The 54,268-nt window shown below is 56.9% G+C and carries 47 protein-coding genes; 23 read left to right on the top strand and 24 right to left on the bottom strand.

Features of this window, described 5'->3' with window-relative positions; translation table 11 throughout:
- The 5 genes from GBC55_RS21925 to GBC55_RS21905 all read left to right on the top strand — a co-directional run.
- A partial coding sequence (locus GBC55_RS21925) for a DUF2138 domain-containing protein (RefSeq protein ID WP_247266968.1) occupies positions 1 to 1,619 on the top strand: 1,619 nt, incomplete at its 5' end.
- 32 nt (positions 1,620 to 1,651) lie between these two features.
- Complete coding sequence (locus GBC55_RS21920) at positions 1,652 to 2,254, top strand: DUF1175 family protein (protein ID WP_235992923.1); 603 nt, start codon at positions 1,652 to 1,654, stop codon at positions 2,252 to 2,254.
- On the top strand, positions 2,251 to 6,816 hold the full coding sequence (locus tag GBC55_RS21915) for an alpha-2-macroglobulin (RefSeq protein WP_162439626.1): 4,566 nt from the start codon (positions 2,251 to 2,253) through the stop codon (positions 6,814 to 6,816). Before GBC55_RS21920 ends, GBC55_RS21915 begins: the two co-directional genes overlap by 4 nt.
- Position 6,817: 1 nt before the next feature.
- On the top strand, positions 6,818 to 8,437 hold the full coding sequence (locus tag GBC55_RS21910) for a DUF2300 domain-containing protein (protein WP_162439620.1): 1,620 nt from the start codon (positions 6,818 to 6,820) through the stop codon (positions 8,435 to 8,437).
- A gap of 3 nt (positions 8,438 to 8,440) precedes the next feature.
- Complete coding sequence (locus GBC55_RS21905; protein WP_162439619.1) at positions 8,441 to 9,256, top strand: DUF2135 domain-containing protein; 816 nt, start codon at positions 8,441 to 8,443, stop codon at positions 9,254 to 9,256.
- Between the two features lie 496 nt (positions 9,257 to 9,752).
- Here GBC55_RS21905 and GBC55_RS21900 read toward each other — a convergent pair whose 3' ends face one another.
- Entirely contained in the window at positions 9,753 to 10,001 is a 249-nt protein-coding gene (locus GBC55_RS21900) for a hypothetical protein (protein WP_162439618.1), read from the bottom strand.
- Between the two features lie 231 nt (positions 10,002 to 10,232).
- Positions 10,233 to 11,033 carry a hypothetical protein gene (locus GBC55_RS21895; protein ID WP_162439617.1) on the bottom strand — a complete coding sequence of 267 codons (801 nt, stop codon included), beginning with the start codon at positions 11,031 to 11,033 and terminating at the stop codon, positions 10,233 to 10,235.
- 382 nt (positions 11,034 to 11,415) lie between these two features.
- On the opposite strand from GBC55_RS21895, the gene GBC55_RS21890 reads away from it, so the two are divergent.
- Positions 11,416 to 12,408: a hypothetical protein gene (locus GBC55_RS21890; protein WP_162439616.1), complete on the top strand. Its 993-nt coding sequence runs from the start codon at positions 11,416 to 11,418 to the stop codon at positions 12,406 to 12,408.
- A 31-nt stretch (positions 12,409 to 12,439) separates the two neighbouring features.
- On the opposite strand, the gene GBC55_RS21885 is transcribed toward GBC55_RS21890, so the two are convergent.
- On the bottom strand, positions 12,440 to 12,853 hold the full coding sequence (locus GBC55_RS21885) for a very short patch repair endonuclease (RefSeq protein ID WP_162439615.1): 414 nt from the start codon (positions 12,851 to 12,853) through the stop codon (positions 12,440 to 12,442).
- A gap of 29 nt (positions 12,854 to 12,882) precedes the next feature.
- On the opposite strand from GBC55_RS21885, the gene GBC55_RS21880 reads away from it, so the two are divergent.
- The 6 genes from GBC55_RS21880 to GBC55_RS21855 all read left to right on the top strand — a co-directional run bounded on the left by GBC55_RS21880 (position 12,883) and on the right by GBC55_RS21855 (position 22,761).
- Positions 12,883 to 14,490, top strand: coding sequence for a DNA cytosine methyltransferase (locus tag GBC55_RS21880; protein ID WP_162439614.1), 1,608 nt, complete (start codon positions 12,883 to 12,885; stop codon positions 14,488 to 14,490).
- A gap of 81 nt (positions 14,491 to 14,571) precedes the next feature.
- On the top strand, positions 14,572 to 16,017 hold the full coding sequence (locus GBC55_RS21875; RefSeq protein ID WP_162439625.1) for an ATP-binding protein: 1,446 nt from the start codon (positions 14,572 to 14,574) through the stop codon (positions 16,015 to 16,017).
- A 13-nt stretch (positions 16,018 to 16,030) separates the two neighbouring features.
- Positions 16,031 to 18,850: a Z1 domain-containing protein gene (locus tag GBC55_RS21870; RefSeq protein ID WP_162439613.1), complete on the top strand. Its 2,820-nt coding sequence runs from the start codon at positions 16,031 to 16,033 to the stop codon at positions 18,848 to 18,850.
- Entirely contained in the window at positions 18,850 to 19,863 is a 1,014-nt protein-coding gene (locus GBC55_RS21865; RefSeq protein WP_162439612.1) for a PD-(D/E)XK motif protein, read from the top strand. Before GBC55_RS21870 ends, GBC55_RS21865 begins: the two co-directional genes overlap by 1 nt.
- A complete protein-coding gene (locus GBC55_RS21860; protein ID WP_162439611.1) occupies positions 19,863 to 21,671 on the top strand; it encodes an AIPR family protein in 1,809 nt (602 codons plus the stop codon). The genes GBC55_RS21865 and GBC55_RS21860 overlap by 1 nt, the downstream gene beginning before the upstream one ends.
- A 412-nt stretch (positions 21,672 to 22,083) precedes the next feature.
- Complete coding sequence (locus GBC55_RS21855; protein WP_162439610.1) at positions 22,084 to 22,761, top strand: inovirus-type Gp2 protein; 678 nt, start codon at positions 22,084 to 22,086, stop codon at positions 22,759 to 22,761.
- A gap of 161 nt (positions 22,762 to 22,922) precedes the next feature.
- Here GBC55_RS21855 and GBC55_RS21850 read toward each other — a convergent pair whose 3' ends face one another.
- A complete protein-coding gene (locus tag GBC55_RS21850) occupies positions 22,923 to 23,711 on the bottom strand; it encodes a hypothetical protein (protein ID WP_162439609.1) in 789 nt (262 codons plus the stop codon).
- 132 nt (positions 23,712 to 23,843) lie between these two features.
- A complete protein-coding gene (locus tag GBC55_RS21845; protein WP_162439608.1) occupies positions 23,844 to 24,197 on the bottom strand; it encodes a hypothetical protein in 354 nt (117 codons plus the stop codon).
- A gap of 137 nt (positions 24,198 to 24,334) precedes the next feature.
- Here GBC55_RS21845 and GBC55_RS21840 point away from each other — a divergent pair, with 137 nt between their 5' ends.
- Positions 24,335 to 24,682, top strand: a complete 348-nt coding sequence (locus GBC55_RS21840) for a helix-turn-helix transcriptional regulator (RefSeq protein ID WP_162439607.1) — start codon at positions 24,335 to 24,337, stop codon at positions 24,680 to 24,682.
- A 373-nt stretch (positions 24,683 to 25,055) separates the two neighbouring features.
- On the opposite strand, the gene GBC55_RS21835 is transcribed toward GBC55_RS21840, so the two are convergent.
- The 5 genes from GBC55_RS21835 to GBC55_RS21815 form a co-directional block, all read right to left on the bottom strand.
- Positions 25,056 to 25,262 carry a hypothetical protein gene (locus GBC55_RS21835; protein ID WP_162439606.1) on the bottom strand — a complete coding sequence of 69 codons (207 nt, stop codon included), beginning with the start codon at positions 25,260 to 25,262 and terminating at the stop codon, positions 25,056 to 25,058.
- A gap of 42 nt (positions 25,263 to 25,304) precedes the next feature.
- On the bottom strand, positions 25,305 to 26,201 hold the full coding sequence (locus tag GBC55_RS21830; protein WP_162439624.1) for a hydrolase or metal-binding protein: 897 nt from the start codon (positions 26,199 to 26,201) through the stop codon (positions 25,305 to 25,307).
- Between the two features lie 87 nt (positions 26,202 to 26,288).
- Positions 26,289 to 27,293, bottom strand: coding sequence for a lambda-exonuclease family protein (locus tag GBC55_RS21825; RefSeq protein WP_162439623.1), 1,005 nt, complete (start codon positions 27,291 to 27,293; stop codon positions 26,289 to 26,291).
- A 73-nt stretch (positions 27,294 to 27,366) separates the two neighbouring features.
- Entirely contained in the window at positions 27,367 to 28,335 is a 969-nt protein-coding gene (locus tag GBC55_RS21820; RefSeq protein WP_162439605.1) for a DUF932 domain-containing protein, read from the bottom strand.
- 91 nt (positions 28,336 to 28,426) lie between these two features.
- A complete protein-coding gene (locus GBC55_RS21815) occupies positions 28,427 to 28,756 on the bottom strand; it encodes a hypothetical protein (RefSeq protein ID WP_162439604.1) in 330 nt (109 codons plus the stop codon).
- A gap of 284 nt (positions 28,757 to 29,040) precedes the next feature.
- Between GBC55_RS21815 and GBC55_RS21810 the strand changes: the two genes are divergently transcribed.
- The 3 genes from GBC55_RS21810 to GBC55_RS21800 are packed head-to-tail and all read left to right on the top strand — an operon-like array spanning position 29,041 to position 31,466.
- The gene (locus GBC55_RS21810) at positions 29,041 to 29,265 is read left to right on the top strand and encodes an AlpA family phage regulatory protein (RefSeq protein ID WP_162439603.1); all 225 of its coding nucleotides are present in this window, start codon (positions 29,041 to 29,043) and stop codon (positions 29,263 to 29,265) included.
- Positions 29,265 to 30,731 (top strand): YfjI family protein, encoded by a 1,467-nt coding sequence (locus GBC55_RS21805; protein WP_162439602.1) that lies wholly within the window; start codon positions 29,265 to 29,267, stop codon positions 30,729 to 30,731. Before GBC55_RS21810 ends, GBC55_RS21805 begins: the two co-directional genes overlap by 1 nt.
- Before the next feature lie 15 nt (positions 30,732 to 30,746).
- Positions 30,747 to 31,466, top strand: coding sequence for a hypothetical protein (locus GBC55_RS21800; protein ID WP_162439601.1), 720 nt, complete (start codon positions 30,747 to 30,749; stop codon positions 31,464 to 31,466).
- Between the two features lie 192 nt (positions 31,467 to 31,658).
- On the opposite strand, the gene GBC55_RS21795 is transcribed toward GBC55_RS21800, so the two are convergent.
- The 10 genes from GBC55_RS21795 to GBC55_RS21750 all read right to left on the bottom strand — a co-directional run bounded on the left by GBC55_RS21795 (position 31,659) and on the right by GBC55_RS21750 (position 42,797).
- Entirely contained in the window at positions 31,659 to 32,909 is a 1,251-nt protein-coding gene (locus tag GBC55_RS21795; protein ID WP_162439600.1) for an integrase arm-type DNA-binding domain-containing protein, read from the bottom strand.
- Between the two features lie 481 nt (positions 32,910 to 33,390).
- Entirely contained in the window at positions 33,391 to 34,143 is a 753-nt protein-coding gene (locus GBC55_RS21790) for a helix-turn-helix transcriptional regulator (RefSeq protein WP_162439599.1), read from the bottom strand.
- 227 nt (positions 34,144 to 34,370) lie between these two features.
- The gene (gene ppa, locus GBC55_RS21785) at positions 34,371 to 34,898 is read right to left on the bottom strand and encodes an inorganic diphosphatase (RefSeq protein ID WP_162439598.1); all 528 of its coding nucleotides are present in this window, start codon (positions 34,896 to 34,898) and stop codon (positions 34,371 to 34,373) included.
- Between the two features lie 114 nt (positions 34,899 to 35,012).
- Positions 35,013 to 35,825: a zinc-dependent peptidase gene (locus tag GBC55_RS21780; RefSeq protein WP_162439597.1), complete on the bottom strand. Its 813-nt coding sequence runs from the start codon at positions 35,823 to 35,825 to the stop codon at positions 35,013 to 35,015.
- Positions 35,826 to 35,831: 6 nt separating this feature from the next.
- On the bottom strand, positions 35,832 to 36,488 hold the full coding sequence (locus GBC55_RS21775; RefSeq protein ID WP_162439596.1) for a DedA family protein: 657 nt from the start codon (positions 36,486 to 36,488) through the stop codon (positions 35,832 to 35,834).
- Positions 36,489 to 36,771: 283 nt separating this feature from the next.
- Complete coding sequence (locus GBC55_RS21770) at positions 36,772 to 37,233, bottom strand: GNAT family N-acetyltransferase (protein WP_162439595.1); 462 nt, start codon at positions 37,231 to 37,233, stop codon at positions 36,772 to 36,774.
- A 119-nt stretch (positions 37,234 to 37,352) separates the two neighbouring features.
- Entirely contained in the window at positions 37,353 to 38,177 is an 825-nt protein-coding gene (gene eutC / locus GBC55_RS21765; protein WP_162439594.1) for an ethanolamine ammonia-lyase subunit EutC, read from the bottom strand.
- A gap of 8 nt (positions 38,178 to 38,185) precedes the next feature.
- Positions 38,186 to 39,580 (bottom strand): ethanolamine ammonia-lyase subunit EutB, encoded by a 1,395-nt coding sequence (locus GBC55_RS21760; protein ID WP_162439593.1) that lies wholly within the window; start codon positions 39,578 to 39,580, stop codon positions 38,186 to 38,188.
- A 51-nt stretch (positions 39,581 to 39,631) separates the two neighbouring features.
- Positions 39,632 to 41,080, bottom strand: a complete 1,449-nt coding sequence (eat, locus tag GBC55_RS21755; RefSeq protein ID WP_162439592.1) for an ethanolamine permease — start codon at positions 41,078 to 41,080, stop codon at positions 39,632 to 39,634.
- Positions 41,081 to 41,276: 196 nt separating this feature from the next.
- Positions 41,277 to 42,797 (bottom strand): aldehyde dehydrogenase family protein, encoded by a 1,521-nt coding sequence (locus GBC55_RS21750; protein ID WP_162439591.1) that lies wholly within the window; start codon positions 42,795 to 42,797, stop codon positions 41,277 to 41,279.
- A gap of 422 nt (positions 42,798 to 43,219) precedes the next feature.
- Here GBC55_RS21750 and GBC55_RS21745 point away from each other — a divergent pair, with 422 nt between their 5' ends.
- The 4 genes from GBC55_RS21745 to GBC55_RS21730 all read left to right on the top strand — a co-directional run bounded on the left by GBC55_RS21745 (position 43,220) and on the right by GBC55_RS21730 (position 47,574).
- Positions 43,220 to 45,133 (top strand): sigma-54-dependent Fis family transcriptional regulator, encoded by a 1,914-nt coding sequence (locus tag GBC55_RS21745; protein WP_162439590.1) that lies wholly within the window; start codon positions 43,220 to 43,222, stop codon positions 45,131 to 45,133.
- A 185-nt stretch (positions 45,134 to 45,318) separates the two neighbouring features.
- Positions 45,319 to 46,668, top strand: coding sequence for a UDP-N-acetylmuramate:L-alanyl-gamma-D-glutamyl-meso-diaminopimelate ligase (mpl, locus tag GBC55_RS21740; protein ID WP_162439589.1), 1,350 nt, complete (start codon positions 45,319 to 45,321; stop codon positions 46,666 to 46,668).
- On the top strand, positions 46,665 to 47,297 hold the full coding sequence (ubiX, locus tag GBC55_RS21735; RefSeq protein WP_045061515.1) for a flavin prenyltransferase UbiX: 633 nt from the start codon (positions 46,665 to 46,667) through the stop codon (positions 47,295 to 47,297). Before mpl ends, ubiX begins: the two co-directional genes overlap by 4 nt.
- On the top strand, positions 47,290 to 47,574 hold the full coding sequence (locus GBC55_RS21730; RefSeq protein ID WP_162439588.1) for a YceK/YidQ family lipoprotein: 285 nt from the start codon (positions 47,290 to 47,292) through the stop codon (positions 47,572 to 47,574). The genes ubiX and GBC55_RS21730 overlap by 8 nt, the downstream gene beginning before the upstream one ends.
- 135 nt (positions 47,575 to 47,709) lie before the next feature.
- Here GBC55_RS21730 and GBC55_RS21725 read toward each other — a convergent pair whose 3' ends face one another.
- From GBC55_RS21725 to GBC55_RS21715, 3 genes are all read right to left on the bottom strand, one after another.
- Positions 47,710 to 48,351, bottom strand: a complete 642-nt coding sequence (locus GBC55_RS21725; protein WP_162439587.1) for an oxidoreductase — start codon at positions 48,349 to 48,351, stop codon at positions 47,710 to 47,712.
- 27 nt (positions 48,352 to 48,378) lie between these two features.
- Entirely contained in the window at positions 48,379 to 50,097 is a 1,719-nt protein-coding gene (locus GBC55_RS21720) for a C13 family peptidase (RefSeq protein WP_162439586.1), read from the bottom strand.
- Positions 50,098 to 50,200: 103 nt separating this feature from the next.
- The gene (locus tag GBC55_RS21715) at positions 50,201 to 50,656 is read right to left on the bottom strand and encodes a MaoC family dehydratase (RefSeq protein WP_162439585.1); all 456 of its coding nucleotides are present in this window, start codon (positions 50,654 to 50,656) and stop codon (positions 50,201 to 50,203) included.
- A gap of 197 nt (positions 50,657 to 50,853) precedes the next feature.
- Between GBC55_RS21715 and GBC55_RS21710 the strand changes: the two genes are divergently transcribed.
- From GBC55_RS21710 to GBC55_RS21700, 3 genes are read left to right on the top strand one after another with little or no spacing between them, the layout of a single operon-like run.
- Positions 50,854 to 51,216: a CidA/LrgA family protein gene (locus tag GBC55_RS21710; RefSeq protein ID WP_162439584.1), complete on the top strand. Its 363-nt coding sequence runs from the start codon at positions 50,854 to 50,856 to the stop codon at positions 51,214 to 51,216.
- Positions 51,213 to 51,929, top strand: coding sequence for an LrgB family protein (locus tag GBC55_RS21705; protein WP_247266967.1), 717 nt, complete (start codon positions 51,213 to 51,215; stop codon positions 51,927 to 51,929). Before GBC55_RS21710 ends, GBC55_RS21705 begins: the two co-directional genes overlap by 4 nt.
- Positions 51,930 to 51,939: 10 nt before the next feature.
- Positions 51,940 to 52,530 (top strand): LON peptidase substrate-binding domain-containing protein, encoded by a 591-nt coding sequence (locus tag GBC55_RS21700; protein ID WP_162441208.1) that lies wholly within the window; start codon positions 51,940 to 51,942, stop codon positions 52,528 to 52,530.
- A 191-nt stretch (positions 52,531 to 52,721) separates the two neighbouring features.
- Here the strand turns inward: GBC55_RS21700 and GBC55_RS21695 are convergent, their stop codons facing one another.
- Entirely contained in the window at positions 52,722 to 54,038 is a 1,317-nt protein-coding gene (locus GBC55_RS21695; protein ID WP_162441209.1) for a bifunctional DedA family/phosphatase PAP2 family protein, read from the bottom strand.
- Positions 54,039 to 54,268 lie beyond the last annotated feature (230 nt).

Raw genomic sequence — 54,268 nt, 5'->3', positions numbered from 1 at the left:
CGGGTGTGGCGGCCGGGCTCGGCTGGTTCATGCACAAACCCAAGGCGCCGGTGGCGCAGTTGGCCAGTGACAAGCTGGGCATGAGCCGGCCGGACGGGCTGCTGGAAACCCATTCCCTGAGCCAATTGCCCAAAGACCTGCTGGCGGTGCCTTTCCTCAAGGAAACCCTGACCGAAGATTTCGTCTTCTATTACGAGACCCATGCCGATCGGCTCGGTTTGATCGGCAGTCTGCGGCGGATCATTTACGAGCACGACCTGAAGTTGCAGGACAGCCTGATCGAACAGCTTTTCGATCAGCCGGCAGACGTAGCGCTGTGGCGCGGGGCGGACGGTCGCCTGAAAGACTTCCTGCTGGTGATGGATCGCGGTGGCCTGGCCAAGGTGCTGGAGCCGTTGGCCAAAGTGGCGCTGGATGACTCACAGTTGACCAGGCTCAGCGACGTGAAAGTCGGTGCTGACGACGTGCCGCTCTATCAACTCACCTACAACGCCGGCAAGGCCCTGTTGTTTGCCTCCCATGGCGACAAACTGGTGGTGCTGTCCAATCCGGCCAAACTGTATGACCCTGAAAACGGCGCGACGGAAGAACCCGGCAGCGTTTCAATCAAGGCCATCGCCGCATTGCTCAATGGCGAAAAACTGTTCCCGGAAGCCTTTGGCCTGCAACCCCGCGCGCCGGAGGTGAAACAGCGTCTGTCGGTCAATTCCAGTGTATTGGCCATGGGGTATCAACGCTTCATCCCGAACTTCGCCGGCCTGCGTTTCGACATGGACGACAAGGGATGGCACAGCTTCCTGGCAATGGACGAACTGGACAACCAGCCGGACTTCGATTTCAAACCGATCTGGCAAGCCATGCCCATGGGCGCGAGTGCTTGCGTGACGTTGCCGCTCGCAGCCGAGCAGCAGAAACCGTTATTGGTGAAGCTGGGCGCCGACGATAAAGTGGCCCAGGCGCTGACCGAACACATGGCGGGCGCTGCCGGCCTTTGCTGGTACGCCGATTCGCGGTTGTACACGCCGCTGCTGGTCGCCAGCCTCGACGACGATGACAGCGCCAAGCTCGACGGCGACCTCGGTAACCTGTTCGGATCGATGGTCGGTGCCTATGAGCCCAATGTCGAAGAACACGCGTTCCCGGTGATCGAGACACAGAACGGCCCAGTTCATCAGTGGCAGCGCCAGGTCAGCTCCAACTTCGGTCCCTACAAAGCCAAGGAGGCTGAGAATCCGGAGGCGATTTCCGGCAAGGCCTTCATGAAAGTCAGCCTGGCCCGTCACGGTTCGACCCTGCTGTTTTCCCTCGACGACAAGCTCGTGGACAAAGCCCTTGGCACCCTCGACAAGCGCTTCCCGCCGATGGCCGATGTGGTGCCGAAAGACCTGCTGATGCCGGTCTACTTCGGTCCGGATTCCATGGCGCAGTTGATGCAACAGGAAACCCTCGACAGCCTGCCGCAGGACATGGAGCCGGTGTTCTACAACGCCGCGCAAACCTACCTGATTCCGAAACTGCGCACGCTCGGCGGGTACGGCAAATATGCCCTGACCTTGCCCGAGGGCAGCGAACCCGATGGCCTCTGGCAATGGCTGCCGCTTGAATGGAAAGCCCTGTGACCGCACTTATCCGAGGCCTTGGCCTGCTGGCGATGTTGCTGGGCAGTCGGGTATTCGCCCTTGAGGCGCCGCCGCTCGATGTGCAGCAATCCCAGGTATTTCGCGCCTGGTTCGTACGCATCGCTCAAGAGCAACTGACCCAGGGCCCGAGCCCGCGCTGGTATCAGCAGGACTGCGCCGGACTCGTGCGCTTTGCCGCCAATGAAGCGCTGAAAGTCCATGACGACAAATGGCTGCGCAGCAACGGCTTGTCCAATCGCTACCTGCCGCCCGAACTGCAATTGAGCGAGGCGCAACGCAGTCTGGCCCAGCAATGGCAGCAAGGCGGCGGCAAGACCGGGCCGTACGTCAATGCGATCAAGCTGATCCAGTTCAACAGCCACCTGGTCGGTCGCGACGTTGCCCAGGCAAGGCCTGGCGACCTGATGTTTTTTGACCAGGGTGACGACCAGCATTTGATGATCTGGATGGGCCGCAACATTGCCTATCACACCGGCACCACCACCCCGACTGACAACGGCATGCGCTCCGCGAGCCTGCAGCAACTCATGACATGGAAGGACACCCGATGGATACCCGACGCAGCCAACCCCAACTTCATCGGCGTCTATCGACTGAATTTTCTCTCCCAATGATCGGTGCCCGCATGCTGCGTTTTCTGCCTTTGCTGTTGGTTCTGGTACTGCCTTTTGCGGCGGTTCACGCCGAAGACACCGTCGAGCCAAGTGGCTACACGCCGGTGGCCGGTGAAAGTTTTTTCCTGCTGGCCGACAGCAGTTTCGCCAGCGATGAGCAGGCCATGGTGCGCCTCGAAGCGCCGGGTCGAGACTATCGACGCTTCCGCATGGAGCCCTACGGTGGGGCGGATATCCGGGTGTATCGGATTGATAAGCCGCTGGATTTCCTCAAACGCCAGAAGAACCTGCACCGCGTGGTCAGCGATGGCCAGTTCAAGGGCGAAGGCCTGTCGAACACCCTCGCGTACCTGTGGGACAACTGGTACCGCAAATCCCGGCGCGTGATGCAGCGAGCGTTTTCCTACGAGTCGCGCCAACACGTCACCGAGGAAGTGCCGGAACTGAAGATGGGCACCGCCATCGCCGCGCCGACCCCCTACGATGCTCAGCCGCAATTCGCGTTGATCCCGGGCCTGCCGGTCGTCAGTCAATTCCGCTATCCATTGTGGGAAGCCAAACCTATCCAGCCGCCGGCCGGTGTGAACCTGGCCGGTTCTTCCAGCGAGTTCGTCAGCGTTGCGCCGGGTAACGTCTACATCCCGTTGGGCAACCTGAAACCGGGCCTGTACCTGGTAGAAGCGCTGATCGGCAAATACCGTGCGACCACCATGGTGTTCGTCTCCAACACCGTGGCCGTGAGCAAAATTGCCGGTGATGAGTTAGTGGTGTGGGCTGCACGCAAACACGAAGGCAGCTCGGTGCCCAAGGTCAATGTGCTGTGGACTGATGGCTTGGGCGTCATGAGCAGCGGCGCTACCGATACTGATGGTTTGCTCCGTCTCAAACACGTCAGCCCCGAGCGCTCATTTGTCATTGGCGAAGACGAAGAGGGCGGGGTGTTCGTCTCCGAGAACTTCTATTACGACAGCGAAATCTACGACACCAAGCTCTACGCGTTTACCGACCGACCGTTGTATCGACCGGGAGATTGGGTGTCGCTGAAAATCGTCGGGCGCGAGTTCAAGAATGCCCGGGATTCGGTGCTGCCGACCGCCGCCGACGTCAACGTGACCGTGCTCGATGCCACCGGCACCGCCTTGCAATCACTGGCCTTGAAGCTTGATTCCAAGGCTGGAACCCAAGGGCGTTTCCAGTTACCGGACAACGCAGTGGCCGGCGGTTATGAACTGCGTTTCAGCTACAAGGATCAGGCATACAGCAGCGCCTTCCGCGTCGCTGAGTACATCAAGCCGCACTTCGAAATCTCGCTGAACCTGGCCAAACAGGATTACCGCACGGGCGAGCCGGTGAAAGGCAGCCTGGTGCTGCTGTACCCGGACGGCAAACCTGTGGCGAATGCCAGGTTGAACCTGAGCCTGCGCGCCCAGCAACTGTCGATGGTCGACAACGAACTGCAATACCTCGGACAGTTTCCGGTAGAGCTGACCAGCACCGAATTGACCACCGACGCCAAGGGCAACGCGACCCTCGACCTGCCCGCTGCCGAGAAACCCAGCCGCTACATGCTCACCGTGTTCGCCAGTGATGGCGCGGCGTATCGGGTCAAGACCACCAAGGAAATCCTCATCGACCGTGGCGCCGCGAGTTTCCGCTTGAGCGCGCCGCAACGCTTCAGTGCGGTGGGCGACAAGGTGGCTTTCAGCTACATCAACGAAGGCGGCAGCGAGTCAGGCAAAGCCGTTACGCCGGGCAGCTACGGCTGGGTGCGACTGGAGGATCAGTCTACGGGTGAAGGCAAACTCGCCACGACGGACAAAGGCCTCACATTGGCCTTCGATCGTCCGGGCACTTACAACCTCACGTTGAAAGATGATCACGGCCGCGTCGTCGGCGCCACCGGGCATTCGGTCACCGGCGAGGGCGTGAAAGCCGTGCCCGGCACCGTGGAAATCGTTCTCGATAAACCCGAGTACAAGGCCGGCGATGAAGCTTTGGCACTGATCACGTTCCCTGAGCCGGTCAGCGATGCGCTGCTGTCGCTGGAGCGCGACAAGGTCGAGGCCACGGCGCTGCTGTCCAAGGGCGGCGACTGGCTGAAGATGGAAAAACTCAGCGAGACCCAATACCGAGCGCGCATCCCGGTGAAAGATAACTTCGCCCCCAACCTGACCTTCTCGGTGCTGTACACCAAGGGTGGTCAGTACAGCTTCCAGAACGCGGGCATCAAGGTGGTTGCGCCACAAATCGATGTTGCCATCGCCACGGATAAAGATGCGTATCAGCCGGGCGACACCGTGACCGTGGACCTGACCACGCAGTTCGCCGGCAAAGCGGTTCCAGCTCACCTGACAGTGAGCGTGGTCGACGAAATGGTCTACGCGCTGCAACCGGAAGTCGCGCCAACCATCGACCAGTTCTTCTATCACCCGCGCAGAAATAACGTGCGCACCAGCGCCAGCCTGTCCTTCATCAGCTATGACGTGGCGTTGCCGGGCAGCCCAGGTGCACCGGGCAAAGCCAATCGCAGCGAGCGTGGCGTAAAAGTGCTTGAGCGGCCGCGTCGCGAAGATGTCGACACCGCGGCGTGGCAGCCGGAACTGGTGACCGATGCCAACGGCAAAACCCGCTTTACGTTCGTGATGCCTGACTCGCTGACCCGCTGGCGCATCACCGCGCGGGCGATTGCCGATGACGGCCAGGTCGGCCAGAAGAAACAGTTTGTGCGCTCGGAAAAACCGCTGTACCTGAAGTGGAGCGGCCCGACGAATTTCCGCAACGGCGACAAGCCGGATCTCGGTGTATTCGCCTTCAGCCAGGCTGAGAAACCGGTCAAGGCTGAGCTGGTGATTCATTACGGCGGCACTGATCAACGTGTCCCCGTGACGCTGAACAACGGCATCAACTACATCGCGCTGCCGGCATTCGCGCTGACCCGTGGCGAGTGGACCGCCGAGCTGGTGCAGGACGGTAAAATCGCCGACGCCCTGACCGTGCACCTGAGCGCGACCGGTGATGGCTGGCAGGTGACACAGAGCCAAAGTCTGGAAGTGGCCAGCGGTGATACGCCCCTGACGTTGCCGGCAGACGCCAGTGATATTCGCCTGCGTCTGGATGACAGTCCGCAAGCGCTGTTCCGCGCGGCCCTCGATGATCTGTTGAGCTATCCGTACGGTGGCGTCGAGCAGACAGCCAGTCGTTTGTTGCCGCTGAGCATCGCCTATCCGACCTTGGCATCGAACCCGCAGATCCGTGATCGCTTGCGTCTGATCATGCAAAACAGCCGTCTGCGCCTTGTGCAAATGGCCGGGCCTTCCGCGAGCTTCACCTGGTGGGGCATGGACGGCGAACCGGATGCCTTCCTGACCGCCTACGCCTATTACGCCGACTGGCACGCCAGCCAAGTGCTGGAGCTCAGTCTGCCACCGGAGCATTGGCAGCGCGTGCTGGAGGTGTATGCGAAGCAGGCGAAAAACACGCCGCTGTTGCAACGGGCGCTGATTCTGTCCTTCGCCAAACAGATGCAATTGCCGGTCAACACGTTGCTCAGTGGCCTGATGGATGACCTGGCGAAAGCGGGCGAGGGCAACGCCGCCAATCTGATGGAGGACGGTGACGACAGCCTCGTCATGAGCGATCCGGATTCGGCGCTCGGCCTGGCGGCGGCGCGTGCATTGACGGCCTCGTTGGCCAGGCAGTCGAAGGTTGCTTTGCCGGACGCCTTCAGTCGACAACTGCCGGATGCACAACAGCGCCTGGCGGTCAGTTCACAGCCGTTCGCCGAAGCCTTGAACCTGTCGCTGCAACCCTTCGATCAGGCACACGCTCAAGCGTTGTTGCAACGCTTGCTGCCACAGCAATCGACGCTGGAACGTGCCCTGGCGCTGATCTGGTTGCAGCGCAGCATCGAGCAGGCATCGCCCACGATTGCACTGGCACCGGGTGAAGGCTGGAAGAAGGAACACGGCGCTACCGGTGAGCTGTACTGGACGTGGCAGGGCGCCACTTCAGTGCCTGCGGTGCTGACGTTGTCCGGGACGCAAGAGCGTCCATTGCGGGCGGCCTTGAGCTACCGGACCCAACAACCGCCAGTCGATCCGATGGCCGTGACCATCACCCGTCGCCTGTCCCGACTGGTGCCTGGAGATGAGGCCTTCAACTTCAAGCTGGAAGCCGTCGGTAACCAACCGTTGTCCAGCGACAGCCTGTATCTGGACGAAGTCATCCTCACCAGCAAAGCCGGGAAGCCGCTGCGTTACGGCATGCTCGAAGTGCCCCTGCCGCCGGGCGCCGATGTTGAGCGCACCACGTGGGGCATCAAGCTCATGGGCAAGGCGGGTACCGAGCCCTCCGCGCTGGAGAGGGCGCGCTTCGAGCCGGGGCAAATGGCCTACGCGATTCCGATTGATGCATTGAGCGGTGAACTGCGCCTGCGGCATCTGGTGCGCTTCTCGCAAAAAGGCCAATTCAACCTGCCGCCCGTGCGTTTCACCCAGGTCTACGCGCCACAGCATCAGGCTCAGGAACAGAAACCGGCGCTCGGCCAGGTCACGGTCCACTGACATGCCCCGGGTTCTGGTCGGGTGGCTGATGTGCTTGATCTCTGCGCTGGCAACGGCGCAGGACGAGCCACTGCGCCTGGCCTTCAACGGGGAATTGCTGTCCTTGAACCCGACTCGGGTGATCGCCCGCGAGCCGTTGCCTGCTGATCTGCAAGCGCCGTTGGGCAGTGTGTGGAAGCTGTTTGTCTATGCCTGGCTGGTGGACACCGGCGCGCGGGAATCTGCGTACGAGTGCCGCGGGCAGTCGAAGGAAGAAGTTTACTGCTGCACTGCCGGTGGAAAGATCGGCCGCGATCAAGCGCTGGTGAAGTCGTGCGGCTTGTATTTTGAGCCGACGCGGTTGGGCATCGTCGGCGCGCAGTGGCGCACGTATTGGCAAGCGCGACAGGCGCCGGAATGGTTGCTGAACTTGCCGTCGTTGCAACCTGCCACGCGAGTATCCGTGACTGAATTGCTGAAAGTACTGGCGGTGATGCCGGCGCAGGATCAAGCGCGGCGGGTGCTGCTGGACGTGGTGTTGAACGCCGCTGACGGTCGTGTCGTCGGTGAGCTCGGCGGCCGGTTGCGGGTGAAAACCTGGAGCTGGTTGGGGGATCAGGACCCTGCGTCGCGTCAGGGCGGGTTTGCCGGTTGGACGGCGGATGGCACGCCGATCTGGGCCGGTGGTCGTGGCACCAGCCAGATGGTGCTTCGTCATTACGGTGCGGCGTTGGCGTCGGTGTTGCCAATGGGTTGGCCAGCCGAGGCGGGACGATGCGTCGAGGTCGGGCTGTTTTCACGCTATCCGATCAAGCGTGTGCTGGTGGGGGATCGGGAGGTTTCTTCCGGGGCGCTGCAGGGTGATTATCGCGTCGAATTCAGCAACGGCAATCAGCTTGATATCCACAGCGATGGCGAACTGTTTTTGCTGAACAAACAATTAGTCGCCCGTGTGGACCGCGAAGAATACGTCGCCCGCGTGCTCCAGCGAGAAGCCAGACCCGAGCCCGCTGAAGCCGCCAAGGCACTCGCCGTCGCGATCCGCACGTATCTGCTGCAAAACGCTACGCGCAACGGCGAGTGCCTGAGCATCGACGACAGCAGCAGTCGCCAACGCGTCGCCCCACGCCCGGCCACCCTTGAATCCCGCGCCATCGCGGCATGGACCAGTGACCTGGTGCTCGCGGGCAGCACCGTCACCTACCATTCCGACGCACCTGGCCCCGACAAACTCTCCTGGCAGCAAGCCGTCGAACAAGCCAATGCCGGGCAACGCTACGACGCCATCCTGCTGCACGCTTACCCGCGTGCGAGCCTGAGCCGCTGGGACAATCCCGTCGCCTCCTGCGAAGCGTTGCCCGCCGCCCAGGACTGGCTGCAAAACCAGCGCCGCGGCTGGCGCCCACGTCTTGAAGGCGAAATCGGCTACAACGAAGTCAGCACGTTCGCCGTGTGCCGCCTCGCATTTGGCCGACCCTACGTCGACCGCGAACGCCAGCGCATCTACGTGCGTGGCGTGCTGTCGCTGCAGGATCGACTCGACCTGACCCACGAATACTTGCACCTGGCCTTCGAAGCGCATCCCAACGGCCAGGATGAAACCTACATCGAAGGGCTTGCCCGCCACCTCTTGCTGGAATAGGCCATGAAACTCCGTTATCCACAGGTCTTCCTGTTCCTCTGCTCCTTCTGCGTGGGCACCACAGCCTACGCCGCCGACAACGCCGTCAAACTCGACACCCCCGTCGGTGGATGGCGCACCGGCGCCGTCGAGGGGGAAGGTGAAAGCTTCCGCCAGACCGTCAACTACCCTGCATCATCGGTCAACACCCCGGCAGGCCAGGCCAACACGGCACGCATCACCGGCCAGATCAACACCACGCCCAAGTCCACTGAGCCGGGACGGCTGATCGTCAACGGCGTCAGCATGCCTCTGAAAATCGATGACGCCGGCCGCTTTGATCGGCCGTTCTCATTCCCCAACGGCAGCAACAGCGTTGAGGTCCGCAGTCCGGACGGCCAGCAACGGCGTCGCACGCAATTCCTCAATAGCAGCGGCGGCGCCACCCCGGCCAAATTACGGGTACTGCTGGCGTGGGACAGCGACAACACCGACCTGGATCTGCACCTGATCACCCCCGACGGCGCACACATCTGGTACGGCGACCGCGTCGCCCCCAACGGCGCCGCACTCGATGTCGACGTCACGACCGGCTACGGCCCGGAAATCTTCGCCATGCCTGCACCGATCAAGGGGCAGTACCTGGTGTATGTGAACTACTTCGGGGGCGGTTATCGCAGTGATGAAGACGGGCAGGAAGACGCGGTTCAGCCGCTGACGACGGCGCAGGTGACGGTGATAACGGAAGAGGGGACGCCGAACGAAAAGATGGAGACGTTTCTGGTGCCGATGCGGGCGGTGGGGGAGCTGACGTTGGTGAAAGGGTTTAGTTATCCGTGATCAGAACTTATTCCAGAGTTCACTCTGATGGAGTCTTGGGATTGATCTCCAGCGTTTTAGCCTCAAGAAGCTGCCTGAGTTCATCATTTGATACATGGCATTTGGGGAAGTTGTCGGGAGGTACCTCGTGAGGAGGCAGCCATCTAGAAGCCATGGAGGGGGAACCTGTAGTGACATTTTTCGTTAAGTTAGTAATCGCTTTGTTGTTTCACAACCACTTGTTCAGAGTTTTAGACAAGGGGGTTATTTTCTTTCAGGCATTAAAAAGCCGGCTTGTGGGCGGCGTTGTTTATCGATTTTTGCCTTGTTTTATTGGTTTTCTTCGTTGTATTTTGCTTTGTCCCCCCATTTGTCCCCCCATGTAGGTTCTGCGTTACCAAATTATAGGGTTAACCTCGGCTGGGGGTGGAAGGGTGAACGGGTTAGCCGTCTCTTATGATGCTACCTGCCTTTGGCTACCACTCGAGTAATGCGGAAGTTGGCGACCCTCCCAAGTTCAAGCGCGTTTAACGCTTCGCTTCTTCGCAGCGTACGCAGCCAGTTGCTCAAGTGCGTACTGGATTGCATAGGGCGCTGGTCGGTAGGTGGCCGACTCTTGGCTGCTCAAGTAGTAGCGCATAACCCGGTCCGTGATGCCGAGTGCAGTTGCTGCTGCTTCTTGGGTGATGCCTGCGGTCTCCAGAAGGCCACGCAGGTAAGCCGGGGACGGGTCGTGCAGTGAGGCGTCTGGCTTTCGAGGGTACATGTCGTTAGTCCCGTATCCCGTATACCCGGGTGAGTGGTATTTACCGGAACCCCCCGATGAGGGGAAGTTTGTGCCGCTGGCTGTTATGCGCCGGGGATTCATACGCAACAGCTGTGCGATGCTCTAGCGCTAGGCCCCCGGCTCTTAGGCGCTTCTTGACGAGCTCCCTTATGCAATACACACCAAAGCTCGTCATCAGTTCTTCCTCTCTACGAGCACGTCAACGTGTGCTTATTCCTCAGCTTCCGTGTTGGCAGGGTTAGAGGGGGTGACTGCAAAGTAATACTCGTCGTTGGCATACGGATCGAACTTAGGGCGAGCGATGCGACCTTGATCCATGGCGTATTGAAGCACGTCGCGTACTTCCAACCAGCCGTCTGGCTTGATTACGTTCAGCGCTTCAATGGCTTTGATAATTTCTCGCCAGCCAGTTTTTTCTGGCTTGATGGTGTCTAGCAACGTGTTAAGGATCAGCTGCTGGCGCTCGGTTTGATTCATTTTGGTCACTGGCCTCATTTCGTCTTCGGTTGGTGTCACTACCGTTGTAACGACATCGGTGCCGTAGTGGCGAATGAATTCGTAAGCTTCTTCGCGGCTCAGGTCGCCCTTGATGATCTCAACGCGGTCACGCATTGGCTTGTCAAAGTGAACGATGGTGACGTCGTATTTACCGCCGCCAACTTGGACAGAAAGCGGTACCCCTGTGCGCTCGCGGGTTTCCCGCACAATGCGAGTCTCTGCAAGCTGTTGCAGTTCTGCCTCGGTCACGACGTCCCACTCAGGGCGCTCAAATAGATCTGGGTACACGCGGTGTTTGGTTAAGAAGTAGCGCTTGGAAAGCTCAATGCAGCTCTCACGGTTACAGTCAGGCGTTTTGATCACATAAAGGAACGGTGTCTCTAGGTTCTTTTCACGCCAGTTGTTGCACTTGCGGAGGCTGGAAAACTCGACGGTTTGAAACAGCTCGCCGTTATAAAAAACCTCGAAGGTCAGAAGTGCTTCAGTAGGCTTGGCTTGTTTTTTGAGTGTCATGTCATCCTGCTCCGTCACTTTAGGGTGCTGCGTTGCCGTGAGTAATATTGGGAACATTGTTCCTGTGTGGCAAGGGTTTTTTACGCAGTAATTCTACTTGATGAAGCGCTTTTAGTACGAGACGAAAGCCGATCTCATCGTGGCGAGGCAATCTCCCATACCTGCCGAATGGAGATGCCAGGTGGGCATACAACGCCGTATCGTTTTCGCTGAACTCTCCCACGCGCGCTTGCAGATCTCATGTTCGAGCCCGTGAGGGCTTTTTTCAGCCCCGGCCGGAATCAACTCTTCTTGGAAATAGCATTCTTTCTAGGCATGATGCGGCATGCGGCCAGCATTCGGATGCCGGGCGTTGCTAACTTATCGATTAGGCGATAGGGATATGGAAGTGACGGTAAGGGTGATGTCTAGCGGGCAGGAAGTTGACCGCATTACAGGCCCTCTTCAGATCGATGGGCGGCAGCTTGCCGTTATCTACAGAGAGCGGCTGTGGCCAGTAGAGGACGGTTGCATTCACGTCGAAAACGAGATTGACATCTCAGGTCACGATCAGCGCCTCGATAGGGCTGAGTGGGGATTGCTTGTCGCACATCTGGTGCCAAAGTCCCTTCCAGCGCGAAGAGAGGAGTGCTCTGAGCTTCTTCGCGCGCTTTTCAAAGATAACCTGCCTGATGGGGTTGTGCGCGCAGTTTCTTCCCTTGCGTTCGTGGGGCTAGAGCAGGACGCACGTGAGCTGCTAGTGGATTTCCTGTGCGAGAAATACGACTCCATAAGTTTAAGCAGGCAGCTGCAGACCCAATTACTTTGCAGCGAAATATCAAGCGCTGTTGCATGTTCAGTGAATTCAGACCATGCGTCTGGTACCTCTGAGCCAGATATAGAAGTTGATTCAATTGCCGAAGATGAAAGTCTGCAGGATTGGGACTGGACGGCAACAGATGAGATACAGATTCCGGAAATAGACGATATGGACCTGAGGGCCGTTGCGGGCCAAATTCAGGGAGCTATCGGCACCTACCGCTCTCTGGAAAAAGGCACAGTTATTCCAAGTTTAGTTGGGCCTTTTGACAGCACTCTTTGGAATGAAGAGTCCATCCTTCCTCCGCCTGCAAGTACAAGATCGCCTGAAGAGAGGGTGCTTGTAGAGCGCACCGCCAAGCTCGGCACGGTAGCCCTAGGTCTCCTGCGATACTTTGCAGACAATCCGGGAGATCGAGCTGCTCACGCGGAACTCGTGTTGGGGTATCACGTGACGGATATCAATAAAATTCTATCGGGATCTCTGAACCACTATCTGAAAAAAAACCAATCAGGTGGCTGGGTGTGCCATCCGTGGGTTGCAGGCGTATTGCTCGTTTTGGATGAGGCCTTGTGAGGGCGTTAATCTCCGTTGCCCTCGAGTGCGGCTACTCCAGAGTCTTCAGGCGTTCGAGCAGTGCGCGCAATGCCTCTTCGGGATTTTTGAGCTCACATTCCCATACTGTAAAAACGCACCATCCGTTGCTGCGCAGCTCATGCATCACCTTGCGATCTCTATCCACATTAGATTCTAGTTTTTCTGTCCAGAAATCGACGCGTGTTTTGGGCAAAACTGCGTACTTGCAGCCGGTATGGCGATGCCAAAAACACCCGTGCACAAAAATGCAGACTTTCAGTCGAGGCAGTACAATGTCCGGTTTTCCTGGCAGGTCCCTGCGATGAAGTCGGAAGCGGTAACCATGTGCATGCAGAAATCGCCTGACAGCCAGTTCCGGTTTGGTGTCCTTTCCCCTGATTCCGGACATCATTCGGGATCTCGTGACGCGGTCAACTACATCCATTTCGTACTTTCTCAAAATAGCGTGGTTTCATGAGTCGTACCTATCCCATTCAGGTTGTAGATCTCTTTGCTGGCCCCGGAGGTCTAGGGGAGGGCTTTTCCTCTCATTCGGACATTAACGGTGACACCTTCGAGATCAAGGTATCGGCCGAAATGGAGGTTTCCGCGCGTTCCACTCTCCGGCTCAGGGCCTTCTATCGTCTGCTGAAGAGTGAACAACCCGAAGCCCTCGAGGATTACTATAACTTTTGTGAAACGGCAGATGTTCCTGAGCCCTATACGGCCAAGAGTCTTGAGGCTTGGAGACATGCCGACAACGAAGCACAGTTGCTGGAGCTGGGTACCGAAGCGGGCAACACCGGACTCGACAAAATGCTGGCAAGCCGTCTCGATGAAACTAGGCCATGGGTTCTCATTGGGGGACCTCCATGCCAAGCCTATTCAATAGTAGGTCGAGCCAGAAATCGTGGGAAGGTGGATTATCGTGCAGAAAATGATCACAGACATTTCCTCTATCGCGAGTACCTGAGAATCATTCAGAAAAAGAGGCCTGCAGTTTTCGTGATGGAAAACGTGAAAGGCATTCTTTCATCACAGGTCGCTGGCGAGCCGATGTTCCCTCAGATTTTGCGAGACCTTGCAGACCCGGATGCGGCGTTTGGAGAAAGCGATAATGGTCCTAAGTACAGAATCTGTTCTCTCGTCGCCGATGACGTCTACGAAAGTGGAGCAGATCCGGACAGCATCGAACCAAGCAACTACATCATTCGGGCCGAGGAGTACGGCGTTCCCCAGGCCAGGCATCGAGTGATACTTCTCGGGGTTTCGGAAGAGTACCTAGATGCACTTGGCGATCACAAGCTGTCCCCTGTTTCGGGGCCAACAATAGATCAGATAATTGGTTGTCTGCCGCCGTTGCGCAGCACCCTTACCAAGCTGAAAGACTCTCCCGATGCGTGGGCGGACATAGTGCGCCAGCATTTGAAGGAACTGAATCATGAGTGCCTTCAGCTAGTGAGTGAGACACCTGAAAGACTTGCGCTGGCAACCAGGCTTGGCATTCTTGCCAGCAGTTATGACGGTCGCGACTTGAACGCTGGCGGGCTGCGGGTACTGAAAAAAAACGCCCGTAATGGAGTGACGGGAACCCTTCTCGATAGCTGGCTGCATGACCCGAGACTGAAGTACTGGCTTAATCACGAGGCTAGGGGGCACATGAGCTCCGATCTGCGCAGGTATGTTTACGCTGCCGCTTTTGCCGAGACGTACAGGAACTCGCCCAAGGGGCACCAGAACTTCAACCTTCCCGGGCTGGCGCCGGATCACAAGAACTGGACAAGCGGAAAGTTTAGTGACCGTTTTCGTGTCCAGAGAGCAGGTATTCCTTCCACGACAATAACTAGCCACATTGCTAAGGATGGTCACTATTTTATTCATTACGACCCTAGGCAGTGCCGAAGTCTGACTGTTCGCGAGGCTGCAAGACTGCAGACTTTCCCCGACAACTACTTTTTCTTGGGCAATAGAACACAACAGTTCCATCAAGTGGGTAATGCGGTTCCGCCGCTTTTGGCTCGGCAGATTGCAGATGTTGTTGCCCGGATCGTTCGAAGCGGAAAAACGCGAAGTAGATTTTAACCCACCACCGCAGGCACGACAGGGAGCGTTATTTTGTCACAAACATTCAAGAGCCGAAATGCTCCGCCCAAGGCCAGTGCAATGGTCGAGGCTTTGCGGGGGCTGGGTTACAACACGCAGACAGCACTGTCTGACATCATTGACAACAGCGTTGCAGCGGGCGCCTCGGAAGTCAGAGTCGAGTTCGTCTGGGCTCAGACAGAGAGTCGAATTACCTGCTTGGACAACGGCGCCGGAATGTCGGCTGCCGGACTTGATCTGGCAATGAGGCTTGGTGAGCGCAACCCTCTTGAAGAGAGAGCAGCGTCCGATCTTGGTCGCTTTGGGCTGGGCCTCAAGACGGCGTCTTTTTCACAGTGCCGCAGACTAACCGTGGCGACTATTGGCGCGGATGGCATGCAAGCTCTGCGCTGGGACCTTGACTATCTTGCAAACAGCTCCGATGGCGGCTGGCATCTGCTGGAGGGGCCCCATCCCGGCTCCGAAGGGTATGTAGAGCCGCTTTCTGAAGCCGGTCGCGGGACTCTGGTCCTGTGGGAGGAGCTGGATCGGATCGTTACTCCGGGAAGTACTGTTCAGGACTTTTTGAACTTGGCCGACAAGGTCGAGCAGCATCTTGGAATGGTGTTCCACAGGTATCTAGAAGGAACCCGACCACGTCTCAGAATTCTGCTCAACGGACAGCCGGTAAAACCCTGGGATCCCTTCATGACGGACCATCCGGGAAAACCCTACAACCCTCCCGTATTCAAGCACCCGACACTCAAGGGGATTGAAGCCGAATGCCATGTTTTGCCGCACAAGGACATGCTCTCTGGCGAGGATTTTGAAGTGCTGGGTGGCCCTGAAGGCTGGACGGCCCAGCAGGGATTTTATGTTTACCGCAACGAGCGCCTTCTCGTTGCAGGCAGTTGGCTGGGTCTGGGGACCGGTAGGTCTTGGACAAAGGACGAAGCTCACCGGTTGGCAAGAATTCGTCTGGATATACCCAACTCTGCAGACGCCGATTGGAAGATCGACATCCGCAAGTCCACAGCTAGACCCCCTGTCTATCTTCGAGACTGGCTGACGCGTCTTGCCGAAGCTACGCGTGGACGTGCGCGCCGAGCCTTCGCCCACAGAGGCCGGCCCACTTTGCTTGGAAATAAACAGGTTGCCGAAGCCTGGAAGGTCGAGCGCCTCACCAGTGGAATACGATACCGGATAGACAGTGACCACCCCGCGATACGAGACGTACTAGATGATGCGGGAGGGCTGCTTCCGCAGATCAGAGCGATGTTGCGGGTCATAGAGGAAACGGTCCCTGTTCAGAGGATATGGATCGATACGGCGGAAAACAGGGATACGCCCTGCACAGGCTTTGAGAAGACCCCGTCGAGTGAGGTCAATGAGGTCTTGATGGTCATGTACCGCAGTATGATCGAGAAGAAAGGATATTCCGCTTCTTCTGCCAGGGAGCAGCTTCGGACAACGGAGCCTTTCCATGCTTTTCCTTCATTGGTGGATGCCCTGCCCGACAATTTTTAAGGAGCTGCGACGAATGTCCGAAGACAACAAATGGAGTGTGGTTAAGTTTGTCCAAGAGATGATTGTGGACGAGCAGGGCAAGTTGGCGATTACCCCTGCACTCATTTCGCAAAAAATCGACATGGTGCTTAAGATCATGCCGAACAAGGCCGAGGGGTTGGATCGCGAGGCCGTCACTGATGAGCTCATAAGAAGGTTCAGTATCTGGGTTGGCAAGGACTCCTCTCTTGTCGACATGGCCGGGCATGTCCCCTGGCTGACCAGCGAGGTCAAGAAGGAGTGGCGTTACTGGCGCCGGTACAGAGAGTGGCAGGAAAAGAAGCTGCCATGGAGTGCTGTGGAAGCACTCGATGAAACCACCGACAATGTTCTTTCTATGCTGGAGGATCCTGGGCGTGAAGGCCCCTGGGATCGTCGAGGCATGGTTGTCGGCCACGTGCAGTCCGGCAAGACCGGGAACTATACGGGGCTTATCTGCAAGGCGGCGGATGCTGGATACAAAATCATAATCGTGCTGGCAGGGCTTCACAACAACCTGCGCTCCCAGACTCAGATGCGACTGGATGAGGGGTTTCTTGGCTATGAAACCAGCCCCATAGAGGGAGAGGGAAACGTAGCCATCGGAGTTGGAAAAATCGACCCCTCTCCTGCGTTGCGTCCCCAGTACGTTACCAACAGGACCGAGACTGGGGACTTCAACACCAAGTTTGTGAGAAATCTTGGTGTCTCGCCGGAACAGAAACCGTGGCTGTTCGTCGTCAAGAAGAACAAGACGGTTCTGCAGCGTCTGCTGAAATGGATTCACAAGCATGTTGCAGAAACGACGGATCCGGAAACCGGTCGCCCACTGGTAACCCATCTCCCTCTGCTGATCGTTGATGACGAAGCGGATCATGCATCGGTGGATACCGGTGAGAAGGTTGTAGACGAAAACGGACAGCCTGATCTCGAACATGAACCCACGGCTATTAACAGCCTGATTCGCCAGATACTGCACTCCTTCTCGAGAAAGGCCTATATCGGTTATACGGCCACTCCGTTTGCAAACATCTATATCCACGAGCAGGGAGAGACGGTAAAGGAAGGGCCCGATCTGTTCCCGGCAGCATTCATCACCAATCTGTCCGCGCCATCCAGCTATATCGGCCCGTCAAGGGTGTTCGGACTGGCGGGGGAGAATGGACGCATCGGCACTCTCGATCTGGTTCGTCCAGTCACGGATCACTGCTCCACTGACGGAAAGGGCGGCTGGATGCCTGTCGGCCACAAAAGCAGTTATGTGCCTTCCGACGTCATGCCTCCTTCGCTGGTCGAGGCAATACAGGCATTCGTACTGGCATGCACCATTCGTCAACTGCGGGGGCAGGGGGGCGAACACAGCTCGATGCTAGTACACGTCACGCGATTCAACCTGGTTCAGCAGCATGTACACGGGCAAGTTCGCAGTTACATCATGCAGTTGAAGCAGCGGCTCAGGAGGCGCATCGACCATGAAGGCGTTCTGGCTGAACTCTGCAGTCTGTGGGACAGAGACATCCGGACGACAAGCCACGAAATTGAAAAGCAGGAGGGAGAGGGCTCTCGGTGCAAAGCTGACGATTGGCTCGAGATAGAGCGAGCGTTACCTGATCTGCTTGAGCAGATCGATGTGCGCATGATCAATGGTACTGCAAAGGATGCGCTGGACTATGTAGACAGCGCCACTGGGCTGAAGGTCATTGCAATTGGAGGAGACAAGCTGGCCCGAGGACTTACGCTTGAAGGCCTGTGTGTTAGCTATTTTCTTCGGGCTTCCAAAATGTACGACACGTTGATGCAGATGGGACGGTGGTTCGGCTATCGGCCAGGTTACTTGGACTTATGTCGCCTCTACACCACGCCGGATCTGGTTGAATGGTTCGAGCACATTGCCGACGCAGCGGAAGAGTTGAGAGCCGAATTCGACTTCATGAGAGATAGCGGGCTGACACCACGTCAGTATGGCCTCAAGGTCGTCTCTCACCCGGTGTTGATGGTGACCTCACCCCTGAAAATGAGGACCGCCAAAACACTGTATCTGTCTTTCAGTGGGGACATTGTCGAGACGGTCAGCTTCTTCAAGGACGCCACCCAGCTCGAACAGAATATCGCGGCTTTCAACTCTCTTGTAAGTACCATGGGCAAGGGATCATCGATCTCTCCGCAGAGCCGAAACGGTCGGAGCGATAGTTGGAGCGGGGTTAGCTGGAATGGTATTCCGGCACAGCCCGTCGTCGACTTTCTGAGGGCGTATCAGACGCACCCGGACTCCCGAAAAGTGAGAAGTGACCTGCTTGCGAACTTCATTGAGGAGATGAGCCGGTCGGGAGAGCTTACCTCTTGGACAGTTGCCGTTATCGGGGGGGGGGTTGCCGGCACCGAGGATGTTGCAGGCTTTGCGGTAAAGCGAATGCAGCGAATAAACAGGTCTCAGGAGGCTGACCACAAGTACTCGATCGGTCGTCTGCTTTCTCCTAAGGATGAAGCCCTGGACCTTGATGAGTCGTCGTGGAATGCCGCTCTTGAGTGGACTCGGACGGACTGGAAGCCCGACCCCGGCCGTTCCAGAGGCAAGGAGTTGCCCGAGATGCCAAGCGGACCTTATATCAGACGTGTTCGTGGTCAGGGACGTGGTCAAGTAGCACCGCATCCCGAAAGAGGGCTTTTGCTTATGTACCTTCTTGACCCAGAGGACTCTAAAGTCTCGGGAGTTGATCTGCCTGTCGTCGCATTTGCAATCAGCTTTCCATCCAGCAATGCGGGTAAATCTGTGCCCTATGTCGTCACTAACCTCATGTGGGAGCAGCAACAGTAATGGCGGCAGTGAGTAGTTCCGAGTTGCTTGGTATCTGGCGGGCCCTCCCCGGCAACGCGTCGGCTCCGGGATGGCGGTCGATTGATCTGTTTCAGAGAGCAACAATCAGGATCAAGGCAGCTAGGCATGCGCCGGGCAATGAGGAGGCTGTTCTGGTCGGTTTTGCGAACTGCAGGATGGCGCCGACCTCACAGTTGCCTCAGGGGCAGGGATTTCGCATTGAAAGGGTCGGGCTGGGGGAGGCCGCAGGTGATTACCATTGGCTTGCAATCGTCCGTCAACCTGAAGGTAGCCTGGAGCTGTTTGCAGCTGTTGTCTCTGATGTATGCGGACTACTGGAGTCCGCCAATGGCTGTACCGAAGAACTTGTGTATCAGCGACTGCTTGGAAGAGTGCGCGGGTGGCAGGAATTTATGCGAAAAGGACGGGAAGGGCTGGGGCCCGAAGCCGAATTGGGGCTTGTGGGTGAGCTCTGTCTGCTGCGTAAACTGCTTGATGAAGGCGTGCTGCTTTTCTCGGCTGTACAAGGGTGGAAAGGGCCACTCGACGGGCTTCATGACTTTCAAATTGGTACGGGGGCGATAGAGGTCAAGTCCACAATGGCAACGGAAGGCTTTCCGGTGAGGATCGCCTCCCTGGATCAACTCGACGAATCCCAATGTCCCCCACTCTTCCTTGCAGCACTTCGCTTCGGATCGACGGACTCTGGAATGTCACTTCCCGAGTCTGTAGCGGATTTGCGCTGTCTGCTGGAGCCTGATCCCGCAGCGACCAGGCTTTTCGAGCAGGCACTTCATCAGGCGGGGTATCTGGACATGCAGGCAGAGAACTACAGTCGTCGCTTTTCGCTCAGCGAGTTAAGGGTGCATCTCGTTGATGGGGAGTTTCCGAGGCTGACTCCTTTCGGCATCCCAACAGCCATTCGCCGAGCGCAGTACGAGCTCGATCTTGCATTAATACTCGCCGATAACCATCCCTTGGCGGATGTGCTTGAGCAACTTGGAGTCGTTTGATGGAACTTGTGGATTTTCTGCGGGACACGCAGGCATCGATTCGAGAGGAAATTGTGAAGGATGTTGCACCGGGGGAAGCTCCTGTGCCTGCAGAGGCCCTATTTACTGAACATGTGATGACGCATATGGCCGATGAGGGAATAACCTTTGAGCCTACGGTCTGCCACTATGGTGCCAAGGTCGGATCTTACAAGGTCAAAATCAGTGGCTATTCTGTCTCGGACACTACCGACGAACAGGGGAATCCTGATCGACTGGATCTGTTCGTGAGTCTCTATAAGGGGCTTGAGGACATTGAAGACATCCCGGACCCTGAAATTGGCAGAGCGGCGAAGCAAGGTCTGCACTTTCTCAAATTTTGCGCCATGGGCAAGCTTTCAGAAGAGCTTGATGAAACCAACGAGGCTTATCCGCTTGTCACAGAAGTTGAACGTATATTCAAAACGCTGGATAGCATCCGGATTTTCGTAATTACCGATGGTCAGGTTAAGACAAGGAACTATGCGCCCCAAGATATCGAGGGCAAGCAGGTACGCCTTGAAGTCATGGACATTCACCGTCTGTTCAACCATTGGCAGCAGGGCCGGCCACGGGATGAGCTAGTGGTCAACTTTCAGGACCTTTGCGGTACGGCATTGCCGAGTGTATGGGTTCCCGGTGCTGGGGACGACGAATACGATTATGCCCTGACTGCAATACCAGGTGAGGCTCTGCGCTTTCTCTACGAGAAGTACGGGCCGCGCATTCTCGAAGCAAATGTGCGTTCGTTTCTGGGGGTTGGCAGCAGAGGTGTAAACAAGGGGATTCGGGACAGTTTGCGGAACAATCCGGACCGCTTCATGGCCTACAACAATGGCATCGTGGTTGTAGCCGATGCGGCCAAGCTGGATCGTGCCGCTGATGGTTCGACGGGTATTTTGTGGCTTCAGGGTATGCAAATCGTCAACGGCGGGCAGACGACAGCATCCATCTATTTCGCCAAGAAAAAAAATCCTGACATAGATCTGAGCAGCGTCCGAGTTCCTGCGAAGATCATTGTGCTTCGAAATGGTCAGGGAAATGACGAGGAACTGATTTCTAACATTTCTCGCTATGCCAATAGCCAGAACGTCGTAAAACAATCCGATCTTTCCGCAAACAAGCCATTTCATCGCGAGCTAGAAAAGCTTTCAATGCGCACATACTGCCCGGATGGTGTGGGACGCTGGTTCTATGAGCGATCCGCTGGTAGTTATAAGGTGATGCTAGAAAAAGAAGCGACAACGGTTGTTCAAAAGAAAAAGCTGCAGATAGCCATTCCACCCTATCGCAAGATCACCAAACCGGATCTGGCGAAGTTTCTGTTTACATGGGAGCAGAAACCACACGTGGTAGGGTTAGGCAGTCAGAAGAACTTTCAGGCCTTTATGGATGAGTTGGGAGAGCGGGAGAATACCGGAGAGGATGTGATTTCGGATCAGAAGGAGTTTAAGGACATGATTGCAAAGGCCATTCTGTTCAAGTCCGCTCAGAAGGTAATCAGACCTCTATTTCCTGCATTCCAGGGCAATATAACGGTTTACACTATCTCCGTTCTTGCACTCAAACTGGGACAAAACTTTGATTTTGATAGAGTCTGGCAGGAGCAGGGCATTTCACCCCAACTGCAAAGACAGCTGGCAACCTGGGCGTATGAGGTGAATGAAGCGCTTCATCGTGGTGCTGACGGGAAGATGATTTCCGAATGGGCCAAGAAGCTTGAGTGCTGGTGGCAGGTCAGAGATTTCAGGTATTCGGAAGCGGCGACTGATATCCCCGAAATATCCTGAATGACTCAATGCAAGTTTCGGGCGGAACTATTCCTCTGCCTCGTCACGGTCTTCGTAGGTATTGATGAGTTTCATGGAAACCTTAGGATCACAGCAGTGAGTGCGTGTAGTGGAGCCCTAGACTATAGATCAAAGAGACATTTCTTCGTCTATAGGGCCGGCTGGAAGAGTGATAATTTCCTAGGGTGAATTCGCTCATGAAAAAGGCAAAAGCGCCCGTATTTGTTCGGGCTTTTTTCCGGATGCTCTGTTAGAGCTGAAGAAGTGCTCCTCGGGTAATAGGTACTACGCTTCCATCTCTTTGATACGCATCGATACAACCAGTCTTCTGAGAATTGTCCAGAAAATACTCATGGTTAAAAATTAACTAACTTGCATTCCGTATGAGCCTAACCCAACAGGACATACTGTAATGAGCGTTTCATTTAAACCTAAACGTATTCCCGGCAACACGAACCTCCGTTACTGGCACGACGCTACCTATGATGGTTACCCCCTCATGGTGGATAGAGGTCCCTTTGTTGAGCAGTACTTGGAGAAGCTCTACCAAACTATGAAGTACGCGTTGAGTGATTATTCTCGTGTATTCGCTTTCAGATTTGACTTGAGGCTACCGCAGGGAAAGCCGTTACCTGCCGATGCAATGACCAATCAGATGATTCGGAATTTTAAGGCGTCGTTGGATGAGCAAATTGTCTGGGACCGTCAACGTGCTCGAAACCGTAATAGATCAGCTCATGACTCAAAAGTGAAGATTTTCTGGGTCAGAGAACTTGGCAGGGTGAACGGGCGACCTCACTACCATTGCATTGTATTTCTCAATCGTGATGCCTATCGTTCGATTGGAGGTATCGACTCTGAGTGTAACAACATGCACAACCGCATTGAGTTGGCTTGGGCTAGGGCTCTTCGGTTGCAGGTGGCTGATGTACGTGGCCTGGTTCATTTTCCTAGGGGGACTACGCACAATTTGACCCGTAGGGATTACGTGGGGATAGATGAGTTCTTTCGTCGGTCAAGCTACCTATGCAAGGCAGCAACCAAACACTATGGCGATGGTCAGCATGGCTGTGGAGGAAGTCGGTGCTGAGGACCAAACTGGTCAGCTCTTCCCAGCCAAAAATAGATACTGATGATCGAGCGCGTCTATCTGCACGGTCGGAATTGCTGGCTTGCTAAAAAATAAGGACGGGAACCAATAGGGGGCGTACACCCCCTATCACTCGCCTGTGCCAAGGAGGTTCAGGAACGTTACTGCAGTAGGTAGCCCATTGGCTGATCATCCTTGTCGAAGCAGAGGATGGTTTCGCAGTGGCCGCCTAGCTGGTCGGCATTTGATTCGCTGATGTCGGGCAACCATTTGCCCAGCTCAGCTAATGGCACCTTCTGGTTGTTGATGTAGCAATCGTCATCCATACGTGGGTTGCACCAGGCGGTTTTGACTTCCGGCCGTTTGGGTTGAGGCGAGGTGGCAGGTGACTTTACAGCCGATACTTGAGTACCTCCTTTTTGTGCTTGCCAAGCTGCGTAGCCACCCTCATAACGCTTGTCGAAAGTGGGAGCGAGTTGATTATCAGGGACGCCAATATCCAGGTAGAACTGGTACAGGATAGAACCGGCATCGGCGTACGACACTTGACGAGAGGTATCGACACGGTAGGCCACCGGCTTGCCGTCGGTGCTGGTGCCGATGCGATACCAGATCGATAGTGTGAACAAACCATCCTGCTTCCACTCACCCACCATCGCATTGCTTATCCGGCACTTGCCGCGCAGGCACTGGCCACTTACCTGATTGACATATTGCACATCATGTTGGCGCTGCGCGTCCCAAATGAGCACATTGCGGGTCATCTCCAACCACGTGCATTTCAGCATGGGCTGTCCATTGCTGGCTTTCTTGTAGATGCACGGGATAGCTTCGGGGAGGCCGCTGGTTGTGGTCTCGTCCGGAAAGGCGAGACTGGTCCACGTGTAGTCGACTGCGGCGCTGGCGTTGGCGCACAGAGCAAGCAGCAGGATGCTGAGTATCCGTTTCATGAGGTAACTCCAATTTGTCGTTCATTGTGAGAGCGAAATAGGTTCCGGTCGTTAAACGACCGGTGATGGAACAAGCGAACCCGCAGCGGAACGGACCAGCTTCGCTGTTGGTAACAGTGGGATTGAGCGGGGCTATTTTTTGTAGAGGACCCTGAGCCGCTTATTAACATAATCCTTGATAATTTCGTAGTCGGGGTTGTAGGTGATTAGCCCATGTCCCACGCTTGCGACGGCCCCGAGAGTTACCACAGCCAGTGTTGCAGGTGTGGTGAGTACGGTGAATACAGCACCGAGTGCGCCACCCTGTACCACAGCACTTTTCACGTCGCTTTTGACTCGACACTTCAACCCCTGGCTTTCAATCTTGGTTTCAACAAGTCTGATACCTGCCATGAAATTGCCCCTGAGGCCATTGATCTCAAAAGACGCTTTGCTTTTCACGAGCCCCTCGATCTGTGCTTCATTCAGGCCGATTACGACGATCATGGTTTTCTGAGCTCCCTGCAACGGTAGTGATTTGGAGAAAAAGTCGAATATCAACTTTTTGGGGTGAGTCTCGGTTTGAGAGGTCCTTCATGTCAATAGGTTGATCGCCAACTATCCAGGTTGAACTGGAGGGTGGCATGTCAAAAACCGAATCGAAGCAACTGGCGGAGCTGGTGGGCCAAGCAATTGCTCGCCAGCGTGTTCGTTGCAAGCTGAGTCAGGAGCAGGTCGCCGAGAGGCTTGGGATTGGCAGTGAGGCGGTGTCGCGTATCGAGCGCGGGATCGTGATGCCCAACGTCGAGCGATTGGTGGAGTTAGCGGGCATTTTTGGTTGTGAGACAGCCGACTTGCTGACCGAGGGAAGTTCACGACCGGAAGATCAGGCGCGCCGGCTTTACGATCTGCTGTCGACGTTGGACATGAGCGACCGTACGCTCGTCATGGGCATGGTGGAAGGGCTCGTTGAGCGCCTCGGTCGTGGCTGAGTAGCTGTTTCACGGCGCCGGAGGCACTGGCTCCGCTGCCTCTTCGTCGAATAGCGCGCCGCAACGCAGGCATAAGCAATCGAACCCCGAGAATTGATACTTTCCGACATCGTCAGCAACTCGCAGCGCTGATGGGTAGGCTGGAGCTATAGCGGCCAGCCCATTCAGCAGTGAGCCATAACCGGGACGACCCTGCGGGCTCTCTTGCGTGTTTTGAGCTCCCCGTACTGCTCCATCGGCCAGGCCGAGCAGCAAGGCAATGCCCCTTGCGGCCTCCAGGGTGAGGACGGCTTTGGAGTCGCAGATCAAACACTGTCTGATCATCGTTCATTCTCCTAATGGGTGAGTGTGGCTATGCGCTGTTTGGCCACCGTTACGTGGCAGTGTTTTTGCTGGGATTGATCTGGATCGATGCGCTCAATATCTTGAGCAGGCGATTCAGAATCCAGCACGCCAGCAGCACGGCGACCAGCAGTGGCGGGAAGCGCAACATCAAAACAATGCTTAAGACCAACGTACCGGCTGCCGACAGCGCGCCAATGAACGCAAACAGGCAAAGCAGAAATCGTAGTAGGGCCATTTCGGGTCTCCGAAGTCTTCCTGAAGTCAGGCAGGTATCAGGTCAATGGGTTTGCGTGGCGAGCGCTTCGAGCTTGTCGGCCAGAGCGTTGGAGTTGGTTTGTAGTGCTTTGCATCGTTCCGTGGTGGCAGTTGCATCCGGGCTCGAAAAGAACTCTTCAATCACAGCACCGCGGTCTTCCTCGCTGTCCTCAAACGCGCCGTTGCTAAAGCCTCGTCGTGCCGCCTCATCCAGCGCTACCTGATCAAATCCCGCTGATTGCCGTTGGGTCTCAAGTTCGTTGGCTGACTGCAGCATCTCTGCGATGTCCATTCCGCCGCGCACGGTCAGGTCGACGTAGAAAATTGGTGTGCCATGGCTCTGTCGTGTCGACTTGCCACGCAGACGCAACTCCAGCGGTAGGCAGGCCAACCGGTTGCCCGAGATGGCCTGGAAGTAATGCAGGCGAGCAGCCAGGGTACGGATGCTGTTGAAACCCGTAGTGCGGAACACGAAACTGCCCAGCGGATCGTCATCACCAATCAGCACGTTCAACCTGCCATAGGGCTTGCAGGCTCCGCCTTTGGCTAATGAACAAACATCCGGCGAGGGGCAGGGCAGTGATTGAATACCGTCCTGCGTGACACGTTTACAGGTCTCGCCATTGCCGACGCACAGTGGCCGTCCAGACTGTCGGTCGAATAGGGTGTAGTCGGCCCGGAAATTCAGCTCAGGCTCGTTGAACAAAAGGCGCACAGGAATACTGCGCAGCTTGTCTTCCTTGCTCTGGCGCAGTTCGTCGTTGAGTGGGTGTAGTAGCCAGCCATCCCTACTTTGCACCTGGGATGTAATGGTGAACTGATCATCTTTCTCCGGCAGGCGCTTGCCATTTCTCTCGACGATTTTGCCGATGGAGATGCGTCCGAGCACAGGGGGTGTCAGGGCTAATCCTTTCAACATGATGGTTCTCCTAAAAAGGAAAATGGCCAGCCACATAGCGCGAACTGCGTGGACCGGCCAAGGGGAGGGAGGTGTGAGATAACGGAGTCAGTTGATCAGGAAGCGTCGACTGCCTTCCTTGGTTTTGGTGTAGCGAACTTGTAGGTAGGGTTTCTCTTTCAATAGGCGCTGGACATCGAGTACGGCACTGTCCTTGGATTTCTTCCAGCTGATGTAACCGCTGGAAAACTCCGCTCGGGTGGCCTCGCCCATGGCCTGCAGCAGTATCTGCTTGAGCTGGGCCTCGCGCGTTTCCTTCTCGCCGATGGACTGGCGAACGGCCTTGAGTTCCAGGTAGGCCGCTGCTAAACCGGCGCGACTGCTGAAGTCGACGGTCTGGCCGTTGTCTTCTGGGTACAAGCAGCGCAAAGCTGCTTCAGCCGATGCGCTACCGTCGGCCGGTGGCGGGGTATCGGTTTCCACGTAGGTCCAGAACTTGCGCTCCAGTTCGATCAGGCGAGTAATCATCTGCTCGTCACGCTCGATGCGATGGATCTCCAGGTGCTGACCGCCCAGCAGTACCGCCACATCCGCGGCCTGCTTGCCAGTGACGGCGAGCTGGTGCATCACTTGAAGCTTCACGTACTCGGGGACGCCGTCCTTCCAAAGGCGTGCCCCATTTATGCCTGCGGTTTTGCATTCGAGGATCTGTACGTCGTCTGCGCCGATCACCTCGCGGTCGATGTTGGCGAGCATCCAGGGTAATTTTGGATTCGGATGCTGCAGCACGGCGTTGATCCGTCGCACCTTGTTTTTGGTGCGCTTGCTGTAGTGCCAAGCGACGATGGGTTCCAGCACATTGCCCCAATAGGCTGGGCTCTCCTCATCATGAGGATCTATTTTCGGTAACGTGGCATCGCGACCGGTCTTTTCAAGCCATAACTCCAACTGCGATTTGTACGGGTTGAGGCCAACCGCCGCGCCTGCGTCGGAGCTACCGATGCCTCGTTTACGTATGGCGAGCCAGTCCTCACGCGGCAGCTCTTTAGTGCTGACCAGGCGAAGGGCAGGGCGGGGCTTCGGGGTACTACTATTCAATGAGGTTGCTTTCATCGTGCTCACCTTGCAGGCATAAAAATGCCCGACCAGCACAAGGCTGACCGGGCGTGGCGATTGACGAGAAGAGTTACGCTGCGAGACGCAGGGCTGCATCCAGGGCGCGTTGCTTGATCTGCGCACCTTGACCAAACCACGCCGAGTCCATGCGGTACTCATTGCTACGTGCACGGCGCTCATGATCGACGTACTCCGTCACCGCATTGAGCAAGCCCCAGGCGGTGCCGCGTGCCGATTCGAGCTCGCTACCCCGACCACGGCCTTCATACAGCTCTTGCACCTTGCGCAGGGCACGTTCGTTGGGTAGTTGCTCCGGTAGTTGATTGCTCGGATTTACCTCACATAACACCGACATGAAATATCCAAGAGCCTCATGCCACTGGACCTTGCGTTCAGCGAGATGGCGCATGCGGTACATGAACTCGTCCCAACCGGAGACGGCTATGCCGAGTTGCTTTTTCACTGCCTTCGGATCGAAGCGAGTGTTATGCGGCACCTTGATGGCGCGACTTGTGCCGTCCAGGGCTATGGTCAGGGTGTTGTTGCATACCACGCGCACGGTAGTGGGTGTTGCGGTGGTTGCCAGGGTGCCGTCGCAGGACGTGGCCAGCAGCAGATAGCCGTTGACCTGGTCATTGCCCTTCAGGGCAGCGTCTTGTCCGGTACGTGCCAACGCCCAGAATTTGCGACCGCCCTTGAGTACCCCCGCAGTCTCCAGCTCGTATCCGGAGACCTCTGTAAGATCACGGTAGAACTCCATCACCTCACGCGGCTGCACGGTGTGATAGCGCTGTGAGACCACCGACAGTGGTGCTTTGGTGTCGGAGCGGTACAGCACCTTTTGTTCCGGGAATGAATGGATGGAGCCTAGGTGACCGGCCAGCTCTGCTTTGAAGTGCACCGGGCTTTCTTGGATCGCCCAGTCCATGCCGGCTTCGCGTTGCCAAACTTCGATGGGTTGCTTCTGAGTAAGCTGATTGCCCAGGCCATGCCAGGGAGTTTCGCCAGCGTAGGCCATAGTTTCGATGAGATGAGCCATGGTTGTAATTCCTTTAGATGCAGCCGGCATAAAGCGCCACGCAGAGCGCGGCACCGTCCGGACGTAATAAATAGAAGGGAAGTTGACTTGGTTAGGTCGGGAGGTTGAAGCGGTGGCCACATAGCAAGCAGAGGTTGTGGGCCAGGACGTGGCGATCGAGCGACTCACCCAGTTGGGCGCCGAGCGCACAGCCGCCGACCCCGCCGGCCAACCCGCCGAGGATGGCACCCGACACTGAGCCGAGGGTTATGCCAACAGGTCCGGCGATAGCGCCGATGAGCGCACCCGCCTGACCACCGGCAAGAGCTGCGCTAACGCCACGGGCGGCCCCGCCCACGGTGCCGATGGCCGCGCCGACTTTCATGGCGTGATGGAGAGAAGCGACTTTGGGGGAGTGACATCGAGGGCACTGCAATGACATGGGGCAAACCTCCTTGATGATGTAGTCAGGGAGGTTATGTGTGGCCGAAAAAATAACGAATGGAATTTTCACGCAGGGTGGATGCCGCTTCGGCCGCTACTTTTGCTACAGCGGTAGCAGCTTTAGCAGGTAGCGGAGGGCTGTTGGTTAGAAAAAATGTCGTGAGTCGTCATTCTCGAAATTCCAGTCGTGTCAAGGCAATCGCTTAAAATAATGTCTGTTTAGTGGTTTGGCTGTTTCTATTTCACCTGCCAGATACAGTTGAGGCGTCAAAGGGAGGTCTTATGCAAATAGATAGTTTTGAGGATGAACTTCGAGTAATCCGCATTAATCGGCTTCAGGTCATGCTGGGGCTCAGTAGGTCGACTATATATGAGCGAATTAAACCAGGTTCAAAGTGGTTTGATTCGGATTTTCCTAAGCCGTTCAAGATCGGAAGCCTCGCAGTCGGATGGGATCTGCTGGAGATAAGAGCATTTATTGAACTGAAAAAACAGGATGGACGCTGATGCATGGTGAGAGGCCGGCGCGGCAGCCGTCATGGAATAGGACTCCACCGGGACCAAAGGAGGCATCAAGTAGACATATTGCACCGGATACTGTTCCGGATTTACCGTTCGAAGTTTTTTCTGAAGCAGTTGATGAGGTGCAGAGAAACATAAAATCCCCAAGGGAACTGGCTGTTTGCTCTGCGTTGGCGATGATGTCATTAGCTTGTCAGGGTCTATATGACGTTAGGTCCCCTCTAGGTTATGTTTGCCCGTTGTCGCTTGCTATCATGGCGATTGCCGGCTCTGGGAGTGGGAAGTCACCGACGCTTCGTGCGTTGTCCGAAAGTGTATTTAAATATCAAGAATCGATCCTTGTGGAGCGTGGTCTTGAGTTAATTAAGTATAAATCTTTGCATGCTGTTTGGGTCGAGATTTTAAAAGTACATAAATCTAAATTGAGAAGGTGCGTTAAACGAGGTGAAGACACGGAAGAAGTTGCTAGGGTGATCTTTGAGCATCAAGATAAAGAGCCAAGTCCACCATTGAGCTTGTTGTTTCTCAATGATGATGTGACAGTCCAGGCTTTGTTTCAAACTATGAATGGAGGATTGTCGTCGGCAGGATGGATTTCCAGCGAGGCGTCAGGGATTCTGAAAGGAGGAGCGTTTCAACATTTCGATAAAATCAATGCAGTCTGGAGTGGGGATGGTGTGCGGGTGGGGCGTGTTTCAAGTGAGTCCTATCAGGTGCTCGATGCAAGACTTGTCCTTTGCTTAATGATCCAGCCAAGTGTTTTTGAGTCATTCAACGAGATTAAGGGAGATGCTGCAAGAGGTACGGGTCTTACTTCTCGGTTTTTATTTTGCCGGCCTAAGTCCACTCAAGGCTCTAGAATTACAGATGGATTTGAGGAGCGATGGGATGCTTGTGAGAGGTTTGGAGATAAGGCAGTTGCTCTTCTGAAAGAGTATGTTGATGGTCGTCGCCTTGGCAAGTGTACTCGAAAAGTGATTCGATTGTCGGAGCGCGCTAGTTGGATCTGGAACAATACGCGAAATCAGATAGAAAAAGAAATTTCGGAAGATGGGATTTATGGGTGGGCGCCAGATCATGCATCAAAGCTTGCAGAAAACATGATTAGATTGGCTGCTATATTTCACATATTTGAGGGGCGCGAGGGGGATATTTCCGAGACGACGATGCGGGCGTCAATTGAGCTCGGTTATTGGTTTTCGCGTCAGTTTAATAAAGTATTCAGTCCTGATACCATGTTGGAAAATGATGCAAGTGAGCTCCACGCTTGGATTAGATCAAATTATGATAAAAAAGGTGAAAGGCGATTTGATAAAACCTATATTAGGCGTCATTGTCCAAATAGACTTAGAGATTCAGAGAGGTTGGAGGATATATATGAAAAACTTGCCTGTGATGGGTTGATTCGCCTTGTGCAGGAAGGTAAAAAAGGAGTTGTGATTCTTAATTGAAATGGCTGGGGTTTTATGGGTGCATACAATTCAGTTGCGGAAGTCGAAAGTGTAGATGGTTATAATGCACTGTTAAAGCTGCAAGCGATGTTGCGGTTGTCGTTTAGAAAATATTGGCCAAAGGAATCGTTCAGTCTTTATAGAAAACATGTTTCTCGATTTGTGGAAAAGCAGGGAGTTGTTTCTGAGAGGGATATTTTGAGATGCTGGCTAAGGGAGGATGATGCTCGTGGTACGGTAGAGTTGAAAGAGAGATTTTTCTATGCAGTTCTTTATCATGAAGCGGCAGTATCGAGGCTTGCGGAGGGGCGTGCTGAAGCCTCGGCAGTGCTGGCTATGAGATCTGCACTAGAAGTTGGCAGGTTCGATGGGATGCGGAATTTTATGTCCGTAGTGAATTTGGCTTATAATGGAAGGGTTTTGGGGGCTAAGGTTGGAAAAAAGATAAGAGAAGACATTTATGAAATGTTGGCTGAGTTGTTAGCGCCTAGTCCGGCCAAACCATGGCGTAGTTATGCTGAAGCCGCTAATACGCTTTCGAATGCGCTTTCAGAATATGTGGATGGAACTTGGATTTCGTTGGATTTGGATATTTACGAATTTATTATTACAAGTGTAGAGAGAAAAGGTAAGGTTCGAGATAACTATTTTCGACATGCGTTAAAGGGGCGAGATATATCTTGTCCTAATTGCGCTGAAGTGTTTCGTGTTGAGCCCTCACTATCTGTAATGTAAAGATAGATTCTTGATGCCGGCTCTGAGTCGGCATCAAGAATCTATAGAAGTGTTTGTCACGCTTTGATAGCTTTGCGCAGATCTTGTCTGCCTCCCTAGAGATTTCAAACTTTCTCAAATCATGATTTAGAGCCGCATCTGCAATGTGTCACACGGTGGAATTTGCCGCCTTGAGGCGCCTTGCTTAGTGTGCTAATTGCATATTTTCGAGGCGGTTACTTCTAGATTAACTTGATATTCAGGTTGTTGGTGAGGGGCCGTAAATATGCTCCAGTCATTCATAAGCAAGCGCCTTTTATCCAAAAAGTCCGAGCGAGAATATGCACCTTCAGTCTGATCACGCTCGTCATGTGCTAGCGCCATTTCACAGACCTCCCGTGGGTAATGGGTGCATTCACCAGCCCAGTCACGAAACGAGGATCGAAAGCCATGGCGAGTGATGTGCTTGTACCCCATGTCATGCAGTAGGGTTCGTACAGCATTTGCATGCATTGCCCCAGTCTTGCCTTGGCCTGGGAACAGAAAAGGACTTCCTTCATCTCGCGGAATGCTTTTCACCAGCTTTACGACTTCATCAGCAAGCGGAATGACGAAAGCCACCCGCATTTTCATTCGCTCATCTGGCAGTGACCAAGTTTTAGCTTCTAGATCAAACTCATCCCAACGAGCGAACCTGACCATGTGGGCACGTGCGCTGGTCATGATCAGCAGTTGAGCGGCCCATGATGGAGATGTTGAGTTTGCCCTGAGCTTCATCATCAGTTCAGGCACTTCCTGCCAGCGCAAAGCTTCAAAGTGCTCGCGCTTCCGAGCTTTCCTCTTTTCAGAACGGCTCAATAGATTGTCTAAGTGCCCGCGCCAGCGAGCAGGGTTCTCACCTTGTCGCAGGTTACGTGCCTTGGCTGCGTCCAGGACTTGTTCTATTTGTCCACGTACCTCGTCAGCGGTTCTGGTCTTGGTGGCCCAGATGGGTTGCAATACCTTAAGTACTTCGGGAGTGCCTATGTCTTCGGCTGAAAGCTTGCCTATGTGATCAAACGCATACAGCTCCAGCTTCCGCAGCCAGCCTTTACGCCACTTTTCCGACCACGCCGCGCCGTGAGCATCACGGTATTGCGTTGCGAGCGTCTCGAATTTTAGTTGCTTGGCTTCACTTGCACGCTGGGCTTCCCGTTGAGCGGCGCGCTCTATGTCTCTGGCTGCCAGGGGATCAATGCCATCACTCAGTTGGCTGCGTTTAGTGCTGGCGTCTTGTCTGGCCTTCTTGAGGCTCACCTCAGGGAATGAGCCCAGACCCATCTCTCTACGGCGGCCTGCCAGTTGAAAGCGAAGCAGCCAGGATTTACGCCCAGTAGGTTTGACGACCAAGCGAAGCCCATCACCATCTTCATAGGTGCCGGGTTCGGTCAGGTTTTCGACTTGTTTCGGATTTAGCTTACCCATTAGATTTCCCCTGTCGCCCGTTTTGTCCCCCCACCTGTCCCCCCACTTCATCGTTGGATGAGATCGGATGGCTTTGAACGCCATCGGACAGGGGAATGCTTGAAACCCCCGGAATAGCTACGCTAGCAGGAAGATTATCGGATGGGATAGGATTATTTCGGACAATTAAAAAGCCGGCTTGTGGCCGGCTTCTCGGGGACTGGCTTGATTCATTTTTGGTAAACCGCGCCAGCCTTCAAAACGTACACCCGGATCTTGCGTCCGGCTGTGGGACTCGGCGAGAAAATCATCTGCCTGGTCGGTGCGATCTGAGCCTCTGGGAGGGTCGATGCGCAAATGTGGGGCGCAGCATACTGATTTTTTTACGCAATTCCCAGCTTGATGTGGGTGATTGCTCGTTCACGCTAATCTGTAGCAGCTGGCGAAGCCTGCGTTCGGCGATCTACCGGACACAACCTGCACCAGTTGCTACAGAACCCGCTTACAAAAATGGAATGGGCGGTCGTCGTTTGTTCAGGGTCGACCACCAGAACACCCACCCTATGACGCGTATATTTTCATCATCAATTTGCGGTGGGCGAAAGACTTCGTCCGGGTATCGGCTGTTGTTGTGGCTGCGCATGCGTATCGCATTGCCCGGTACCCGATACAGGTAGCGGATCAACAGCATGCCGTCATGCTCTATCGCGTAAATCTCGCCATCGATAATTTGCGTCAGTCCCCGGTCTATGGCGACGATGGAGCCGTCGTCAATTTTTTCGGCCATGCTGTTGCCTGTCATGCGAACGCAGATGGCGTCGATGTGTTTGATTTCCAGGGAATCGAGATCGCTGCGGGGCAGGCGGATGGTTTGGCCGGGATCTTTGATGACATGGGTTTTGGTGGCGCCGGGCGTAACGGGTGCTTCTTTATAGAAATGCAGTTCGACATCGGTTGGCTCGATCACCCGGTAGGAACCACGGATCGTTTGGGCATCCAGGGCATTGCCGGACTCGTCGGTCAGTCGCAGTTCCTTGGCGTCTTTTTGACCTTCGCCGGTTTTCAGCCACTCGCTTTTAACGGACAGAATTCTGGCGACTTCTTCCATACGGTATTCGGGCACGCCGCGGGTGTACCAGTTGTGAACGTTTTGAGCCTGTTGGATGTTCCAGAAATCGGCAAATGCCGTCGTCGAGATTTTCGCCTCTTTGAGGAGAACCTTGAATCGTTTACCGCAGGTTTTATTCTTTTTCATAAACGCGAGTCTAATGTCGCGGGGCAGGGCTTTGAATCAACGAGCCGTTCAAATATCGAGGGAATTTTACGACCGGATGTAAGACGTAATGTAGGGAAATTAAACAAGAAAAAACCAAAACGGATGCGGGTTAAACGAAACGTTTATGGTGATTTATAGGCGTCTACAAAAAACCCCGGATCAACCGGGGTTTTTCTTGATGCCTGTTGCTAGAAGCCTGGAGCTTCTCAGCCTTTGTAGGCTGCAACCGACTTCATGATCTCGGCGCGGGCAGCTTCAGCGTCGCCCCAACCTTCGATCTTCACCCATTTGCCTTTCTCGAGGTCTTTGTAGTTCTCGAAGAAGTGCTTGATCTGTTCCAGCAACAGCGGTGGCAGATCGGTGTATTCCTTCACGTCCACGTACAGCTGAGACAGCTTGTCATGGGGTACTGCGATGACTTTGGCATCGCCGCCGCCGTCGTCGGTCATGTTCAGGATGCCGACTGGACGAGCGCGGATGACCGAACCTGGAGCAACCGGGTAAGGGGTCACAACCAGCACGTCGAGGGGATCACCGTCGTCAGCCAGGGTGTTCGGGATGAAACCGTAGTTGGCCGGGTAGAACATCGGGGTGGCCATGAAACGGTCAACGAACAGGCAATCGCTGTCTTTGTCGATTTCGTATTTGATCGGCGCGTGGTTGGCCGGAATCTCGATCGCGACGTAGATGTCGTTCGGCAGGTCTTTGCCAGCCGGAATCTTGCTGTAGCTCATTGGGCGGTGCCCCCGTTAGTTGACCAAAAACACTTGGCCGGATTGACCAAAAAGTGGCGGCGATTATAGGCATATTCCGCCGCCGATGCCATGCGCGACAGGGTCGTAGAGACCTTAGTCGTGTGCCTGATAGACCGGGTCATTGGCCTGAAGTTGCCGCAGCCTGTCCAAAGGATCCTGCCGATAGAAAAGCTTCAACTGCTCGTAGACCTGTGGATAAGCCTCGTGCAGCAAATCCGGGGCGCTGAAAAAGTATTCGCTGGTGACGGCGAAGAACTCTGCCGGGTTTTCCGCTGCGTACGGATCAATGGCGGTTTCGGCGTCGGGATTACGCTCCAGTTGCTGATCGAGATCGTCGTAGGCGTCCTGCATGACCTTCGCCCAGTTACTGACCCGCATGTCGGCATGCAGCGGTGGCAGGCCGTTGGCGTCACCGTTGAGCATGTCCAGCTTGTGCGCCAGTTCGTGGATAACCAGGTTATAGCCCTCCCAACCGCCGCTGGCCATTACGCCGGGCCAGGCGAGGATGATCGGGCCTTGCTGCCAGGCTTCGCCGCTGTGCTCGCCATCCCACTCGTGTTCGACGCCGCTGGCATCGCGATGACGCTGAGGGCTGAGAAAGTCGTCGGGGTAGAGCACGATTTCGTGGAAACCCTGATACCAGTTCAAATCGCCCAGGTTCAGCAGTGGCAATTGCGCCTGGGCCGCCAGCAACAGGCGTTGTTCCTGGTGCAGCTCCACGCCGGGCAGGGCGGTCAGGTGTTTGTCTTCGAGGAACAGTACGCTGGCTTCGCGCAACCACTGGTCTTGGGCAGCGGTGATGCCGTCGAGAAAACTCAGGTGGTGACGCACCCGTTGCCACATGTCGTCGGCAATCGGGTGTCTGGCCAGGATGCGCTGGCGACGCCAGGCGCTAAGGGACCACATCGGTGATCAGCGCGGTTGGGCTTTCGAGTTCGAACCGCCAAAGCGGCTGCGTGCCACGCCGATGATCATGGGCACCAAGGACAGGAGAATGATGCCGACGACCAGCAGCGACAGGTTGGTCTTGATGAACGGTACATTGCCGAAGAAGTAACCGAGGGTCACCAGGCCGCCGACCCAGAGGATCGTGCCGAGGACGCTGAAACCGAAGAAACGCGGGTAGGGCATTCTTGCAACGCCGGCGACGAACGGCGCAAAGGTCCGAATGATCGGCAGGAAGCGCGCCAGGGTCACGGTTTTGCCGCCGTGTTTGTCGTAGAAGTCGTGGGTTTGTTGCAGGTAGTCACGGCGAAAGATTTTCGAGTTCGGGTTGCTGAACAAGCGTTCTCCGGCCGTTCGTCCGATCACGTAGTTGGTACTGTCGCCGAGTATCGCGGCCAGCATCAGCAGCCCGCCCAGCAATACCGGATCCATGCCTCCGCCCGCCGCGACGGCGCCCGCAATAAACAGCAGGGAATCACCCGGCAGGAAAGGCATCACGACCAGACCGGTCTCGCAGAAAATCACCAGAAACAGAATGGCGTAGATCCATGGCCCGTAATTGGTGACCAGCATGTCGAGGTAAACATCGAGATGCAAGATGAGGTCAAGCGGGTTGAAATCCATGGAAAGCACCTGTGGTGACGGCCCGACTCTGCAGGCCTGTGCGGATGACTTCGCGAAAGGCTACAGACGGGTGTAGTTTTTCTTACAAGCCGGAAAGGTCGGCATTATACGGACAGACAACTGAAAAGCGCGTCGAGTTTGTAGCGGGGGATGTCGCGGAGACGGACGGTGCTTTTTGCTTTTTCAGCAGGAGCAAAGCTTGCTCGCGATAGCGGTGTGTCATTAAGCGCATCCGATGCTGACACAACGTTATCGCGAGCAAGCTTTGCTCCTACCGTGAGGCTTAAAGCTCGTCGCTGATCGGCAGTACGTAGTTCTTGAATTCGGTGTCTTCCTTGAATCCGATCGATTCGTAGGTTTTCTGCGCGACTTCGTTGTCGCTGCTGGTGGACACGCGCATGCGCACGGCATTGGTGTCCTTGGCCATTTTTTTCGCGGTACGAATCAGGTTGTCGGCGACCAGTTGACGGCGGGCATCTTCGGCAACGTAGATGTCGTTGAGGATCCACACGCGTTTGAGTGAAAGCGATGAAAAACTCGGGTACAGCTGGCAAAAACCCATCAGCCTGTTGTTGTCCTCATCGGACAGTGCCAGGTAGATCACCGACTCCTTGCGGCGCAGGCGTTTCTCAAGGAACGCCCGGGACGAGTCCGGATACGGCAGGGAGCCATAAAACTCCCGATATTTGACGAACAACGGGGTCAGCAGGTCCAGGTGTTCGAGGGTCGCTTGAATAATCCGCATCGATAGGTCTCGTCTTCAAGTGGCTGTCTTCACGTGCTCTGACGGCGAACGGTTCTCACTCGGGCAGCCGTGCGTCGATCCTGCCTGAAATCCGCATTCAAACGCAATGCGGAAACGGTTCAGGCTTCGGGCGGGCTCAGCAGGAAGTTACTTTTCATCTCCACGCCTGGCTCCGTTTCCAGCGTCTGCACTTGGGCTTCGTCCTTCAGATTGACCCCTGACAGCTGCCGCCGACACGCTTCACGCATCAGATACAGCAGACGATGCGCCGCCATTCCATAACTCAACCCTTCCAGCCGGACATTGGAGATGCAGTTGCGATAGGCATCCGTCAGGCCGACCTTTGGGTTGTAGGTGAAATACAGTCCCAGGCTGTCTGGCGAGCTGAGTCCGGGGCGTTCGCCGATCAGGATGACGACCATTTTTGCGCCCAGTCGCTCGCCGATCTCGTCGGCGACGGCCACGCGGCCCTGTTCAACCAGGATCACCGGCGACACGGACCAGCCTTCAGCCGTGATCTGCTCTTCCATGCGCTCCAGAAAGGGCATCGTGTGGCGATGAACCGCCAGTGCCGATAACCCGTCGGCGACGACAATCGCCAGATCCACCCCGCCGGGATGGGCTTGTGCATAAGCTCGCAGCGTCTGCGCCGACTCGTCACTGAGCTTCCTGCCCAGATCCGGACGCTGCAAATAGCTGTTGCGATCAGTGGCTGCGCTGTGCAGCAGCACGCTCTCACGCCCGCGTTCGGCCAGCTGTGCGCCAAGACCGGCATGGTCGAACGGCAGGTGCACGGCGTCTCGAGCCTGGGCGTGGGCAAACTGGAAATCCAGCTGCGCACCGGTGGGCATGCTGGTGCCGGTTCGACCGAGTGCAATCCGCGCCGGTGTCAGTCGGCGCAGCTCCAGCCAAGGGTTTTGCGGATCGACGGGTGGTTTATCCATATCAACGATCATCCCAGTTGCGCCAAGGCTTGGCGGAATGCCGGCGGCAGGCTGTTGCCAAACTGAACCTTGCCATCCGCCTGGGTGAAGATGCCCATTTTGGCCAGCCATTGCTCGAACTCCGGCGCCGGTTTCAGACCCAGGGTTTGCCGCGCATAGAGCGCGTCATGGAACGAGGTGGTCTGGTAGTTGAGCATGATGTCGTCGGAGCCGGGGATGCCCATGATGAAGTTGATCCCGGCCACGCCAAGCAGCGTCAGCAGGGTGTCCATGTCGTCCTGGTCCGCTTCGGCGTGATTGGTGTAACAGATATCGCAACCCATGGGCACACCCAGCAACTTGCCGCAGAAGTGGTCTTCAAGGCCGGCGCGGATGATCTGTTTACCGTTATAGAGGTATTCGGGACCGATAAACCCTACGACGGTATTCACCAGAAACGGTTTGAAATGTCGCGCGACGGCGTAGGCTCGGGTTTCGCAGGTCTGTTGATCAATGCCATGGTGGGCGTTGGCGGACAAGGCGCTGCCCTGGCCCGTCTCGAAATACATCAGGTTCTGGCCCAGGGTGCCGCGATTCAGGCTCAACCCCGCGTCGTAGCCTTCCTGAAGTATGTTCAGGTTGATGCCGAAACTGGCGTTGGCCGCTTCGGTGCCCGCGATGGACTGGAACACCAGGTCCAGTGGCACGCCGCGGTTCACCGCTTCGATGGACGTCGTGACGTGAGTCAGCACGCAAGCCTGTGTAGGAATGTCGTAGCGCTGGATGACGGCATCGAGCATTTCCAGCATCGCGCAGATCGAGGCGATGCTGTCGGTGGCCGGGTTGATGCCGATCATTGCATCGCCGTTGCCGTACAACAGACCGTCAAGAATGCTCGCGGCGATGCCGGCGGGCTCATCCGTGGGGTGGTTGGGCTGCAGACGGGTGGATAAGCGGCCGCGCAGGCCCATCGTGCCGCGAAACTTGGTCACCACACGGATTTTCTGCGCCACCAGCACCAGATCCTGCACGCGCATGATCTTTGAAACGGCGGCCACCATTTCCGGGGTCAGCCCGGGGGCGAGTGCGCGCAGGCTTTGCTCATCAGCGGCATCGCTGAGCAGCCAGTCGCGAAAACCGCCGACGGTGAGGTGGCTGACCACGGCGAAAGCCTGTTTATCGTGGGTGTCGATGATTAGGCGGGTGACTTCATCGTCCTCGTAAGGAATCAGCGCTTCCTGTAGGAAATGACTCAGCGGTATGTCAGCCAGGGCCATCTGCGCGGCCACCCGTTCACCATCGTTGAGGGCGGCGACACCTGCCAGGAAATCCCCGGACCGCGCAGGGCTGGCCTTGGCCATGACGTCCTTGAGGCTCTCGAAGCGATAGGTCTGGTTGCCGACCGTGTGAGCAAAACTAGCCATACAGATTCTCCGTGACGGCGCAGACCAGGCCTGCGCCGTGATTTGCGGCTGTTAGTGCAAGGCTTTTTCAGCGGCCTGAATCGCCGCGAACTCTTCTTCGGGCGTGCCTGCTACCAAGTGATGCCGACTGTAGAAAGCGAAGTAAGCAATTAACACTCCATAGATGACCGCTGCACCAATCACCACTCGCGGATCCACCAGAAATCCTGCCACGACAGCGATGCACGCCAATACCAACGCTACACCAGAAGTGAAGATGCCGCCCGGTGTACGGTAAGGCCGATCCATTTTGGGGCGACGAATACGCAGCGTAATGTGCGCGGCCATCATCAGGACGTAGGAAATGGTTGCGCCGAACACGGCCACCAGAATAAGCAAGTCGCCCTGACCGGTCAGCGACAACCCGAAACCGATGATCCCGGGAATGATCAACGCCAGCACCGGCGCCTTGCTTTTGTTGGTTTCCGACAGTTTGCGCGGCAGATAGCCGGCGCGGGACAAGGCAAAGATCTGCCGTGAGTAGGCGTAGATGATCGAGAAGAAACTGGCGATCAGGCCCGCCAGGCCCACGAGATTGACGAAGCTGCCCATCCAGGTCGAGCCGCCATAGGCTTTGCTCAATGCTTCAACCAGCGGGTTGCCGGATGTCAGCAGTGCATTGGCGCCAGCCGCACCGGGCCCGATCACCAGAATCAGCAGCGCAAAACTCACCAGCACCAGCATGGCGCCGATCAGGCCGCGAGGCAGGTCGCGTTTCGGGTTTTTGGTTTCTTCCGCGGCCAGTGGCACGCCTTCGACAGCCAGGAAGAACCAGATCGCGTAAGGAATGGCTGCCCACACGCCGACATAGCCAAACGGCAGGAAGCTGCTCGCGCCCTTGGCCTCGGTGACCGGGATGTCCAGCAGGTTGGCGACGTTGAAGTGCGGCACCATCGACACCAGGAAAACGGCCAGTGCCAGGGCGGCAACGGCGGTGATGACGAACATCAGTTTCAGCGCTTCGCCGACACCGAATATGTGGATGCCGATAAAGATGATGTAGAAGGCCAGGTAGATCATCCAGCCACCGATGCCGAACAACGACTCGCAGTAGGCACCGATAAACACGGCAATCGCTGCCGGGGCGATGGCGTATTCGATCAGGATCGCCGTCCCGGTCAGAAATCCGCCCCAGGGGCCGAAGGCGCTCCGGGCAAAACCGTAGCCGCCACCCGCGGTGGGAATCATGGAGGACAATTCAGCAAGGGAAAAACACATGCACAAGTACATGGTCGCCATCAGCAGCGTGGCAAGAAACATCCCGCCCCAGCCACCTTGGGCCAGGCCGAAGTTCCACCCCGCGTAGTCGCCGGAAATGACATAAGCCACCCCCAGGCCCACCAGCAGGACCCAGCCTGCTGCACCTTTTTTCAATTCACGTTGCTGGAAATAATCGGAGCCGACTTTTTCGAAGTCGACAGAGGAGCCGGCCGCCGGAGCGGGCGTAGGTTCGCTGGGCATAAGAGTTCACCTGTTTTTATTGTTTTGGCCGGCCAAGTTGCCGGGTAGTGCGAAGGCTCCCTTACGGGCGCGAACGTGCTCGCGAATGCGGTTTGTCATTCACTTGAGTGTTGAAGGAACGAGCGCTATCGCGAGCAAGTCGAATCGTCGCACCGCCGCTCCCCCGTAGGAGAGGAGGCCTGCTCGTGGCAGACGTTTAGAAGAAGCCCAGCGGATTGATGTCGTAGCTCACCAGCAGGTTTTTGGTCTGCTGATAGTGATCGAGCATCATTTTGTGGGTTTCACGACCGACGCCGGACTTCTTGTAACCACCGAACGCGGCGTGCGCCGGGTACAGGTGATAGCAGTTGGTCCAGACGCGACCGGCCTTGATGGCGCGGCCCATGCGGTAGGCGCGGTTGATGTCGCGGGTCCAGAGGCCGGCACCCAGGCCGAACTCGGTGTCGTTGGCGATGGCCAGGGCTTCGGCTTCGTCCTTGAAGGTGGTGATGCTCACCACCGGGCCAAAGATTTCTTCCTGGAACACGCGCATTTTGTTGGTGCCCTTGAGCAGGGTCGGCTGGATGTAATACCCGGTCGACAGGTTGCCCTCGAGTTTTTCGACCTTGCCGCCCGTCAGCAGCTCGGCGCCTTCGCCCTTGGCGATTTCCAGGTACGAAAGGATTTTGTCGAATTGCTGCTCGGACGCCTGGGCGCCGACCATGGTGTCGGTGTCCAGCGGGTCGCCACGTTTGATCGACAGGACCTTCTTCATCACCACTTTCATGAAGTCGTCGTAGATCGACTCTTGCACGAGTGCGCGGGAAGGACAGGTGCAAACCTCGCCCTGGTTGAAGAACGCCAATACCAAGCCTTCGGCGGCTTTTTCGATGAAGGTTTCTTCAGCCTGCATGATGTCGGCGAAGAAGATGTTCGGCGACTTGCCACCCAGCTCCACGGTGGACGGAATGATGTTTTCGGCAGCGCATTTCATGATGTGCGAGCCCACCGGAGTGGAACCTGTAAACGCGATCTTGGCGATGCGTTTGCTGGTGGCCAGCGCCTCGCCGGCCTCTTTGCCATAGCCTTGCACCACGTTGAGCACGCCCGGCGGCAGCAGGTCGCCGATCAGTTCCATCAGCACGGTGATGCCCAGCGGCGTTTGCTCGGCAGGCTTGAGCACCACGCAGTTACCGGCGGCCAGCGCCGGGGCGAGTTTCCAGGCCGCCATCAGGATCGGGAAGTTCCACGGAATGATCTGACCGACCACGCCCAGCGGTTCATGAATGTGATAGGCCACAGTGTTGCCATCGATCTCGGCGGCACTGCCTTCCTGAGCACGGATGCAACCGGCGAAGTAGCGGAAGTGGTCGGCAGCCAGCGGGATGTCGGCATTCAGGGTTTCGCGAACGGCTTTGCCGTTGTCCCAGGATTCGGTGATCGCCAGCAGTTCCAGGTTCTGCTCGATACGATCGGCAATCTTCAGCAGCACCAGCGAGCGTGCCTGGACAGAAGTACTGCCCCAGGCGTCGGCGGCGGCGTGGGCAGCGTCCAGGGCTTTGTCGATGTCTTCGGCCGTGGAGCGTGGGAATTCGGCAATGGGTTGGCCATTCACTGGCGAAGTGTTGGTGAAGTACTGACCTTTAACAGGCGCGACGAACTCGCCGCCGATGTAGTTACCGTATTTGCTTTTAAACGAAACGATAGCGCCTTCAGTACCGGGGTGAGCGTAACGCATAGTGATTTCTCCTTGGCTTTTGTGCTTATAAGGGAGAGCGCATGTGCGCTTGTTATAAGCGTAGAGCAAAGGTCGGGCCACTGCCTTTGAGGTCAGTCAAATCAAGGGATTACCGGGTTTCAGTCGGACGGGCGGGCGGCGTCTGTGACGGTATCGGTACAGCCCGTGTGACAGTTTGTACCGGTTGTGGCGCAGTGTGTGACCAGGCAGTCTTGCGAGCATTGCAATACTCGCCGGGCTGGAGGATGCTCGGCCACACGTTGTCTGTAGCAGTTGCCGAAGGCTGCGTTCGAGTGCGAAGCGATTGCCTCGGTTTGGCATGTAAATATCGAATACGGTTTTACGACTGCTCCGCAGCCGAATGCAGCCACGGCAGCTGCTACACGGGGCGAACCAGACCCGGCAGGGAGAAGAACAACAAAATGCACGACAACCATTTAAGTCGCCATGCCCAGCAAGTCTTGACCGTGACCCAGGGGAAATCCCGTCTGCGCGGTCCTGGCAGTGACCCGTCCATCGCCCGTTCCTGGCTGCGTTGTCTTGAGGATTATCACCTCGACCCGGCCTTGACGATTGCGCCGACCGTGCTGGAACACGGCCGCGTCCTGGAAAGCCGCGAACGTTTGCAGCAAGTGCTGCAAATTGCCGGCACTGAAATGACCAGTCTCCATCAGCAACTTTCCGGCGCCGGACATGCGGTGCTGCTGACCGACGCTCGCGGCGTCATCCTCAATTGCGTCACGGCCCCCACCGAGCGGAAGATTTTCGAACGCGCCGGCCTGTGGCTGGGCGCCGACTGGAGCGAAGCCTGCGAAGGCACCAATGGTATCGGCACCTGCCTGGTGGAGCGGCAGTCACTGACCATTCACCAGGACGAACACTTTCGTGGTCGCCACACCGGTTTGACCTGTTCGGCCAGCCCGGTCTTCGATCCGCATGGCGAACTGCTGGCCGTGCTGGACGTATCTTCCGCGCGTCACGACGTCTCGCGCCAGAGCCAGTTCCATACCATGGCCCTGGTCAATCTTTCGGCGAAAATGATCGAAAGCTGCTATTTCCTGCGCTACTTCGACAACCAATGGTTGCTGCGTTTTCACCTGCAGGCCGAATCCGTCGGGCTGTTCAGCGAAGGGTTGCTGGCGTTCGACGGGGAAGGGCGGATCAGCGCCGTCAACCAAAGTGCCTTGAATCTGTTGGGGCATGTACGTGGCGGACTGCTGGGCAAGCCGGTCGAGGCGTTTTTCGACTGCTCGCTAGATGAACTTCTCGGCCGCGCCAGCATCAACGCCAGTGCGAGTTGGCCGTTGCGCACGCGTGACGGGCGGCACCTATTCGCGTTGCTGCGCGGACAACCCCGCAGCATTCCGGTGCCTGTGGTACAGCGTCCGATCATTGCCGACCGTCCACGTTTGTCTGGCATTTGTCTTGGCGATGCATCGCTGCAGGAAGACTTCCGAAAATCCTTGCGAGTCTTCGAGCGGGACGTGCCGCTGTTGATCAATGGCGAAACCGGCTCCGGCAAGGAAGCGTTCGCCAAGGCCGTGCACAACGCCAGTCAGCGGGCTGAAAAAGCGTTCGTGGCCCTCAACTGCGCGGCCATTCCGGAAAGCCTTATCGAGAGTGAATTGTTCGGTTACCGCGGCGGCAGCTTCACGGGCGCACGCAAGGAAGGCATGCGCGGCAAGTTGCAGCAGGCCGATGGCGGCACGCTGTTCCTCGATGAAATCGGCGACATGCCGCTGGCCATGCAAACGCGGCTGTTACGAGTGCTGGAAGACCGGCAGGTGGTGCCGATCGGTGGTGAGCCGGAGTCAGTTAACGTGCGGATCATCAGCGCCACTCACCGCAATTTGATGGAGCGGGTGCAGGACGGCAGTTTCCGCGAGGATTTGTATTACCGGCTCAATGGGCTGGAGGTCGCGTTGCCGGCGTTGCGCGAGCGAACCGATAAATCAGAATTACTCGACTTTTTGCTGGCGGAAGAAACTGGCGGGGAAACGGTGGTCATCGACGGACTGGCGCGACAGGCGCTGCTGGATTTCGCCTGGCCCGGTAACGTTCGGCAGTTACGTAACGTGCTGCGCACGCTGGCTGCGTTGTGTGACGGCGGACGAATCGGTCTGGACGATTTGCCTGTGATGATTCGGCAGGTTCGCCCGACACCGGTTGTTGCAGACGACGTGGCATCGGACCATCCCCTTGAAGACGCCGAGCGGCTGGCGTTACTCAATGCACTGGAACAGACGAGATGGCATATGACGCATACGGCTGAACAGCTAGGGGTGAGTCGCAATACGCTTTACCGCAAGCTGCGTAAACACGGTATCGCCCGATAAACCGTGGCGCGGCCATCGCCAGCAGGCTAGCTCCCACAAGGTAATGGGCTGGACTCTCGATTTGGAAGCTTACTCAAATCCACTGTGGGAGCCAGCCTGCTGGCGATGGCATCGGTACGGGCGAAACAAAGGTGCGAATTTTCCCACCCTACGCTAACCTGCGGCCATGTTTTACGAGGTCGACTATGCACATTCATATTCTTGGTATTTGCGGCACTTTCATGGGTTCGATGGCGGTTCTGGCCAAAGAGCTGGGCCATCACGTAACGGGTTCCGATGCTAACGTCTATCCGCCGATGAGCACTCAGCTTGAGGCTCAAGGCATTGAGCTGACCCAAGGCTACGACCCATCCCAACTGGATCCGGCACCGGATCTGGTGGTGATTGGCAACGCCATGTCCCGCGGCAACCCGGCCGTAGAATATGTACTGAACAAAGGCTTGCCTTACGTTTCCGGCCCGCAATGGCTGGCGGATCACGTGCTGCAAGGCCGCTGGGTGCTGGCCGTCGCCGGCACTCATGGCAAGACCACCACCAGCAGCATGCTGGCCTGGGTACTGGAGCACGCCGGCATGAGCCCGGGCTTCCTGATCGGTGGTGTCCCGCAAAATTTCTCGGTGTCGGCGCGACTGGGTGACACACCGTTCTTCGTGATTGAAGCGGATGAATACGACAGTGCGTTCTTCGACAAACGCTCGAAGTTTGTTCACTACCGTCCGCGCACCGCGATCCTGAACAATCTTGAGTTCGATCATGCGGACATCTTCCCGGATCTTCCGGCAATTGAACGCCAATTCCATCATCTGGTGCGCACGATTCCCAGCGAAGGCCTGGTGATCCATCCGACCACCGAGCCCGCGTTGCAGCGAGTGATCGAAATGGGTTGCTGGACGCCGGTTCAAACCACCGGTGCGGGTGGTCAGTGGCAGGTCAAGTTGCTCAGCGAAGACGGTTCTGCCTTCGAAGTGATGTTCGAAGGTGTGGTTCAAGGCGTGGTCGAGTGGGACATGACCGGTCAGCACAACGTCGCCAACGCGCTGGCGACGTTAGCTGCGGCGCGGCATGTCGGTGTTGTCCCGTCCATGGGGATTGCTGCATTGAGTGCATTCAAAAGCGTGAAGCGTCGGATGGAGAAAGTTGCCGAAGTCCGTGGCATTACTATTTACGACGACTTCGCTCACCATCCGACTGCGATTGCCACGACGCTCGACGGCCTGCGCAAGCGCATCGGTGACGCTCCGCTGATTGCGATCATTGAACCCCGCTCCAACTCCATGAAGCTTGGCGCGCACCGCGATGGCTTGCCGGACAGTGTGAACGATGCCGATCAGGTGATCTGGTACGCGCCGGCCAACCTCGGTTGGGATCTGGCGGGCACTGCCGCGCTGTGCACCGTGCCCTCGATCGTCAGCGATACGCTGGAAGGCATCATCGAGCGCGTGAAAAGCCAGGCCCAGCCAGGCACTCACGTGGTGATCATGAGCAATGGCGGCTTCGGCGGCCTGCACGGCAAACTCGCCGAGGCCCTGCAATGAACAACGGTCCGGAACGCATCACGCTGGCAATGACCGGCGCTTCGGGCGCCCAGTATGGTTTGCGCCTGCTGGACTGCCTGGTGCGCGAGGACCGCGAGGTGCACTTCCTCATTTCCAAGGCCGCGCAGCTGGTGATGGCCACTGAAACGGACGTTTCGCTGCCACCCAAAACCCAGATGATGCAGGCCTTCCTCACCGAATACACCGGCGCTGCCGCCGGGCAAATTCGCGTGTACGGCAAGGAAGACTGGATGTCACCCGTGGCCTCTGGTTCTGGCGCACCGGCGGCGATGGTGGTCGTGCCCTGTTCGACCGGGACCTTGTCGGCAATCGCGACGGGAGCCTGCAACAACTTGATCGAGCGTGCCGCCGACGTGACGTTGAAGGAGCGCCGCCAGTTGATTCTGGTGCCGCGTGAGGCGCCGTATTCGAGCATTCATCTGGAGCACATGCTCAAGTTGTCGAACATGGGCGTGACGATTTTGCCGGCGTCGCCGGGCTTCTACCATCAGCCACAGACCATCGATGACCTGATCGACTTCGTGGTGGCGCGGATCCTCAATCTGCTGAACATTCCCCAGGACATGTTGCCGCGTTGGGGTGAGCACCATTTGACCAGCGATGAATAGACTGCTGATGATTATCCTGGCGTTGCAATTGGCGGGCTGTGCCACGGCGCGCACGCTGGATGCCGCCAAGCCAGGGGCTCCGGTTGTGTACTCGGGGACTCGACTGGATTTGTATGCCATGAACGGCGGTTGCTGTGCGATGGACCGCTTTGGCGCTGAGGCGCCGAGCTATCCGGGTATTGATCTGCCGGCGAGTGCGCTGCTCGATACGCTGTTGTTGCCGTTGTCTGTGTTGACGGTGCTCGGCGTGGGTTTTCAGGCGACTGGCGGATTGTAAGCCGCAGAGCGACTCTTGTGGCGAGGGAGCTTGTCGAATCGTCGCACCGTCCCGCTGGGCCGCGAAGGGGCCCCAAAAAAATGGGGCTGCTGCGCAGTCCAGCGGGAGCAAGCTCCCTCGCCACATGTCTGCGAATTACTTACCTAACTTGCGTAACTCATCCGATTCAACCACCCGCACCCCATCCTGCTCTTCCAATGCCAACCGCCACATTGCGCGGGCCAGCTGACAAGCTTCGATGCCGTGATATTTACCCGGGATCAGTCGAGACAAAGGCCCTGCCACTTTCTCGGCAAAACGCGGTTCCAGACGATCACCCAGCAGCAGTGATGGGCGACAAATGGTCAGTTGCGGCCAGTTTTGCTCACGCAGGGCGTATTCCATTTCGCCTTTAACCCGGTTATAGAAAACCGAGGATCTGCGATCGGCCCCCAGCGCGCTGATCACGATCAGGTGTCGTGCACCCATCTCTCGGGCACGTTTGGCGAAGGCCACCACCATGTCCAGGTCCACTGCGCGGAACGCCTCTTCCGAGCCGGCCTGTTTGATTGTGGTGCCCAGGCAGCAGTAGGCAATGTCTACGCGGCCGTTGAGTTGTGGCAGGAACACGGCCGGGTCGCCGACGGGGTTTTCCAGATGGGGATGTTTGGCCAATGGTCGGCGTGAAGGGGCCAAAACCCGGGTAATCGTGGGTTCGTTGAGCAGGCGGTCAAGCAGGTGTTCACCGGTTAACCCGGTAGCTCCGGCAAGCAGTACGTGCTGAGGCGTCAAGTACATAGTGTTTCTCCCTTGATACTGTTCAGCTTAGTTGCTCTTTGCATCCTTGCTGCTGATAGAGACACTTTGCAGTGCCTTGCGTGCTTGTTGTTTACGCAACAACTGCCAGTGGGACAGGACCGTCTTCGGCGCCCATATCTGCGGTTCAGAGGCTTCAAAGTTGTCTGCGAGCTCACGCTCGGCCACCGTAGCCTTGGCCAGCTTGAACGCCTGTTCAAGGTCGTCTGTCTGGTTCAGTGCCTGGGCAAACAGGGCGTCACCGAAGTAGGTGAAGTTGGCTTCTTCCGAGCAACCGAACGACACACGGTCGGCGCGGGACGCCGTCATGATCAGGGTGCGTTCATCCTTGAGCATCGGGATGAAACCACCGGAGTAGCACGACGAGATGACAATGATCTTGTCGCGGTTTTTCAGCGGGGCCAGCACGGCGGCGAGTTCGTCGGCCGGCAGGTCTGACAGCTCCATGCGGGGCTGGTCGAGCACCAGTTCGTGCTCGCTGCTGCCGTGGCTGGTCAGGTAGATGAAGATCAAATCTTCCGGCCCGCTGCGTTCGGCCAGCGTTGCGGCGGCGCGTCGCAGGTTTTCCCGGGTGGCCATCGGCCGATCGACGAGATGGTCGCGATGGTTGACCAGGCGAATCTGACCATAAGCACCAAAGCGGCTGCTGAGCATGTTGCTGACATAGTCGGATTCACGCAGGAACACGCTCTGTTTGCCATCACCGCCGAGGGTCAAGGTGTAGAGTTCGATCGCCGGGGTCGAGGCGGGCACGCTGGCCAGCGTTTCTTCGAGCAAGCGGCCCTGGGCCAAAAGACCGAGTTCGAGGCTGTCGGGCAGCAGCTTGCCGTCGGCGTCGCGGACTCGCTGGCCATTGATCCAGGTGCCGCTTTGCACGGTGCCGTCGGTCAATACCAGGGTGCCGCGGCCCGAGTAACTGTCGTTGTCGAACTGGCCAATGTAGAAACTGCCGTCTGGCAGGTTCAGTCGACCTGGGCCGCTAAAGCGCCAGTCGCTGAAGTGGCCGATGTAATGGCTGCCGTCGGCGCCGATCAACTCGCCCTTGCCGTTCAGCGATCCTTCCTTGAATTGCCCAAGCCAGACATCGCCGTCGGCATTTTCGTAGCGACCCTTGCCGTGCAATTGATTGTTTTTGAAGCTGCCGACATAAATGTCGCCGTCAGCACTGTTGAATGTTCCGTTGCCTTCCAGCTGTCCGTCGACGAAATGCCCGGTGAATTGATTGCCGCTGGCGTCGCCGCGCTGACCTTCACCGTTGGGTTTGCCGTGCGCGAACTGACCTTGATACGAACTGCCGTCGTCGAGTTCGAGTCGACCGAGCCCGGAATACTGGTCGGCCTTGAATTCGCCACGGTAGGTCATGCCGTTTTCTTTGAGGGTGCCTTCGCCGTCCCGCCGACCCGCCTTGAACCCGCCGGTGTAGCTGCTGCCGTTGGTGGTCAGCGTGCCCTGGCCGTCGAACAGGCCTTGATTGAATTGCCCGCGATAGACCTCGCCGTTGCTACCGTGCCATTCCCCCTGGCGATGCCATTGCCCTTTGTCGAACTCGCCGGCGTACCAGCTGCTGTTCGGGTAGTCGATGCGACCCTGGCCTTGCAGCAGTCCGTTGACCAGATCGCCGCGATAACGCCCACCGTCCGGGAGGCGAGCGTCAGGCGGCAACAGTGATTCACCGTCGCCGCAAGCGGTCAGCATCAGGGTCAAGGCGAGGAGGGCAATCGAGCGCATAGCGGGATCCGGGCAATTAGGCGACCGAGTATGCCGCAGCTCTATCACTTATATATAGAGAGGGGGCGCGAAACAGCATGAGCTGCTTCGCATCCGGGATGGTTTACACGAAGCAGAGTGACAGTGGTTCGGCGATGTACGCCGGCTTGTCCGAGCCTTCAATCTCAAGCGTGGCGGTGGCTTTGAGCAGCCATTGGCCGGGTTTCTTCTCGTTGACTTCGCTCAGTTCGACCTTGAGTCTTACTTTGGAGTTGACCTTGACCGGTTGAATGAACCGCACGCTGTCGAGGCCGTAATTGACCACCATCTTCAGGCCTTCAGGCAGGACGAGGATGTCTTCCATCAGTTTGGGGATCAGTGACAGCGACAGGAAGCCGTGGGCGATAGTGCTGCCGAAAGGCGTTTGCGCGGCTTTGACCGGGTCGACGTGGATGAACTGATAATCCCCGGTGGCTTCGGCGAACAGGTTGATGCGCTCCTGATCGATGGTGAGCCATTCGGAACATCCAAGTTCCTTGCCGACATAATCTTTGAGCTCTGCAACGGGAACATAGGGCATTGAGACTCTCCTTGGGTTCATCGGTTTTATAGTTTTTAGGTGGGGGGATTTGACCTCCCGAATTACCACTTTAGATCAACATGGCAATGGGCCAAGGTCAACTGACCATGCTTTTGGCGAATGCCGATCTATAGCGATGACGTGCTTATAATGCTCGGCCCGCTACCGCGGGGACGGGTTCTGCAGGAGATTTAAGGATGTTGTTACGAGGTTTAACCTGGCTGGTGCTGTTCCAATTGCTCGGCACAGCGATCAATCACCTGTTTCTGCCGGTGCTGCCGGGGCCTATCGTCGGCCTGCTGTTGCTGCTGGTGTTCCTGATATTCCGTGGCCAGGTGGGCGAACCTCTGAACCTGGCAGCCAGCAGTCTGCTGCGTTATCTGCCGTTGCTGCTGGTACCGCCGGCAGTGGGCGTGATGGTGTATGCCAAGGACATTGCGGCTGACTTCTGGGCCATCGTTGGCGCCCTGGTGTTGTCGCTCCTGCTGTCCATGGCGTTTGCCGGCGTGCTGATGCAGCGCATGGTCAAGCGTCACGCCCATCCCGAGGACAGCCAATGATTTTCGATTGGCACGGCGCCTGGACGTCGGTAATCCACCATCCGTTGTTTGGTATCGGGATCACGCTTGGCGCTTATCAGTTGGTGTTGGCGGCGTTCGAGAAAACCCGCTGGATCTTTTTGCAGCCGGTGCTGGTCTCCATGCTGTTGGTGATCGGCGTGTTGATCAGTTGTGGTCTGACCTACGCCGAATACCGCAAAAGCACCGAGATTCTCAGCATCCTGTTAGGGCCGGCGACGGTTGCACTGGCCGTTCCGCTTTACCTGAATCTGCGACGGATTCGGCAGTTGTTCTGGCCGATATTTACTACGCTGGTGATAGGCGGTGTCGTCGCCACGGGGATGGGCGTGTTGCTGGGCTGGTGGTTTGGCGCCGAACACATGATTTTGATGACGATGGCGCCGAAGTCGGTGACGTCGCCGATCGCCATGTTGGTGGCCGAGCAGATTGGTGGTGTCGCGGCGTTGGCGGCGGTGTTTGTGCTGATCACCGGCGTGATCGGGGCGATCTTCGGGCCAAGCCTGCTGACCCGACTGGGTGTGCACAGCGCCGAAGCCCGCGGCATGGCCCTGGGCATGACCGCCCACGCGGTCGGCACGGCGGTGGCGATGCAGGAAAGTGAAGAGTGCGGCGCCTTCGCGGCGTTGGCGATGAGTCTGATGGGCGTGGCCACGGCGGTGTTCCTGCCGTTGGCGGTGTCGATGGTGGTGTAAGGAAATGTCTATGAGCTTGCCGCTTTTTCCGCTGAACACAGTGTTGTTTCCTGGCTGCATTCTCGATTTGCAGATCTTCGAGGCGCGCTACCTGGACATGATCGGCCGCTGCATGAAGCAGGGCGGCGGTTTTGGCGTGGTGTGCATCCTCGACGGCGAAGAGGTCGGTCTAGCCCCCGAGGGCTATGCACTGGTGGGCTGTGAAGCACTGATCACTGACTTCAAGCAGCAAGAAAATGGCTTGTTGGGTATTCGCGTGCAGGGCGGAAGGCGTTTCAATGTGTTGCGCACCGAGGTCCAGCGCGATCAGTTGACGATTGCCGAGGTCGAGTGGCTGGAAGACGAGCCAGAACAACCTTTGCAGGATGAGGATGCCGATCTGGTCGCCTTGCTCAAGGCCCTGGCCGAACATCCGATGGTTGAAGCATTGAACATGGGCACCGAAGCCACCGGTCAGCAGTCTCTGGCCAATCAGCTTGCCTATCTGCTGCCGTTCGCCGAAGTGGACAAGATTGATTTGCTGCAACTTGATGATCCGCAGCAGCGGCTGGATGCCATTCAAGCGCTGCTGGATGAGTTGCAGGGCGAGTTGTTTGCCTGAAATCATCATGCATCGTTAATCGCTGTAGCACGTGTAGCAGCTGCCGAGCCTGCGAGACTCGAAAACCTGTGGGAGCAGAGCTTGCTCGCGATGGCGGCGTGTCAGTCAACACCAAGACTTCCTGACGCACTGCCATCGCGAGCAAGCTTTGCTCCCACAGGAGAGCTGCTACGGGATTTTTGTCAGCAAACTCAGTAGGCATACCTCAACATCGCGTGGGGCAAATGCCTCAGCGCGAAAAAGCCGAACAGTATCGTCAGGGCCGGCAGCACCAGCCACCAGACCCGGGGTGGCATGGCGTTGAGCGGTTCCTTGCGCTGAATCAGCCAAAGGCTTGCAGCACATACGCACGCGGCGAGCATCGCACCAGCCACCACATCGGTCGGCCAATGCGCGCCCAGATACACCCGAGACAGGGCGATCGACAGCGCGGGCAAGCATCCCAACAGCAACCACGTCAGACGCAGCCGCGGCGGTTGTCCGCGCCCGGCCAGCACAGCCAGGGTCAGGAACAACGCGAAAGCGCCAGAGGCGTGCCCGCTGGGCATGCTGTAGCTCACCAGCGGATCACTCAACACCTCAGGACGCACCCGGGCGAAAAATTGCTTCGTCGCGGTATTGGCCAGTGCCGTGAAGAGCAGAGTGCTGCCGGCGAATATCGCTTGTCGCCACTGTCGGGTAAGCAGCAACAGTACCGTCAGCAGGGCGCTGAACATCAGCATGTTGCGGAATTCGCCGATCAGCGTGAACGTGACGGCGACCTCATCGAGCATCGGCTTGCGATGTTCCTGGATGAGCGTCATCACCCCCTGATCAAGGGCTGTCAGGTACGGGTAACCGATGAACAGGCCTGCAAGAATCAAACAGCTCATGCCGGCAATCAGCACCGTTGCTTTGCGGTGGCGGCGCATACTGCTAGTGATACTCAGGCCGACCATTGCCGCAATGCTCCCCGCGACGATGCCCGCTTCAGGCCAGAACCCTTCCGGCAGTGGCAAGCGTATTGCCGCGCCCGTGGCCCAGCCAGGCAGAAGATAGGCGACGCTCCAGCCCGCAGCGGCCAGCAAGCTGATGGCAAGAAAGCGCGGGAAGGGCATGTCGAACATCCCGGCGACCATTGGCAGCATGGGGCGTAGAGGGCCGATAAAACGTCCGACTAACAGGCTGGCGATACCGTAACGCTGGAAGTAGGTCTCGGCCCCGGCGATCCATTCTGGATGATGACGCAGCCCTGGAAGGCGCCGGATGTTCTGATGGAAATGACGTCCAATGAAGTAGGAAACGATGTCGCCCAGAACGCCGGCCAGGAAACCCAGCAGCAGCGTTTCGCTCAATGACAGTGCTCCACTGCCCGCCAACACCGCGACGGCAAACAGCAGCACCGTGCCAGGCACGATCAGGCCGGCAATCGCCAGGCATTCCACAAACGCCACGATGAACACCGCCGCAGCCAGCCATTGTGGGTTCACCGTCAACCAACCGGTCACGCTATCGAGCCATGGGCCCATACATACAACTCCATTGAATGTTCAATTGATTTCATCTCCTTGTGGGAGCGCGCCTGCTCGCGATGGCGGAGTGTCGGGTGACATCTGCGTCGACTGTCCGTCTGCTATCGCGAGCAGGCTCGCTTGTATGTTTAGACTTGAAGGGGTGGGGTGGGACTACAGACTCGATTCTGACTCTGACCAGTACAGACTGTGGGAGACTTCTCGTCCCACCCCTTCTACCCAAAGCG

Origin of the sequence: Pseudomonas sp. TNT3, assembly GCF_010095445.2 — a bacterium.
In the GTDB taxonomy this organism is placed as follows: Bacteria; Pseudomonadota; Gammaproteobacteria; order Pseudomonadales; family Pseudomonadaceae; genus Aquipseudomonas.
Note: the sequence above shows the minus strand (reverse complement) of the source record. Positions and strands in the feature narration are given on the sequence as shown.

Excerpts from the sequence above, each read along its gene's own strand:
- GBC55_RS21775 (WP_162439596.1), bottom strand. The coding sequence starts at position 36,488 with ATGGATTTCAACCCGCTTGACCTCATCTTGCATCTCGATGTTTACCTC.
- GBC55_RS21890 (WP_162439616.1), top strand. The coding sequence starts at position 11,416 with ATGGAAGTGACGGTAAGGGTGATGTCTAGCGGGCAGGAAGTTGACCGC.
- GBC55_RS21815 (WP_162439604.1), bottom strand. The coding sequence starts at position 28,756 with ATGTCATTGCAGTGCCCTCGATGTCACTCCCCCAAAGTCGCTTCTCTC.
- GBC55_RS21825 (WP_162439623.1), bottom strand. The coding sequence starts at position 27,293 with ATGAAAGCAACCTCATTGAATAGTAGTACCCCGAAGCCCCGCCCTGCC.
- eat (WP_162439592.1), bottom strand. The coding sequence starts at position 41,080 with ATGCCCAGCGAACCTACGCCCGCTCCGGCGGCCGGCTCCTCTGTCGAC.
- GBC55_RS21875 (WP_162439625.1), top strand. The coding sequence starts at position 14,572 with ATGGTCGAGGCTTTGCGGGGGCTGGGTTACAACACGCAGACAGCACTG.
- GBC55_RS21840 (WP_162439607.1), top strand. The coding sequence starts at position 24,335 with ATGTCAAAAACCGAATCGAAGCAACTGGCGGAGCTGGTGGGCCAAGCA.
- GBC55_RS21860 (WP_162439611.1), top strand. The coding sequence starts at position 19,863 with ATGGAACTTGTGGATTTTCTGCGGGACACGCAGGCATCGATTCGAGAG.
- GBC55_RS21800 (WP_162439601.1), top strand. The coding sequence starts at position 30,747 with ATGGGTGCATACAATTCAGTTGCGGAAGTCGAAAGTGTAGATGGTTAT.
- GBC55_RS21725 (WP_162439587.1), bottom strand. The coding sequence starts at position 48,351 with ATGTACTTGACGCCTCAGCACGTACTGCTTGCCGGAGCTACCGGGTTA.
- GBC55_RS21710 (WP_162439584.1), top strand. The coding sequence starts at position 50,854 with ATGTTGTTACGAGGTTTAACCTGGCTGGTGCTGTTCCAATTGCTCGGC.
- ubiX (WP_045061515.1), top strand. The coding sequence starts at position 46,665 with ATGAACAACGGTCCGGAACGCATCACGCTGGCAATGACCGGCGCTTCG.
- GBC55_RS21915 (WP_162439626.1), top strand. The coding sequence starts at position 2,251 with ATGATCGGTGCCCGCATGCTGCGTTTTCTGCCTTTGCTGTTGGTTCTG.
- mpl (WP_162439589.1), top strand. The coding sequence starts at position 45,319 with ATGCACATTCATATTCTTGGTATTTGCGGCACTTTCATGGGTTCGATG.
- GBC55_RS21695 (WP_162441209.1), bottom strand. The coding sequence starts at position 54,038 with ATGGGCCCATGGCTCGATAGCGTGACCGGTTGGTTGACGGTGAACCCA.
- GBC55_RS21905 (WP_162439619.1), top strand. The coding sequence starts at position 8,441 with ATGAAACTCCGTTATCCACAGGTCTTCCTGTTCCTCTGCTCCTTCTGC.
- GBC55_RS21830 (WP_162439624.1), bottom strand. The coding sequence starts at position 26,201 with ATGTTGAAAGGATTAGCCCTGACACCCCCTGTGCTCGGACGCATCTCC.
- GBC55_RS21920 (WP_235992923.1), top strand. The coding sequence starts at position 1,652 with ATGTTGCTGGGCAGTCGGGTATTCGCCCTTGAGGCGCCGCCGCTCGAT.
- GBC55_RS21865 (WP_162439612.1), top strand. The coding sequence starts at position 18,850 with ATGGCGGCAGTGAGTAGTTCCGAGTTGCTTGGTATCTGGCGGGCCCTC.
- GBC55_RS21745 (WP_162439590.1), top strand. The coding sequence starts at position 43,220 with ATGCACGACAACCATTTAAGTCGCCATGCCCAGCAAGTCTTGACCGTG.
- GBC55_RS21730 (WP_162439588.1), top strand. The coding sequence starts at position 47,290 with ATGAATAGACTGCTGATGATTATCCTGGCGTTGCAATTGGCGGGCTGT.
- ppa (WP_162439598.1), bottom strand. The coding sequence starts at position 34,898 with ATGAGCTACAGCAAGATTCCGGCTGGCAAAGACCTGCCGAACGACATC.
- GBC55_RS21770 (WP_162439595.1), bottom strand. The coding sequence starts at position 37,233 with ATGCGGATTATTCAAGCGACCCTCGAACACCTGGACCTGCTGACCCCG.
- eutC (WP_162439594.1), bottom strand. The coding sequence starts at position 38,177 with ATGGATAAACCACCCGTCGATCCGCAAAACCCTTGGCTGGAGCTGCGC.
- GBC55_RS21700 (WP_162441208.1), top strand. The coding sequence starts at position 51,940 with ATGAGCTTGCCGCTTTTTCCGCTGAACACAGTGTTGTTTCCTGGCTGC.
- GBC55_RS21885 (WP_162439615.1), bottom strand. The coding sequence starts at position 12,853 with ATGGATGTAGTTGACCGCGTCACGAGATCCCGAATGATGTCCGGAATC.
- GBC55_RS21835 (WP_162439606.1), bottom strand. The coding sequence starts at position 25,262 with ATGGCCCTACTACGATTTCTGCTTTGCCTGTTTGCGTTCATTGGCGCG.
- GBC55_RS21780 (WP_162439597.1), bottom strand. The coding sequence starts at position 35,825 with ATGTGGTCCCTTAGCGCCTGGCGTCGCCAGCGCATCCTGGCCAGACAC.
- GBC55_RS21805 (WP_162439602.1), top strand. The coding sequence starts at position 29,265 with ATGCATGGTGAGAGGCCGGCGCGGCAGCCGTCATGGAATAGGACTCCA.
- GBC55_RS21705 (WP_247266967.1), top strand. The coding sequence starts at position 51,213 with ATGATTTTCGATTGGCACGGCGCCTGGACGTCGGTAATCCACCATCCG.
- GBC55_RS21750 (WP_162439591.1), bottom strand. The coding sequence starts at position 42,797 with ATGCGTTACGCTCACCCCGGTACTGAAGGCGCTATCGTTTCGTTTAAA.
- GBC55_RS21720 (WP_162439586.1), bottom strand. The coding sequence starts at position 50,097 with ATGCGCTCGATTGCCCTCCTCGCCTTGACCCTGATGCTGACCGCTTGC.
- GBC55_RS21760 (WP_162439593.1), bottom strand. The coding sequence starts at position 39,580 with ATGGCTAGTTTTGCTCACACGGTCGGCAACCAGACCTATCGCTTCGAG.
- GBC55_RS21810 (WP_162439603.1), top strand. The coding sequence starts at position 29,041 with ATGCAAATAGATAGTTTTGAGGATGAACTTCGAGTAATCCGCATTAAT.
- GBC55_RS21715 (WP_162439585.1), bottom strand. The coding sequence starts at position 50,656 with ATGCCCTATGTTCCCGTTGCAGAGCTCAAAGATTATGTCGGCAAGGAA.
- GBC55_RS21850 (WP_162439609.1), bottom strand. The coding sequence starts at position 23,711 with ATGAAACGGATACTCAGCATCCTGCTGCTTGCTCTGTGCGCCAACGCC.
- GBC55_RS21910 (WP_162439620.1), top strand. The coding sequence starts at position 6,818 with ATGCCCCGGGTTCTGGTCGGGTGGCTGATGTGCTTGATCTCTGCGCTG.
- GBC55_RS21795 (WP_162439600.1), bottom strand. The coding sequence starts at position 32,909 with ATGGGTAAGCTAAATCCGAAACAAGTCGAAAACCTGACCGAACCCGGC.
- GBC55_RS21820 (WP_162439605.1), bottom strand. The coding sequence starts at position 28,335 with ATGGCTCATCTCATCGAAACTATGGCCTACGCTGGCGAAACTCCCTGG.
- GBC55_RS21855 (WP_162439610.1), top strand. The coding sequence starts at position 22,084 with ATGAGCGTTTCATTTAAACCTAAACGTATTCCCGGCAACACGAACCTC.
- GBC55_RS21900 (WP_162439618.1), bottom strand. The coding sequence starts at position 10,001 with ATGTACCCTCGAAAGCCAGACGCCTCACTGCACGACCCGTCCCCGGCT.
- GBC55_RS21845 (WP_162439608.1), bottom strand. The coding sequence starts at position 24,197 with ATGATCGTCGTAATCGGCCTGAATGAAGCACAGATCGAGGGGCTCGTG.
- GBC55_RS21790 (WP_162439599.1), bottom strand. The coding sequence starts at position 34,143 with ATGAAAAAGAATAAAACCTGCGGTAAACGATTCAAGGTTCTCCTCAAA.
- GBC55_RS21880 (WP_162439614.1), top strand. The coding sequence starts at position 12,883 with ATGAGTCGTACCTATCCCATTCAGGTTGTAGATCTCTTTGCTGGCCCC.
- GBC55_RS21895 (WP_162439617.1), bottom strand. The coding sequence starts at position 11,033 with ATGACACTCAAAAAACAAGCCAAGCCTACTGAAGCACTTCTGACCTTC.
- GBC55_RS21870 (WP_162439613.1), top strand. The coding sequence starts at position 16,031 with ATGTCCGAAGACAACAAATGGAGTGTGGTTAAGTTTGTCCAAGAGATG.